This is a genomic window from Sphingopyxis sp. PET50 (assembly GCF_025244705.1).
In the GTDB taxonomy this organism is placed as follows: Bacteria; Pseudomonadota; Alphaproteobacteria; order Sphingomonadales; family Sphingomonadaceae; genus Sphingopyxis.
The window spans coordinates 1,356,420-1,414,090 of the sequence record NZ_CP104207.1 but is presented as its reverse complement, the minus strand read 5'-3'; the positions used below and the strand labels follow the sequence as shown (position 1 = coordinate 1,414,090).

The 57,671-nt window shown below is 66.1% G+C and carries 46 protein-coding genes, 2 tRNA genes and 10 pseudogenes (2 of these 58 cut by a window edge); 24 read left to right on the top strand and 34 right to left on the bottom strand.

Features of this window, described 5'->3' with window-relative positions; all coding sequences use genetic code 11:
• The 6 genes and pseudogenes from virB11 to N0A20_RS20585 all read right to left on the bottom strand — a co-directional run.
• Nucleotides 1–445: the start of a P-type DNA transfer ATPase VirB11 gene (virB11, locus tag N0A20_RS07330; RefSeq protein ID WP_260583234.1), read on the bottom strand. The gene continues 557 nt to the left of window position 1, outside the view; 445 of the gene's 1,002 nt are visible here — the first part of the coding sequence; the start codon lies at nucleotides 443–445; its stop codon lies beyond the left edge, outside the window.
• Between the two features lies 1 nt (nucleotide 446).
• Nucleotides 447–1,505, bottom strand: a complete 1,059-nt coding sequence (locus N0A20_RS20050; protein WP_312846618.1) for a TrbI/VirB10 family protein — start codon at nucleotides 1,503–1,505, stop codon at nucleotides 447–449.
• Entirely contained in the window at nucleotides 1,502–2,200 is a 699-nt protein-coding gene (locus tag N0A20_RS07315) for a TrbG/VirB9 family P-type conjugative transfer protein (protein WP_260583233.1), read from the bottom strand. Before N0A20_RS07315 ends, N0A20_RS20050 begins: the two co-directional genes overlap by 4 nt.
• Nucleotides 2,197–3,021: a virB8 family protein gene (locus N0A20_RS07310; protein WP_260583232.1), complete on the bottom strand. Its 825-nt coding sequence runs from the start codon at nucleotides 3,019–3,021 to the stop codon at nucleotides 2,197–2,199. The genes N0A20_RS07315 and N0A20_RS07310 overlap by 4 nt, the downstream gene beginning before the upstream one ends.
• A gap of 11 nt (nucleotides 3,022–3,032) precedes the next feature.
• A complete protein-coding gene (locus N0A20_RS07305) occupies nucleotides 3,033–3,692 on the bottom strand; it encodes a type IV secretion system protein (protein WP_260583231.1) in 660 nt (219 codons plus the stop codon).
• Between the two features lie 205 nt (nucleotides 3,693–3,897).
• A pseudogene (locus N0A20_RS20585) lies at nucleotides 3,898–4,053 on the bottom strand (hypothetical protein); the annotation flags it as partial.
• Here N0A20_RS20585 and N0A20_RS07300 point away from each other — a divergent pair.
• Nucleotides 3,977–4,165, top strand: coding sequence for a hypothetical protein (locus N0A20_RS07300; protein ID WP_260583230.1), 189 nt, complete (start codon nucleotides 3,977–3,979; stop codon nucleotides 4,163–4,165). The pseudogene N0A20_RS20585 and the gene N0A20_RS07300 sit on opposite strands and share 77 nt — an antisense overlap.
• 103 nt (nucleotides 4,166–4,268) lie before the next feature.
• On the opposite strand, the pseudogene N0A20_RS07295 reads toward N0A20_RS07300, so the two are convergent.
• The 4 genes and pseudogenes from N0A20_RS07295 to N0A20_RS07280 form a co-directional block, all read right to left on the bottom strand.
• A pseudogene (locus tag N0A20_RS07295) lies at nucleotides 4,269–6,648 on the bottom strand (VirB4 family type IV secretion/conjugal transfer ATPase).
• Nucleotides 6,621–6,905: a type IV secretion system protein VirB3 gene (locus tag N0A20_RS07290; protein WP_260583229.1), complete on the bottom strand. Its 285-nt coding sequence runs from the start codon at nucleotides 6,903–6,905 to the stop codon at nucleotides 6,621–6,623. Before N0A20_RS07290 ends, N0A20_RS07295 begins: the two are co-directional and overlap by 28 nt.
• A gap of 8 nt (nucleotides 6,906–6,913) precedes the next feature.
• The gene (locus N0A20_RS07285; RefSeq protein ID WP_260583857.1) at nucleotides 6,914–7,270 is read right to left on the bottom strand and encodes a TrbC/VirB2 family protein; all 357 of its coding nucleotides are present in this window, start codon (nucleotides 7,268–7,270) and stop codon (nucleotides 6,914–6,916) included.
• Nucleotides 7,271–7,399: 129 nt separating this feature from the next.
• A pseudogene (locus tag N0A20_RS07280) lies at nucleotides 7,400–10,650 on the bottom strand (amidohydrolase family protein).
• Between N0A20_RS07280 and N0A20_RS07275 the strand changes: the two are divergent.
• From N0A20_RS07275 to N0A20_RS07210, 14 genes and pseudogenes are all read left to right on the top strand, one after another.
• Nucleotides 10,622–11,614: pseudogene (locus N0A20_RS07275) on the top strand (CaiB/BaiF CoA transferase family protein); the annotation flags it as partial. The pseudogenes N0A20_RS07280 and N0A20_RS07275 overlap by 29 nt on opposite strands.
• A gap of 112 nt (nucleotides 11,615–11,726) precedes the next feature.
• Nucleotides 11,727–11,972 (top strand): hypothetical protein, encoded by a 246-nt coding sequence (locus N0A20_RS07270; protein WP_409574744.1) that lies wholly within the window; start codon nucleotides 11,727–11,729, stop codon nucleotides 11,970–11,972.
• A 74-nt stretch (nucleotides 11,973–12,046) separates the two neighbouring features.
• Nucleotides 12,047–12,962, top strand: a pseudogene (gene yghU / locus N0A20_RS07265) (glutathione-dependent disulfide-bond oxidoreductase).
• A gap of 154 nt (nucleotides 12,963–13,116) precedes the next feature.
• The gene (locus tag N0A20_RS07260) at nucleotides 13,117–13,851 is read left to right on the top strand and encodes a phage tail protein (protein ID WP_260583227.1); all 735 of its coding nucleotides are present in this window, start codon (nucleotides 13,117–13,119) and stop codon (nucleotides 13,849–13,851) included.
• Between the two features lie 58 nt (nucleotides 13,852–13,909).
• Entirely contained in the window at nucleotides 13,910–14,518 is a 609-nt protein-coding gene (locus N0A20_RS07255; RefSeq protein WP_260583226.1) for a phage tail protein, read from the top strand.
• Nucleotides 14,479–15,186 (top strand): phage tail protein, encoded by a 708-nt coding sequence (locus N0A20_RS07250; RefSeq protein ID WP_260583225.1) that lies wholly within the window; start codon nucleotides 14,479–14,481, stop codon nucleotides 15,184–15,186. The genes N0A20_RS07255 and N0A20_RS07250 overlap by 40 nt, the downstream gene beginning before the upstream one ends.
• A gap of 154 nt (nucleotides 15,187–15,340) precedes the next feature.
• Nucleotides 15,341–15,832 (top strand): phage tail protein, encoded by a 492-nt coding sequence (locus N0A20_RS07245; RefSeq protein ID WP_260583224.1) that lies wholly within the window; start codon nucleotides 15,341–15,343, stop codon nucleotides 15,830–15,832.
• Between the two features lie 186 nt (nucleotides 15,833–16,018).
• Nucleotides 16,019–16,603 carry a phage tail protein gene (locus N0A20_RS07240; RefSeq protein ID WP_260583223.1) on the top strand — a complete coding sequence of 195 codons (585 nt, stop codon included), beginning with the start codon at nucleotides 16,019–16,021 and terminating at the stop codon, nucleotides 16,601–16,603.
• Between the two features lie 154 nt (nucleotides 16,604–16,757).
• Nucleotides 16,758–17,264: a phage tail protein gene (locus N0A20_RS07235; RefSeq protein WP_260583222.1), complete on the top strand. Its 507-nt coding sequence runs from the start codon at nucleotides 16,758–16,760 to the stop codon at nucleotides 17,262–17,264.
• A gap of 292 nt (nucleotides 17,265–17,556) precedes the next feature.
• On the top strand, nucleotides 17,557–17,994 hold the full coding sequence (locus N0A20_RS07230) for a TadE/TadG family type IV pilus assembly protein (RefSeq protein WP_260583221.1): 438 nt from the start codon (nucleotides 17,557–17,559) through the stop codon (nucleotides 17,992–17,994).
• 17 nt (nucleotides 17,995–18,011) lie between these two features.
• A complete protein-coding gene (locus N0A20_RS07225; protein WP_260583220.1) occupies nucleotides 18,012–19,625 on the top strand; it encodes a pilus assembly protein TadG-related protein in 1,614 nt (537 codons plus the stop codon).
• A gap of 68 nt (nucleotides 19,626–19,693) precedes the next feature.
• Nucleotides 19,694–20,581: a PAS domain-containing protein gene (locus N0A20_RS07220; RefSeq protein WP_260583219.1), complete on the top strand. Its 888-nt coding sequence runs from the start codon at nucleotides 19,694–19,696 to the stop codon at nucleotides 20,579–20,581.
• Nucleotides 20,582–20,709: 128 nt separating this feature from the next.
• Nucleotides 20,710–21,904: pseudogene (locus N0A20_RS07215) on the top strand (acyl-CoA dehydrogenase family protein).
• 106 nt (nucleotides 21,905–22,010) lie between these two features.
• On the top strand, nucleotides 22,011–23,150 hold the full coding sequence (locus N0A20_RS07210) for an acyl-CoA dehydrogenase family protein (protein WP_260583218.1): 1,140 nt from the start codon (nucleotides 22,011–22,013) through the stop codon (nucleotides 23,148–23,150).
• Between the two features lie 250 nt (nucleotides 23,151–23,400).
• On the opposite strand, the gene N0A20_RS07205 is transcribed toward N0A20_RS07210, so the two are convergent.
• From N0A20_RS07205 to N0A20_RS07190, 5 genes are all read right to left on the bottom strand, one after another.
• Entirely contained in the window at nucleotides 23,401–25,812 is a 2,412-nt protein-coding gene (locus N0A20_RS07205) for a TonB-dependent receptor domain-containing protein (protein ID WP_260583217.1), read from the bottom strand.
• Nucleotide 25,813: 1 nt separating this feature from the next.
• Nucleotides 25,814–26,752 carry a FecR family protein gene (locus N0A20_RS07200; RefSeq protein WP_260583216.1) on the bottom strand — a complete coding sequence of 313 codons (939 nt, stop codon included), beginning with the start codon at nucleotides 26,750–26,752 and terminating at the stop codon, nucleotides 25,814–25,816.
• Complete coding sequence (locus tag N0A20_RS07195; RefSeq protein ID WP_260583215.1) at nucleotides 26,742–27,263, bottom strand: RNA polymerase sigma factor; 522 nt, start codon at nucleotides 27,261–27,263, stop codon at nucleotides 26,742–26,744. The genes N0A20_RS07200 and N0A20_RS07195 overlap by 11 nt, the downstream gene beginning before the upstream one ends.
• A 268-nt stretch (nucleotides 27,264–27,531) precedes the next feature.
• On the bottom strand, nucleotides 27,532–28,401 hold the full coding sequence (locus tag N0A20_RS20045; protein WP_312846640.1) for an autotransporter outer membrane beta-barrel domain-containing protein: 870 nt from the start codon (nucleotides 28,399–28,401) through the stop codon (nucleotides 27,532–27,534).
• A gap of 55 nt (nucleotides 28,402–28,456) precedes the next feature.
• Nucleotides 28,457–30,742 carry a hypothetical protein gene (locus N0A20_RS07190; RefSeq protein WP_312846616.1) on the bottom strand — a complete coding sequence of 762 codons (2,286 nt, stop codon included), beginning with the start codon at nucleotides 30,740–30,742 and terminating at the stop codon, nucleotides 28,457–28,459.
• 382 nt (nucleotides 30,743–31,124) lie between these two features.
• On the opposite strand from N0A20_RS07190, the gene N0A20_RS07185 reads away from it, so the two are divergent.
• Genes N0A20_RS07185 through N0A20_RS07175 form a run of 3 tightly spaced genes read left to right on the top strand, consistent with a single transcriptional unit; the run spans nucleotide 31,125 to nucleotide 36,766 of the window.
• The gene (locus N0A20_RS07185) at nucleotides 31,125–32,168 is read left to right on the top strand and encodes an efflux RND transporter periplasmic adaptor subunit (RefSeq protein ID WP_312846615.1); all 1,044 of its coding nucleotides are present in this window, start codon (nucleotides 31,125–31,127) and stop codon (nucleotides 32,166–32,168) included.
• A gap of 6 nt (nucleotides 32,169–32,174) precedes the next feature.
• Nucleotides 32,175–35,369: an efflux RND transporter permease subunit gene (locus N0A20_RS07180; RefSeq protein WP_260583214.1), complete on the top strand. Its 3,195-nt coding sequence runs from the start codon at nucleotides 32,175–32,177 to the stop codon at nucleotides 35,367–35,369.
• A complete protein-coding gene (locus tag N0A20_RS07175; RefSeq protein WP_260583213.1) occupies nucleotides 35,366–36,766 on the top strand; it encodes an efflux transporter outer membrane subunit in 1,401 nt (466 codons plus the stop codon). Before N0A20_RS07180 ends, N0A20_RS07175 begins: the two co-directional genes overlap by 4 nt.
• Before the next feature lie 146 nt (nucleotides 36,767–36,912).
• Here N0A20_RS07175 and N0A20_RS07170 read toward each other — a convergent pair whose 3' ends face one another.
• The 4 genes from N0A20_RS07170 to N0A20_RS07155 all read right to left on the bottom strand — a co-directional run bounded on the left by N0A20_RS07170 (nucleotide 36,913) and on the right by N0A20_RS07155 (nucleotide 40,008).
• On the bottom strand, nucleotides 36,913–37,896 hold the full coding sequence (locus N0A20_RS07170; RefSeq protein WP_260583212.1) for a hypothetical protein: 984 nt from the start codon (nucleotides 37,894–37,896) through the stop codon (nucleotides 36,913–36,915).
• Nucleotides 37,893–38,918 (bottom strand): class I SAM-dependent DNA methyltransferase, encoded by a 1,026-nt coding sequence (locus N0A20_RS07165; protein ID WP_260583211.1) that lies wholly within the window; start codon nucleotides 38,916–38,918, stop codon nucleotides 37,893–37,895. The genes N0A20_RS07170 and N0A20_RS07165 overlap by 4 nt, the downstream gene beginning before the upstream one ends.
• Entirely contained in the window at nucleotides 38,866–39,594 is a 729-nt protein-coding gene (locus tag N0A20_RS07160) for a type I restriction enzyme HsdR N-terminal domain-containing protein (RefSeq protein WP_260583210.1), read from the bottom strand. Before N0A20_RS07160 ends, N0A20_RS07165 begins: the two co-directional genes overlap by 53 nt.
• A 323-nt stretch (nucleotides 39,595–39,917) precedes the next feature.
• Nucleotides 39,918–40,008, bottom strand: a tRNA-Ser gene (locus N0A20_RS07155).
• Between the two features lie 74 nt (nucleotides 40,009–40,082).
• Between N0A20_RS07155 and N0A20_RS07150 the strand changes: the two are divergent.
• From N0A20_RS07150 to N0A20_RS07140, 3 genes and pseudogenes are all read left to right on the top strand, one after another.
• Nucleotides 40,083–41,043: pseudogene (locus N0A20_RS07150) on the top strand (peptidylprolyl isomerase).
• Between the two features lie 6 nt (nucleotides 41,044–41,049).
• Nucleotides 41,050–41,364, top strand: coding sequence for a DUF1905 domain-containing protein (locus tag N0A20_RS07145; RefSeq protein WP_260583209.1), 315 nt, complete (start codon nucleotides 41,050–41,052; stop codon nucleotides 41,362–41,364).
• A 236-nt stretch (nucleotides 41,365–41,600) separates the two neighbouring features.
• A tRNA-Thr gene (locus N0A20_RS07140) sits at nucleotides 41,601–41,675 on the top strand.
• 35 nt (nucleotides 41,676–41,710) lie between these two features.
• On the opposite strand, the gene N0A20_RS07135 is transcribed toward N0A20_RS07140, so the two are convergent.
• Nucleotides 41,711–42,037, bottom strand: coding sequence for a hypothetical protein (locus N0A20_RS07135; protein WP_260583208.1), 327 nt, complete (start codon nucleotides 42,035–42,037; stop codon nucleotides 41,711–41,713).
• Nucleotides 42,038–42,148: 111 nt separating this feature from the next.
• On the bottom strand, nucleotides 42,149–43,000 hold the full coding sequence (locus tag N0A20_RS07130; protein ID WP_260583856.1) for a LysR substrate-binding domain-containing protein: 852 nt from the start codon (nucleotides 42,998–43,000) through the stop codon (nucleotides 42,149–42,151).
• A gap of 175 nt (nucleotides 43,001–43,175) precedes the next feature.
• Here N0A20_RS07130 and N0A20_RS07125 point away from each other — a divergent pair.
• Nucleotides 43,176–45,500, top strand: a pseudogene (locus tag N0A20_RS07125) (CDC48 family AAA ATPase).
• Nucleotides 45,501–45,535: 35 nt separating this feature from the next.
• On the opposite strand, the gene N0A20_RS07120 reads toward N0A20_RS07125, so the two are convergent.
• Nucleotides 45,536–46,462: an MFS transporter gene (locus N0A20_RS07120; protein ID WP_312846614.1), complete on the bottom strand. Its 927-nt coding sequence runs from the start codon at nucleotides 46,460–46,462 to the stop codon at nucleotides 45,536–45,538.
• A 575-nt stretch (nucleotides 46,463–47,037) separates the two neighbouring features.
• Between N0A20_RS07120 and N0A20_RS07115 the strand changes: the two genes are divergently transcribed.
• Entirely contained in the window at nucleotides 47,038–47,676 is a 639-nt protein-coding gene (locus N0A20_RS07115) for a class I SAM-dependent methyltransferase (protein ID WP_260583207.1), read from the top strand.
• On the opposite strand, the gene N0A20_RS07110 is transcribed toward N0A20_RS07115, so the two are convergent.
• The 3 genes and pseudogenes from N0A20_RS07110 to N0A20_RS07100 all read right to left on the bottom strand — a co-directional run.
• Nucleotides 47,673–47,825 (bottom strand): hypothetical protein, encoded by a 153-nt coding sequence (locus N0A20_RS07110; protein WP_260584001.1) that lies wholly within the window; start codon nucleotides 47,823–47,825, stop codon nucleotides 47,673–47,675. The genes N0A20_RS07115 and N0A20_RS07110 overlap by 4 nt on opposite strands.
• Before the next feature lie 90 nt (nucleotides 47,826–47,915).
• A pseudogene (locus N0A20_RS07105) lies at nucleotides 47,916–47,984 on the bottom strand (hypothetical protein); the annotation flags it as partial.
• Nucleotides 47,985–48,420: 436 nt separating this feature from the next.
• Nucleotides 48,421–48,720 (bottom strand): annotated as a pseudogene (locus tag N0A20_RS07100) (phospholipase D-like domain-containing protein); the annotation flags it as partial.
• Between the two features lie 295 nt (nucleotides 48,721–49,015).
• Here N0A20_RS07100 and rpoZ point away from each other — a divergent pair.
• Nucleotides 49,016–49,360, top strand: coding sequence for a DNA-directed RNA polymerase subunit omega (gene rpoZ / locus N0A20_RS07095; protein WP_260583206.1), 345 nt, complete (start codon nucleotides 49,016–49,018; stop codon nucleotides 49,358–49,360).
• 244 nt (nucleotides 49,361–49,604) lie between these two features.
• Here the strand turns inward: rpoZ and N0A20_RS07090 are convergent, their stop codons facing one another.
• The 9 genes from N0A20_RS07090 to N0A20_RS07050 all read right to left on the bottom strand — a co-directional run.
• Entirely contained in the window at nucleotides 49,605–49,952 is a 348-nt protein-coding gene (locus tag N0A20_RS07090) for a DUF3800 domain-containing protein (RefSeq protein WP_260583205.1), read from the bottom strand.
• A 240-nt stretch (nucleotides 49,953–50,192) separates the two neighbouring features.
• Nucleotides 50,193–50,693, bottom strand: coding sequence for a hypothetical protein (locus N0A20_RS07085; RefSeq protein WP_260583204.1), 501 nt, complete (start codon nucleotides 50,691–50,693; stop codon nucleotides 50,193–50,195).
• A gap of 46 nt (nucleotides 50,694–50,739) precedes the next feature.
• A complete protein-coding gene (gene ftsH / locus N0A20_RS07080; protein WP_260583855.1) occupies nucleotides 50,740–52,683 on the bottom strand; it encodes an ATP-dependent zinc metalloprotease FtsH in 1,944 nt (647 codons plus the stop codon).
• Nucleotides 52,684–52,720: 37 nt separating this feature from the next.
• On the bottom strand, nucleotides 52,721–53,758 hold the full coding sequence (gene tilS, locus N0A20_RS07075; RefSeq protein WP_260583854.1) for a tRNA lysidine(34) synthetase TilS: 1,038 nt from the start codon (nucleotides 53,756–53,758) through the stop codon (nucleotides 52,721–52,723).
• Entirely contained in the window at nucleotides 53,724–54,659 is a 936-nt protein-coding gene (locus N0A20_RS07070) for a tetratricopeptide repeat protein (protein WP_260583203.1), read from the bottom strand. Before N0A20_RS07070 ends, tilS begins: the two co-directional genes overlap by 35 nt.
• Before the next feature lie 122 nt (nucleotides 54,660–54,781).
• The gene (locus N0A20_RS07065) at nucleotides 54,782–55,084 is read right to left on the bottom strand and encodes a DUF4115 domain-containing protein (RefSeq protein ID WP_260583202.1); all 303 of its coding nucleotides are present in this window, start codon (nucleotides 55,082–55,084) and stop codon (nucleotides 54,782–54,784) included.
• Nucleotides 54,990–55,637: a helix-turn-helix domain-containing protein gene (locus N0A20_RS07060; protein WP_260583201.1), complete on the bottom strand. Its 648-nt coding sequence runs from the start codon at nucleotides 55,635–55,637 to the stop codon at nucleotides 54,990–54,992. Before N0A20_RS07060 ends, N0A20_RS07065 begins: the two co-directional genes overlap by 95 nt.
• 143 nt (nucleotides 55,638–55,780) lie before the next feature.
• On the bottom strand, nucleotides 55,781–57,082 hold the full coding sequence (hslU, locus tag N0A20_RS07055) for an ATP-dependent protease ATPase subunit HslU (protein WP_260583200.1): 1,302 nt from the start codon (nucleotides 57,080–57,082) through the stop codon (nucleotides 55,781–55,783).
• Between the two features lie 61 nt (nucleotides 57,083–57,143).
• Nucleotides 57,144–57,671, bottom strand: the 3' end of a protein-coding gene (locus tag N0A20_RS07050) for an FAD-dependent oxidoreductase (RefSeq protein ID WP_260583199.1). It continues 579 nt past the right edge of the window; only the last 528 of its 1,107 coding nucleotides appear in the window; its start codon lies off the right edge, out of view — the gene reads right to left on this strand; it ends in the stop codon at nucleotides 57,144–57,146.

The following is a 57,671-nucleotide window of genomic DNA, read 5'->3' as shown; positions in this document are numbered from 1 at the left end:
GCAGTTTCCGGTCGATATCGTCCGCATCGCCGACGCGCCCCGAACGCGTTTCGGCGAAGGCGCCGCTGTCCGCGTAATCGTCGAGCCGCAGATCGGGCGACACATGCTTGCGGATCGCCAGCACCATGGTTCCCCGCGTGGCGGGCGGTGCGACGATCTGAACGCGCGCGCCGTCGGGCATGGTCGCGGACAGCAGGGGATGCTCGCGGTTGATCCCCTGATGCGAAAGCGCCGCGATCTGCCGCGCCAGCCGTTCGAGTATCTGCTCGGTCAGCGCGGGAATATCGTGGGCCTCGATCTTGCCGGTCAGCGATTCGGCCCAGGCTTCGCCCGGGCGGTTGACATAGATGTCGGTGATATCGCTGCGGCCGAGCAGCGGCGCTAGCGGCGCCAGATAGCTGCGGAAATAGACGCGGTCGTCCGGCAAGGCCGCGACATTGCTCATGTCACCGGCGCTCCACGCCCGAAAAGTCGAGGTCGCGCGCGACGAAAACCGAGATGCTGGTGCCCTGCGCCACCTTCAGCGTCGGCGCGATGTTGTTGGGCTGCGGGCGCTGTGCCCCCGTGCCGCCCGGCAGGATCACGACCGGCGAATTGGTGGCGCTCGCGGCGGCATTGACCCCGATGTCGAGCACCGATTGCAGGATCGCTTCGCCGAAACGCGAGAAGAAATGGCTGTTGACCTTGGCCTTCAGCCCACCACGGCCGAGCGGATCGCCCGAGGGCGAATTGAGCGTGATCGTGGCACCATCCGGACGAATGAGCCGGGTCCAGGTGATGAAGGCGCGCTTCTGCCCCTGCGTCGCTTCGGAGCGATATTCGCCGATCAGGCGGCTGCCGCGCGGGATCAGCACGCGGCTGCCGTCGAAACTCCGCACGTCGCGCGACACGATGGCACGCGAGAAGCCGGGACGCGAGCTGTCGAGCGGCGTTTCGAGCACCGCCGGGATCAGCGAGCCCTGAACGACCGTGGTCGAGCGGTTGGCAAGCACGCCGGCGCGAACGCGCGGCGCCTCGCCCGGCGTGGTCCCGGCGGGGCGTTGGTCGGACCCGCCGTCCTGACCCGAACCATTGGCGCCGGTATTGGCGGCGGCGCCGTCGTAGACGAGCACCGAGCCGCCACCGACCGCGCGCGGCGGCGGGGCCGGCGGATCGAAGACCTGCGGCGGCCCCTGCGGCGGCGACGGCATGTAGACGATCTGCGGCTGCGGCGGCGGCGCTTTCGGAACCTGCGTGTCCGGTTCGGGCGCCAGCGGTACCGCGAGATATTCCGGCGGCTGCGGATAGTCGGGCAGGGCGAGCGGCGGCGGCGAGGCGATGATCGCGGTGCCGGTCCCCGCGACCGCGGGCGCCTCGGCGCTGTGGCGCCTGCTTTCGAGCGCGACGAAGAGTATGGCCGCCGCAAGCAAAGCCAGCCCGATCAGCAGCGGGGTCGGGAGACCCTGGCGCGGGCGGCGGACAACGGGGCCGGTGCTCGCGGGCTGGGGAACGGTGGTATCGGTCATTTCGCGCGTGCCGGGCTGCGCCGCACGGCGCGGGCGATCTTGCCGTCGAGACGGAAGACGAGGCGCGGCACCACCTCGTCGATCGTCAATATGCCGTCGCGCATCATCGCATCGACGAGCTTTTCCTGCCCGAGCTCATCGACGATATAGACCGCAGGCAGCGTCGCATCCTCGCTCCACTGCATGAAAGTGCGTGCACCATCCTCGCTGATCGCCGTCGGGAAAAGCTCCGGCACGCCGGTCAGCTTGTAGAGGCCCTGGTCGATACGCTGCTCGTCGGGCAGGGTCAGGACCGGGGCCGCTTCGGGATAGGCGAAGCGCACGATCTGCGCCGAACCCGCGCCGCCATAGTTCGAAGGCGATAGTTCGAACAAATAGGTACGGGTGCCGGTCACGACCGTCATGTTGGTCGAGATGCCATATTGCAGCGGTTTGACAAAAATGCGGTCGCCGCGGCGGCTGGGCGATACTTGCCAGGCGCTGCTGTCGCCCACCGCAATGTTTTCGATCGTCTCGTCGGGCGAGATCTCGACGGTCAACTGATAGCCTGGTGCGGCCGTGAGGCGGACCACCTTGCCCTCGGCATAGGTCACCCCCTGGATCGCCGCATCGGGACCGATCGGTTGCGGATCGACCTGCGCGGCGGCGGGCAGGGCGACCAGCGCGAAAAGCAGCGCGGGCGCTAGCCGGATCATAGCGTGACCTGCGTACCGTTGGGCAAGACCTTGACGACATCGCCCTTGCGCGGCGGCCCTGCCGGGGGCTGCGGCAGGGCTTCGCTACCAACGGCGCCCGGAGCGGGGGTGCCGCCGGCGACCGCCGGGCGGGTTTCCACCGGCGCGGCGGCAGGCAGCATCTCCGCATCGCGGCGATAGCTCGTCACCTGGAAACCGAGCGGGTTGAAGACGCGGTCCTCCTGTTTCATCGGCTCGCCCACATAGCGATATTTGATCGTCGCGACCCAGCTCTGCGCGGGCTGCCAGTCCCCCGCGGCGTCGCGCCGACGGGTATCGAAGCGGACCAGCGCGACATTGGCGCTGATCGGCGACACGCTCTTCACCTGCGTCTCGACCACCGTGTTACGGGGATATTTTGCCAGCGGGCTGGCCGGATTGCTCGCTTGCATCAGCGCCAGATAGTCGCTGCGCGCCCTGTCAGCCGACCACAGCGCGATCTTGCGATAGTCGTTCTGGATCGAATCGACGTCGTAATTCTCGCGCCCGATGACATATTGGACGAGGAAGCTCTGCGTCAGCGCGGTGTCGCCGTTGACCCGCGCGGGTTCGAGCGGATTGAGCGCCTGGACATAGCCGGTATGGCGATCGACGAGCAGGGTATAGGGCTCGACGGTCTTGAGCGGGGTCAGGAAAACGAGCGCCAGCGCCTCGAACAGCGCGATCGCCGCGGCCACGCCCGCGACGATCCACGCCGTCCGCCGCGATCTGGTCAGTTCGTCGTGCCGGTCAGCGCCCCAGCTTTGGGCGGCCTGCAGATAGTCTTCGCGAGTCTGTTTCATATCCTGTTTCATCAGCGTGTGTCCCGACGGCTTGCGCTGGTCGAGCTGCGACCGGTGGTGCGGCGGCGCGCGGGGGCCTCTCCGCCCGTGTCGATCGGCGCGCGCTGCGGATTGGGCCCGGATGTCGAAGCGGCGGCGCTGGCGACCGCACGGGCGCGGTCACGGCCGCCGCCGCCCGCACCGGCGCCCGCCGAGGCTTCGCGGCGCTGCATCGCCTCGACCGCATCGACGACGACCGCGGCGCGCGAGCGCGGGTCGGCGCGATCGGCGGGCTGCGGCAGCAGGCGCTGGCCCGCCCCCGAAGCCGCGCCGCCGAGCGAGGCGGGCAGATATTGCCGGGTCCATTGCCAGCTCGGCAGGCGCAGCCCCGCGGCGACATAGAAGGAGACGAGCAGGACCGCGAGCGTGACGATGGCAAAGGCGATACCGAGCACGAGCAATTCGGTCGCCGATCCCGCGATCGAATAGCCCGAGGCGCGCAGGTTGATCAGCGTTACGACCCGCGGCTGGACGATCGCCGTTTCGACCGCCAGCACCAGCGAACTCGCGGTGGTACCGAGCGTCAGCCCGATCAGCCCCCGCAGCCAGCCGCCGAAGATCCCGCGCGTCGCATCGAACAGCAGGAAGCCAATGAACAGCGGCCCGAGCGCGAGCAATACGCCGAGCGGCAAGACGGGTCAGCGCGATGCTGCCGATCGCGCCGGTCAGGAAGCTCATGCGCGCGGCGCCGAGCGCCTTGGTCTCATAGGTGGTGTCGGGTTCGATCCCCTGATCGTCGCTGACCCCCGCGCGGTTCGGCTCGGAGCCAATGCCCCAGGCGTTGAGCGTGCGCAGCGCGCGGTCGGTTTCGGACAGGCGGTCGGTGAGCGCGGCGCCGCCACCGGTCAGCGAAGCGGCTCCGCCCACGCTGGCACCCAGTTGCGCCGGGCTGTCGATCGCGACGTCATAGATCAAAGTGCGGAAGGCGGGCCAGCTCGTCGCGAGCGCCAGCACGATGCCGATCTTGGCAAAGATCAGCAGCCCGCCGCCCAGGTCGGGCCCGCGCCCGACGAACATGCGATATCCGATCAGCGCGACGAAGATCGTCAGCATCGCGGTCAGGAAGGCCATGATGCTCGACCCCGGCGCCGACAGCGCGAGATAGCCGGCGTTGCCGATCGTCTGCGCATGGCATTCGATCGACGCGAGCGTCCCGGCAACGAAGCTGTCGCCCGACGAGGGCGCGCAGGCCGTGGCGAGCGCGAAGCTCATGCGACCGCCAGCAGGCGCGACATCCACACGCCGGGATCGTCGCCCGCGGTCTCGCGGATTTCGTCGAGCAGCCGCACGGTCCGCTCGCGGCCCGACAATATGGTGAGCATGTCGCGCTCGCCGGTCAGGTTGAGCCGCACCACGACGCTGTCGTTGCCATGCTTGACGAGGAAGCAATGCGCGTCGTCGGGCAGGGTACGGATGAGCTGATACTCATGTTCGGTCAGACCGAAACCGTCCATATAGTCGGCGGCGCGCGCTTTCGGGTTCGCCATGAAGATCTGCGTCGCAACCTGTTCGATCAGCGCGCTGGCGATCTTGCTTTCGAGCGCATCCTGCGCGCTCTGCGTCGCGAAGCCGACGATGCCGTTGCGCTTGCGGATCGTCTTTTCCCAATCCTTGATCCGGCGCACGAAGACGTCGTCGTCGAGCGCCTTCCAGCCCTCGTCGACGACGATGATCGTCTTCTCGCCGGTCAGCCGTTCCTCGACGCGGTGGAACAGGTACATCATCGTCGGGGTGCGCATCGCGGCATCGTCGAGGATGACCGTCATGTCGAAGCCGATCGTCGGGCTGTCCATGTCGGTCAGATCCTCGACATTGTCGAACAGCCAGGCGCGCTCGCCGTCGCCCCACCAGGGGCGCAGGCGCGACCACATGTCGTCGGCGCGCGGGCGGTGGCCGCCGCGGAACAATTCGGCGACATGGCGCAGGCGGCGGTGCGCCGGCTGGCTGCGCATAACTTGCGTCTACCGCATCCTTGATCTGCGCCATTTCCTCGATGCTGGCGCCGCCGACGAGCTGTGCAAGCCAGTCGATCAGGAACTGGCGGTTCACCGGCGTGTCGTCGAGCTGAAGCGGGTTCAGGCCGCTCGCGACGCCGGGGCGTAGCTGGTCGTAACGGCCGCCGATCGCGCGGATGAACAGCTCGGCGCCGCGGTCCTTGTCGAAGAAGATGATGCGCGGATCGAAGCGGCGCGCCTGCGCAAGCAGGAAGTTGACGACGACCGTCTTGCCCGAACCCGACGGCCCGATGACGGTGAAGTTGCCGAGATCACCCTGGTGGAAATTGAAATAATAGGGGCCGACGGCGGTGGTTTCGAAGACGGTGACCGCCTTGCCCCACACATTGCCGTCGGCGCGTCCCGCAGCGAAATTATGCCCGCTGGCGAGCCCCGCGAAATTGGCCGAGGAGACCATGCCGCGGCGGACGATATATTTGAAGTTGCCGGGGAATTGCGACCAGAAGGTCGGTTCGAGCGCGATATCCTCGCGTACCGAGATGATCCCGAGTTCGGCGAGCGATGCCTGGACGTCGGCGATATTGGCGCTGACCTCGGCCTCGCTCGCGCCATGGACGGCGATCGTCATATGATGTTCGCCGAAAGCGGCGCGGCCCGCGGCGACATCGTCCTTGGCGCGCGCAAGCTGGTCGCGCAGGCTGAGCGCTTCATCCTCGGTCGAGCGCATGCGGCGCAGCGCGAGGTTCATCTTGCCGAGCGCGGGCTGGCGGTCAACGAAGGCGAAGCTTTGCGTCATCACCATCTCGAACGGCAGGCGCAGCAGTTCGTCGAACATGCCGGTCGCGGTCGACGACGGATAATCCTTGATCGCGACCATGCCGGTGAAGCGCGGCGCGGAATCCGCAACGGGGGCGAGTTCGATCGTCTCGGCGCCGAAGCTGATCCGCCGGTCGGGCAGATAGTCGCCCGCGTCCTGATGCGGCGCGAGCAGCTGGCGCGGCTCGCCCGAATAGAGCTGGCCGAAAAATTCGAGCGGTTCGGAGCACAGCCCCTGGTCGGTATCGTAGAGGCCGAGAAGCTCGGGCTGGTAGCTGCCGAGCTGCGCGATCAGCGCCTCGCGCGCCGTGTCGAGCACGCGCAGTTCCTGTGCCACGGTCGCCCGATAATCCTGCCCCGTCTGGCCGAGCCAGCCCGACAGACGGTCGAGCAGCCCCATCCGCCCCGGCGCGGGACGGCGGACGAGGGTGAGGTAAAGGTCGTTGCGGTAGAGCTGCTTCGTCGCGAGCCGCGCATGCCATCGTTCGTCGAGCCCGGCGGAGAAGTCGTCGCCGAATTCGCCGTCCAGTTCGATGCTCGCCTCGCGCCGCACGACATGATGATAGAGGGCATAGCGCGAAGAGCCGATCGCCTGCAGCATCGCGTCGCGCAGCAGCTTGCGGTAATTGAGCTCGTCGCTGTCGGCGGTTTCGAACAAGATGCCGCGCAGGCGGATCACCTGCATCAACAGCCCGTCGCGCGTCTCGATCGTATGATCGTCGATGTGGCGCGCATAGGGCAGATGCTTGCCCGCCGGCACCTCGCCGTCACTCGCCGCCGGGCGGGGCTTCAGGGTCGGTAGGAGTTGCACTGCCAGGTCTTGAAATTCTTGACGCGCGGACAGCGGCTGACCTTGGTCAGCCAGATGTCGAAGAAGCGCGGCTCGCGCAGGCACAAAAGCGCGCCGACCAGATGGATCACCAGCGCGCCGAACAGCGCCCAGAGCGAACGGAAGATCAGGAACAGCTCGGTCGCCGCGATCGCATTGATCACGAAGAAGCTGTAGGTGACGCCCGCGAACATCTGCGGGCGCGTCAGCGCCACGAACAGGGTATCGCGGTCGAGGTCGCTCATCGCGCCCTCTAGAGCCCGCCCGAGGTCGACTGGATGCCCGCGACGATGCTCGCGGCGCCGAAGAGGATGAAGCAGCCAAGGATCACGGTCGCGCCGTAGCGCCAGTTGATCCGCCCGGTGAGCATCAGGAACCCGACCGAAGCGACCGCGATGATGGCGACCACGGTCGCGACCGTACCGAGCAGCGTACCCTGCAACCAGCGCACCGCGTTGACGATGGCCCCCGAACCTTCGGGATCGGGCAGGCTGCTTTGCGCATAGGCGGCCGACGCATGGAACAGCCCCGTCAAGGACGCCGCCATCGCCGATATTCTGGCACTCAGTCTACGCAAAACCTTCCCCCCGGCCAGCTCAGCCTCGTTCATCCCCAAGGGTAAATGTCTATAGGCCAAGGGCTTCGCGGCGCAAGGGTGATGCGCCGTTCACCACAACAGCTCATCGTTTCATAACGGGAGGCGGGCCGGGCGTCGAATCCCGGACGCGCTCCCCATATTTTATTGGGCCGACGGCGAGTCGGTTTCCCAGCCATAGGCGCCGCGTTTGCGGTTGCCGGTATCGACCTCGTTCATCGTCAGCGGATCGTAGAGGCGGCCACCGAGCATCACGCGGTGGATCTTTTCGGTGTTGCGGATGTCCTGCGTCGGGTCGGCGTCGAGGATGAGCAGGTCGGCGAGCTTGCCGGGTTCTAAGGAGCCGACATCCTTCGCATAGCCGAGCGACTGTGCGGGCATGATCGTCGCGGCGCGCAGCGCGTCAACATTGCTCCAGCCGCCGCGCACGAACGACCATATCTCCCAATGCGCGCCGAGGCCAGGCTGCTGGCCGTGCGCGCCGATCGAGACGTTGCGTCCGGCGGCGGCGATCTTCCCCGCCTCGCGTGCCGAATCATCGTCGACATAATCGCCCTCGGGCGCGATCACGCGGCGCTTGTTCTGGGCGGCGAGTTCCGCGCGGCGGCGCGTGGCGCGACAGGATCGGATGCTCCCACACATTGGTGTGGGCGCGCCAATAGGGGTCGCCCGCCGGACCGCCATAGGTGACGACCAGCGTCGGCGTGTAATCGACCTTCGTCTGGCCCCAGAGCTGCACCAGATCCTGATAGAAGGTGTGGAGCGGGATATTATGCTCGACGGTCGAATTGCCGTCCTGGATCAGCGTCAGGTCCATCGTGTAGAGCGAGCCGCCCTCGGGGACGACCTCCATGCCCTCGGCCTGGGCGGCCTTCACCACCATCTGCCGCTGTTCGCGGCGCGGCTGGTTGTAATTCTTGACGCTGCGCGCGCCCTGCGCCTTCAGGCGGCGGACATGGGCGAGGGCGTCCTCATAGCCGTTGATCTCGGCATAGACGCCCGCCGCTTTGGCGCCATAGATGACCTCGCCGGTGGAAAAGATGCGCGGCGCGAGGATCAGCCCGGCGCGCTGCATTTCCGACGAGGGGAAAATCTCCGAGGCGCGCGACGAGGGGTTGTGGCTCGTCGTCGTGCCCATCGCGAGGTTGACGATCTCCGACCAGTTCCGCTGCGGCACCAGTTCGTCGTCGCCGTGCGATCCGTGCGCGTGGGCATCGACGAAGCCGGGAACGATCGTCTTGCCGGCGGCATCGACAGTGACCGCGCCCGCGGGCACGCTGATCGACGCGAGCGGGCCGACCGCGGTGATGCGGTCGCCCTCGATCACGATCGCGCCATCGTCGATGATGCCGCCGTCCTTGCTCGCCATGGTGACGATCCGCGCGCCGGTGATGACGACGGTGCCCTTATGCTTCGCCGCGGCCTGCGTCATCGACAGGGAAACGCCGTCGGTCGGCGGGGTGAATTTCGGAGCCTTGTCGTCCGCTGCGGCGCGTTGAGGAACAGGCTGGCGAGGTCGGCGCTGAACAATGTCGCGCCCCGGCTCCAGTGAAGTTTCGCGCCGCCGTTCGACCAGTGCATATAGTCGGCGCCGCTGCCGCTGACGCGCGTGACCGGCAGCGCGCCGCTCTTGGTGCCGAGCGAGACATCCTGCCCGCCGGGCATCAGCGGCGTGACATAGGCGTCGTAATTCTGGCGGAAGGCCAAAGTGCGGCCATCGGGCGAAATCTCGTAATCGCTGACCAGTTCGCCGCTGGCGTGCACGCGCTTGTCCTGGCCGTGGAGGTCGGTGCTCACGAGCTGGCTCTTGCCGTCGCCTGCGGTGATCATGAAGATGCGGTCGTTGTCCGCTCCGAACTGCGGCTTGGCGCCGTCGGAACTGATGCGCTCGGGCGCGCCGCCAGTGGCCGCGACGCGATAGATTCCCGGATCCTCGCTCCAGCGCGTCGAAGTCAGCCCGCCACTGCCGCGCCGTTCAAAGGCGATGGTCTTGCCGTCGGGCGAGAAACGGGGTTCGGCATAATGGCCCGGATTCGTCGTGACCTTGCGGGAAGCGCCGCCCGTCGCCGGGGCGACATGGATTTCACCCAGCGCGTCGTCGGTCCAGCGCACGAAGGCGATCGACTTGCCGTCGCGCGACCAGCTCGGCCACGCTTCCATCGCATCGTCCTTGGCCGCGGTCAGCCGGCGCGCGGTGCCGCCGCTTGCGGGCTTGGTCCACAGCTTCCCCAGCGTTTCGAAGACCACCGTGCGGCCGTCGGGCGAGACCTCGGCCCAGCGCGGCATTTTCGTTTCGAAACTGTCGGGCGCGACCTCGACCGTGGGATGAGTCGCGTCGATCACCACGCGATCGTCGACGATCCGGAAGGGAATGATGCGAGCCTCGCCGCCTAGGCACCGCCGACGCGGCGCAGCTTGCCGCCGGCCCAGAAAATCACATCCTTGCTGTCGCGCGTCCACGCCATGTTCGGATAGACGCCGGTAACGGCCCAGGTTTCCTGCACATCCTGATCGAGCGCGTCATAGACTTTCTTCTCGGTGCCCGAGGCGAGGTCCTTGACATAGAGCTTCGACTGCGCCCCCTCGCGGCGGACATAGGCCAGCTTCGTGCCGTCGGGTGAGGGGGTGGGCCGGACCGCGCCGCCCGCTCCCGATGCGGCGGTGCTGATTTCGCCGTCGGCAAGGTCGTAGCGCTCGATGTGGAACAGGTCGGTGTTGCTGTCCTGCGCATATTCGAAGATCGGCCCCGGCGTGACGTTGCGGGTATAGAAGACGCTCTTGCCGTCGGCGGCGAAGATCGGCTCCCCCAGTTCCTTCTGGTGGCGCTCGTTGGGCTTCTTGACCAGCGGCACCCCTGCGCCGCCGGAGACATGGTACATCCAGACCTCGCCGGTGCCGAGCGAGCGCCCGGTGGTGAAATGCTTCTTGGCGACGATATATTGCCCGTCGGGGGACCAGCTCGGCTGGTTGAGCAGGCGGAAATCTTCTTTCGACAGCTGCACCTTGCCGCTGCCGTCGCGGTTCATCAGCCAGATATTGTCGCCGCCGCCGCGGTCGGAGACGAAGGCGATGCGGCTGCCGTCGGGCGAAAAGCGCGGCTGGTGCTCATAGGCGAGGCCTTCGGCGATGCGCGTCGGCGTGCCGCCCTCGATCGGCATCGTGTAGATGTCGCCGAGCAGGTCGAAGGCGATCGTGCGGCCGTCGGGCGCGACGTCGACGTTCATCCAGCTGCCCTCGTCCACCGCGATGCTCACCTTGCGCGTCGTCATGCCCGGCGGCGCGTTGACGTCCCATTTCTCGTCCTTCTTCTCGTCGGCGGGTGCGGCGGCGGTTTGAGCGAGGACCGAGGTCGAGCAGGCCAGCGACATGGCCAGGGCGAGTGCAAAGCGCGCCATTTTAGTTTCCCCTGTTGAAATTATGCTGCGACCATATGGCTTTGGCACGCGAGTGCAAGGCCGGGGTTTCGATGAAGGCGCTGGCACGGTCGACGGACGGCTGCTAGCTCCCGGCCGCAGACAAGATGGGGGAGGGTGCGGCGTGCCGCTCAGGGGTATCCGGGTGCTCGATTTCGGGCGCTATATCGCGGGCCCCTATTGCGGCGCGCTACTCGCCGATTATGGCGCCGACGTCATTCGCATCGAGGGTCCGGCGGGTAACGAAGATCGCTTTTCGGTCCCGGTCGCGGAGGACGGATCGGGCGCGATGTTCCTGCAGATGAACCGGAACAAGCGCTGCCTGACGCTCAAGCCGGGCAGCGAGGCGGGGCGCGAGATCGTGCGCAAGCTGGTGACCACCGCCGACGTCGTGATCGCGAACATGCCCGACGACGCGCTGGTCAAGCTGGGCCTCGACCATCCGACGCTGGCGGCGCTCAATCCGCGTGTGGTCCTCGTCACCGCCTCGGCGTTCGGCAGCGACGGCCCCTTGGCGCAGCATGTCGGCTTCGATGCGGTGGGACAGGCGATGTCGGGTGCGGTGCATATCAGCGGCCGCGATGGCGAGCCCGCCCGGGCGCAGGTCAATTATGTCGATTTCGCCACCGCGCTGCACTGCGCCTTCGGCGTGATGCTGGCACTGCGCGAGCGCGAGACAACGGGGAGAGGCCAGCGCGTGTCGGGATCTTTGCTCGGCACGGCGCTGGCGATCACCAACGGCCTGACCATCGACCATGCGGTGAACGGGGTCGAGCGCGGCATGCTGGGCAACCGCGCCTTCAGCTCGGCGCCGACCGACATCTTCGCGACGCGGGACGGGTGGATCATGACGCAGGTCGTCGGCAATCCGATCTTCGCGCGCTGGGCGCGGCTGGTCGGGCGGCCCGAGCTGGCCGACGATCCGCGCTTCGCCAGCGACATTTTGCGCGGGAATCATGGCGAAGAGCTGAGCGCGGTGATGGTCGAGCTGGTGCGCGGCGCGGACCAACGCGCAAGCCTTGGCCGAACTGGGCGAGGCGAAGGTTCCGGCGGGGCCGGTGCTCAGGCCCTCGGAGGCATTGGCCCATCCGCAAGTCGCGGCAACCGGGCTGGTCGATGCGATGGATTATCCGGGCGGTTTCGGCTCTGCCCCGGTCGTGCGCACGCCGATCATGCTGTCGGCGAGCGCCAAGGCAAAGCCGGTTGCCGCGCCGCGACTGGGGGCCGACAGCGACGCGATCCTCGCCGAGATCGGTTATGACGCCGCGGCGATTTCGGCTTTGCGCGCCGAAAACATTATTTGAACCGCGCCGACTGGACGGGACGGCAGGGTGCGATTAGATACCGGTCAGTACACAATAATCGCAGGAGTGCCCCGATGAGCGACGCCACCGACTATGTTCCGCCGAAAATCTGGACCTGGGACAAGGAAAGCGGGGGGCGTTTCGCGAACATCAACCGCCCGATCGCCGGGCCGACCCACGACAAGGAGCTGCCGATCGGCAAGCATCCGCTCCAGCTCTATTCGCTCGGCACGCCCAATGGGGTGAAGGTGACCGTGATGCTCGAGGAATTGCTCGCGCTGGGCCACAGCGGCGCCGAATATGACGCCTGGCTGATCAACATCGGCGAGGGCGACCAGTTTTCGAGCGGCTATGTCGCCGCCAATCCGAACAGCAAGATCCCGGTGCTGGTGGACCGTAGCGGCTCCGAGCCCACCCGCGTCTTCGAATCGGGCGCGATCCTGATCCACCTCGCCGAGAAATTCGGGGCGTTCCTGCCGACCGAGACCGCCGCGCGGGCCGAAACCCTGTCGTGGCTGATGTGGCAGATGGGCAGCGCGCCCTTCCTCGGCGGCGGTTTCGGCCATTTCTACGCCTATGCGCCGACCAAGATGGAATATCCGATCAACCGCTATGCGATGGAGGTGAAGCGCCAGCTCGACGTGCTCGACCGGCGCCTCGCCGAAAGCGAATATATCGCTCGGCGCCGATTACACGATTGCCGACATGGCGATCTGGCCCTGGTATGGCGCGCTCGTCAAAGGGCTCGTCTATGACGCCGGCGAGTTCCTGCAGGTGCAGGACTATAAGAATGTCCTCCGCTGGACCGACCAGATCGCGGCGCGGCCTGCGGTGAAGCGCGGGCGGATGGTCAATCGCGTGACGGGCGATCCGGCGAGCCAACTCCGCGAACGGCACGACGCGTCGGACTTCGATTTGCGCACGCAGGACAAGTTGGAGCTAAGCCGATGGCGGCTGAAGCCAAATAAATATTGGGGTCTGCGCCATTGACCCGGATGAAAATTTGCGGGATTCTATGCCAATAGGATATCGGAACAGATCAGTTCACTTGTGATGGCCGCTCCCGGCGCCCGCAATAAATCATTGCGCGCTCCGGTGTGGTGGCGCTGCATGTCAAGCATAGCAAAAATGTGAAAACCGTGCCTTGGAACGCGCGTTTTTTGCTTTTTGCAATCAACGGCAAACGGGTGATCCGCGTTTGACATTCTGTCAAAAAGGCATATCTTTCGCGCCCACTACTTCGGGCAATTGGGGGGATGAGACGATGGCTTTCGTTCGTAAATCGCGCTGGTTCGCCGCCGCGGCCGCTTTGGCCGTTGCCGCAGGCGCCGTGGCGCCCGCATCGGCGCAGGATCGCTACATCGGCGAGATCGTCAAATTTCCTTATAATTTTTGCCCGCGCAACACGATGGAGGCGAACGGCCAGCTGGTGTCGATCGCAAGCAATTCGGCCCTTTATGCGCTGTACGGCACGACCTATGGCGGCGATGGCGTGACGACCTTCGCCTTGCCCGACATGCGCGGGCGCTATGCGATGCATACCGGCACCGGACCCGGGCTGACGACGCGCGTGCTGGGCCAGACCGGCGGCACCGAATCCAATACGATGACCTTGGCGAACATGCCGCTGCACGAACATTTTGCCTTCATGAAGGGCACGAGTTCGGTCGGAAACGCGACCAGCCCGGTGGGCAATGCGTTCGGCATCACGCCTGCGAACAAATATATCAGCGGCACTATCCCGGTATCGCAGTTGATGGAACGCGGTACGGTCGTGGTCGGCAACACCGGCGGCAACCAGCCCTATCCGATCATCCCGCCGGTGCTCGCCATTCGCTATTGCGTCCAAGCGTTCGGCATCTTCCCGTCACAGAATTGACGGGCGATCCAGGGCGTTTCATGCATCGAAGACATAGGGATTTCAGGGGAGTATGACGATGCGGCATGCAAGGACTTTCGCATTCGGAGCGACCGCCACGCTGGCGCTCGCGATGGCGGCGCCGGCGACGGCTCAGGATTTTTTTCTCGGTCAGTTCATCGAAGTCGGCAACGGCTTTTGCCCGCGCTTCTTTTTGGAAACCAATGGGCAAATACTCGCGATCAGCACGAACACCGCGCTCTTCTCGCTGCTCGGAACCACCTATGGCGGCAACGGGGTCACGACCTTCGCCTTGCCCGACCTGCGCGGACGGATGGCGATCAGCGTAGGGCAGGGACCGGGCCTCGCTCCCTACAATCTCGGCCAGGTTGGCGGTGCCGAGTCGACGACGATCGGCATCTCCAATCTGCTGGCGCACATCCATTCCGGCGCCATCGAAACGGCGCCCGCGGCGGCGAATGAGCGGCGGTCGTTCCGCAACGCCTTTTCCGTCACGGCCGACAATCAATATGCGACGGGGACCAATCTGGACCTGACGATGCACAGCGAGACGATCACGGTGCAAAAAGCCGGCGGCACCGAGACGACCGTCGCGCCGACGATGTCGCCGTTCATCGTGACGCGCATGTGCATCGCGACGTCGGGTATCTTCCCGTCGCGCAACTGATGGTTGTCGACGGCGCATTGCAAATTTTGGGGGAGGCGGACATGACACGCACAGGGAATTTTCGCAAAGCCGCGCTGGCGTTGGCACTGACCGGCAGCTCGCTGGCCTATTCGTCGCCGGCATTGGCGCAGGCCATCGATCCAAATCTCGGACAGTTCATGCTGGTCCCCTATAATTTCTGCCCGCGGGGCTGGATCTCCGCGTCGGGACAGCTACTCTCGATCGCCCAGAATACCGCGCTTTTCTCGCTCCTGGGTACGACTTATGGCGGCAATGGCCAGACGACCTTTGCGCTGCCCGACCTGCGCGGGCGCACGGCGGTCAATCAGGGCCAGGGTCCCGGACTGTCTCCCTATACGCTCGGTGAGATAACAGGGCAGGAGGCGCACACGCTGTCGGTCAACGAAATCCCGTCGCATACCCATCGTTCGGCGATCCAGACGGCCAATGCGCAGGCCAATTCGACCTCGCCGGGTGGTACCGCCATCGGAATCTCGTCGAACAACAGCTTTCTTAGCGGCGGCGGCGACCCGGTGGGCAATCTGATGAACGCGGGAACGGTTCAGTTCCAGCCGACGGGGAACAGCATCCCCATCCCGGTTCGCCCGCCCTATCTCGCGGTGCAGTGGTGCATCGCGATGGAAGGCGTTTTCCCGGCGCGCAACTGACCGTCGCGCTGCGGCGGGCCGATATCGGGTCCGCAAGCCCCGGGATGAGCAAATACGAGCGGACGGCGCCCGGCGGGCCGGCCGCTCGTCCGCCATTGACTTGCGTTAAATTTTCATTAGCCTTTCCGCGGGTTCAGAGGTGGGGGAAAAAGCGATGGCTTTCGCCAATAGATCGCGTGCGCTTTTGGCGGGCACGTGCCTTGCATTCGGCCTGGTGGCCGCGCCGTCCGTGTCGGCCCAGGACTATCGGATCGGTGAGATTATCAAGACGTCCTTTACTTTCTGTCCGCGCGGCACGTTGTCGGCAAGTGGGCAGATATTGTCGATCGCCCAGAACACGGCGCTTTTTTCGCTGCTCGGCACGACCTATGGCGGTAATGGTCAGACCACCTTCGCCTTGCCGGACATGCGCGGGCGCTATTCGATGAAGGATGGGACCGGACCCGGATTGAGTCCGCGCACACAGGGCGAACGGGGTGGAACCGAGACGACGACCCTCACCCTCAGCCAGATGCCGCTCCATGCGCACACCGGCGTGATCCGCACGACGAGCGCGGCAGGCGACAGCCGCGTTCCTTCCGTGCGATCTTTGCGACCACGCCCGCGAACGCCTATGTTCAGGGCACCGATCCCTATTCGCAATTGATGAACCGGGAGACGATGATCGTTCGCCCCACGGGCAACGCTCAGCCGTTCAACCACGTGCCGCCTTATCTGGCGATTCAATATTGCATCGTGACGGAAGGGATATTCCCGGCGCGCAGCTGACAAGGTCGCGCCGATCGCTGGACGAATTTCGAGGGGAGTGACGATGGAGCGGCAAGGGACATATTTGGCGACGGTTGCCACGGCGGCGATAGCAGTCATGACCGTGCCGCAGGCGTCCGCGCAGGACTATTTCATAGGCCAAATGTTCGAGACGGCGGCAAACTTCTGCCCACGCGGATATGCCGAAGCCAATGGACAGCTTCTGTCGATCGCACAGAACACCGCGCTATTCTCGTTGCTCGGCACCACTTATGGCGGCAATGGCCAGACGACCTTTGCGCTGCCCGACCTGCGCGGGCGCATGGCGATCAATCAGGGGCAGGGTCCCGGACTGTCTCCCCATACGCTCGGTGAGATCGGCGGTGTCAGATCGAGGACGCTGACGATCCTGCAATTGGCGCAGCACACGCACGAGGCGGCGTTCCAGACGGTCAATGCCCAGGGAAATGAAAGAAGGTCGTTCCGCAATGCGTTCGGCATCGCCCCCGACAATCAATATTCGAGTGTCGTCCAGTTCGACGGAGCTCTCAATGCGAATACGCTCGCGATCCAGAGAACCGGCGGGGCGGATCCGGTCGCGAACATGTCGCCCTTTATCGTGATGAAGCATTGCATCGCGCTTGAAGGAATTTTCCCGTCGCGCAATTGAGATGCGGAGACGAGGAACGGCTTGAGACTATTGGAGGCGGATATGACGCAGCGGACAATGGGAAAACTGGCGATTGGCCTGATGTTGAGTGGCACGGCGCTGAGCACACCGACAGCCGGCGGCGGCACAGGTCACACCGCTGCTCGGCCAGTTGATGCTGACGCCTTACAATTTCTGCCCCCGGGGCTGGACGTCGGCAAGCGGACAAATCCTGGCCATCTCGACGAATACGGCACTTTTTTCGCTACTCGGCACAACCTATGGCGGCAATGGCCAGACGACCTTTGCGCTGCCCGACCTGCGCGGGCGTGCGCCCGTTCACGCCGGTTCGGGGCCGGGCCTCTCGCCTTATAGCCTGGGAGAGGTTGGCGGGACCGAGACGGTCACGCTGACACCGAACAATCTGCCGAGGCACGACCATCGCGGCGCCATCCAGACCGCCAACGCGGCCGCGAACAGCACGACGGCAAACGGCAATGCCTTCGGTATCTCGTCGAACAACAGCTATGTGACCGGCATCGACCCGGTAAGCAATCTGATGGACCGGACGATGATCCAGATTGCTCCGGCGGGCGCATCGCAGCCGATTGAGAATCGCCCGCCTTATCTCACGATGCAATGGTGCATCGCGCTCGCGGGCATTTTCCCATCGCGCAACTGACGCCGGGACGATAGCGGCCGTGCGTCGCGACAGCAAGGCCGCGCCATCGTCAGGCACGGCCTTTGCCATTTTTCGCGGGCGATGAAGATTGCGTATTTTGCGTGAAGTTCGGGGCCGCTCGGAAATAGCGATGGTTAAACCTTGTCGCCGAGCCGTCGGGACCGAATTGCTTTTGGCGGTCTTCGCACAACGGACAATGATGGTGTCGGCAGGCAAAAAACCGCAAAATCGGTAAAATCATTTCGGCGACCGGCTTCGGCGCCCTTCACGGGTCGCGTGTCATCATGTGATCATGTTCAAGATCACGACCCGATGTTCGCCTGGCACCGCGGCTCTTCTGCGCAGCACGCGTGGCACCGCGATGATCGAAACGGCGCTGCTGCTGCCGCTGTTCCTGATGCTGTTGCTCGGCATCCTGATCTATGGCCAATATTTCCTGCTTGCGCACAGCGTGCAACAGGCGGCCAACGACGGCGCGCGCGCCGCGATCACCGGGCTCGATGCCGCCGACCGCCGCGCCATCGCGATCCGTGCGGTCGACCGCAGTATGCAAGGCGTCGGGGGATATCGCAGCGAATTGCGCAGCATAGCGGTGACCGAAAATACCGAGGCGGTGACCGTCAGGCTTGCCTATCACGTCCCCGAAGGGAATTTCCTGCGCTCGTCGCTGGTGCCGTCGCCGGGGAACATCATCGAGGCCAGCGCCACCTTTGAGCTGCCGTCCGAATGAGGCGCGCGCTTCGCCTCTTGCCGCGCCTGGTTCGCGATGACCGCGGCAGCATCAGCATCGCCGCCGCTTTCGGCCTGGTGATGCTGATCGGCGCGGCGGCGCTGGCGGTCGATGTCGGCTCGCTCCATCTCGATCGCCGCAAGCTGCAGGGGATCGCCGATGCCGCGGCACTGGCGGCGGCGGCAAAGCCTGGCGAAGAGCGCGCGGCGGCCGAGCGCATCATCGCGGCCAACTGCGATTGCAACATCGTGATCGCGGCGCTCACGCGCGGAAGCTATGCCGACGACCTCGGCGTGGCCGCGGAACAGCGTTTCTCTGCGGGTGGCGCGGCGCCCAATGCGGTGCGGATCGTGCTGAAGCGCGATCATCCGCTGTTTTTCGGCCGCTTCCTGACCGGGCGCAGGCATAATGTGATCAGCGCGGCGGCGACCGGATCGCGGCGCGGCTATGCGGCCTTCTCGCTCGGGTCGCGGGTTGCCGCGGTCAGCGGCGGCCTGCCGAACGCGATCCTGTCCTCGCTGACGGGCAGCGAGCTCAACCTGTCGCTGATGGACTATAATGCGCTCGCCAGCGCCGACGTCGACCTGCTCCGATTTTCCGATGCGCTGCGCAGCGAGATCGGGGTCGAAGCGCTGACCTTCGGCCAGACGCTCGACAGCCAGGTGACGATGCCGCAAGTGCTGTCGGCGCTCGCGGCGGCGGCCGACCCCGCGGTGGCGCCGATTCTCGACCATATGGCGGCGCGTGCCAGCGCGACGCAACTCATTCCCGCGACGGCGATCGACCTTGGTCCGCGCGCGTCGAGCGTGCGCGTCGACGGTGCCAACCCGGTGCGCGTCAACCTGCTCAGCCTGCTGCGGACGATGCTGCTCCTCGGGGCGGCCGACCGTCAGGTCGATCTCGATCTCGTCGGCGCGCTGCCCGGCGGGTCGCACGTCAAGCTGGCGCTCATCGTCGGCGAGCCGCCCGCCAATTCGCCGCTGATCGCGGTCACCGACGACAATCAGGTGGTGGTGCGCACCGCGCAGGTCCGGCTGCGGCTGGACACCAGGATCGCGACCCCCGTGGCGGCCGTCGAACTGCCGATCCTCGCCGAACTCGGCTCGGCTTCGGCGCGCATCGCGTCGATCGACTGTAGCAAGAATGCGGCCGAGGCCGTGAAACTGGCCGTGACCACAGCGCCCGCATCGCTGGCCATCGGCAAGGTGAGCGACAGCGATTTCCGCGACATGAACCGCCCGCTCGATCCGCAGAAGGCGCAGCTGCTGAAACTGCCGCTCGCGAGCGTCGATGCCGAAGCCGAATTGGTTATGTCCGATCTGGCGGAAAAACCGCTCGCCTTTTCGCGCGACAATATCGCGGCCGGGACGGTCAAGACGGTGTCGAGCACCGGGCTGGTCGCGGGCGCGGCCAGGTCGCTTGCGGACCGGATGGACCTCAGCGCGTCGGTCATCGGGATCGGCTTGAATCTCAACAGCTTGAAGTCGCTTGTCGCGACGACCGTCGGCGCGACGGCGCCGCTGCTCGACGGCATTCTGGAGCAGGTCACGGGCGTGCTCGGCGTCCATGTCGGGCAAGCCGACGCGCGGGTCAACGCGCTCCGCTGCGGCCAGGCGAAGCTGGTGGGTTGATCCGCAACGGAGCGAGGGCGCCGCGCCGCCGCCGTAACAGGCACGAGCGGCAAGCTTCGGAGGATATCATGAACACAGGCCCGGCCTACGAGCGCGTATCGGCGGCGGATTTCATTCGCGGTTTCGCCAGTTGGCGCCTTCATTCGGCGCGCCAGCCGGTAGTGGTCACCCATCATGGCAAGGATGCGCATGTGCTGATCTCACTCGACCAATATCGCCGGATGGGCGGGGCGGGCGATGGGCCGTCGGCGTCGGCGCAGCTGGCGCAATCGCAGATACTTTTGCTCGAATCGGTGCGCGACGGGTTGATCCTGATCGACCGCGAGCGGCGGATCGCGGCGCTCAACCCCGCCGCGAGCGACATGGTCGAGCGCGCGGCCTCGTCGCTGATCGGGCAATCGCTCGCGGCGGCGCTGCCGGGAATCGAGACCAGCCTGATCTTTCATCACATCCAGCGCATGATCGACCATCGCGAGCGTTTTTCGGGCGACCTGCCCTCGCTGCTGCGGCCCGGGCAGTGGCTGCACGCCGATCTGATCCCGTTGCCGGTCGGCGGAGCGATCATCCTGCGCGACGTCAGCGAGGCGATGGCCGCGCTCGAGGCGAGCGATGCGCGTGCGGCGGCGCTGCGCGCGCTCGACACGGACGGCGGCATCGGGCGCGCCGCGATCTCGCTGCGCGAGGCGGTCGAACAGGCCAATGATACGCTGGCGGCGATGCTCGGCGTGAGCGGCGAGGCGATCCGCCGGGTAAAATTCTCGGCGCTGCTGGCGGTCGCGCGGCGGGCGCAATTCTCTGAGGCGCTGGAGGATGTTCTGCGCGCGGGCCGACCGGTGCGGATCGAATCCGACCTGGTGGTTCGCGACGGCGCGATCGTGCCGGTGACGCTGTCGATCGCCGAACGGCGCAACGCCTATTTCAGCGACGGGGCGGTGGTGCTGGTGACGCGGCGATAACATCGGCGCGCTGGACAAGGCGGCGGATTTTCACGATGGTCGCGCATATCTAGTAGCGAAATACAACTTACCTTTACGTAAGCGTGAACCGTCCATATAAGGGCGGCACAGCCCTTGGGAGAATCGTCATGGACATGGAGTTCAGCCCCGAAGACCTCGCCTTCCAGCAGGAAGTGCGCAGCTTCATCGCCGAAAATTACCCGCAGGAACTGCGCGGCAAGCAGGATGAGGGCGAAGAGCTGAGCAAGGAGGATTTCCTCGCCTGGCACAAGGTGTTGTACAACAAGGGCTGGGTCGCCCCCGCATGGCCGGTCGAATATGGCGGCACCGGCTGGACCCCGACGCAGCGGTTCATCTTCTCCGAGGAAACCGCGCGCGCCGACTGCATCCGCCTGATGCCCTTCGGCCTCGCGATGGTCGGGCCGGTAATCTACACCTTCGGCACGCCCGAGCAGAAGGCCTATTTCCTGCCGCGCATCCTGTCGGGCGAGGATTGGTGGTGCCAGGGCTATTCGGAGCCGGGCGCCGGGTCCGACCTCGCGAGCCTGCGCACGACCGCCGTGCCCGACGGCGACGACTATATCGTCAACGGCCAGAAGACCTGGACGACGATGGCGCAGCACGCCGACTGGGGCTTTTTCCTCGTCCGCACCGACAAGGACGCCAAGCAGCAGGAAGGCATCAGCTTCCTTCTCATCAATATGAAGTCGCCCGGCATCACCGTGCGCCCGATCATCACATTGGGCGGCGAGCATGAGGTCAACGAGGTGTGGCTGGAGGACGTCCGCGTGCCGCAGTCGCAGCGCGTCTATGAAGAGAACAAGGGCTGGACCTGCGCCAAATTCCTGCTTGCGCACGAACGCACCGGCATCGCCGGCGTTGCGGCGTCGAAGCGCGGGGTCGAGAAGGTCAAGGACATCGCGCGCACCGAGCTCGATGGCGACAAGCCGCTGATCCAGAACGCCTTCTTCAAGCGCAAGATCGCCGAACTGGAGATCGACCTGACCGCGCTCGAATTCACCGAGCTGCGCAGCCTGGCCTAGCCCGAACGCGGGCAAGGGTCCGGGGCCGGAATCGAGCCTGCTCAAGATCAAGGGATCGGAAATCCAGCAGCGGCTGACCGAACTGACGCTGGAGGCGGTCGGCCATTATGGCGCCCCCTATTTCCGCGGTTTCGGAGAGGGCGACAACGAGCATCCGATCGGCCCCGACTATGCGCACCGCGCGGCGCCGACCTATTTCAACGTCCGCAAGACGACGATTTACGGCGGGTCGAACGAGATCCAGCGCAATATCATCGCGAAGATGGTGCTCGGCCTCTGACAAGCGCGTCGCCCCCGCGAAGGCGGGGGCCGCGATCGGCCTTTTCCGGCACCGCAATGTAAACCTACAGCGGCCCCGCCTACGCGGGGGCGACGAGGACAAGAAGATGGATTTCACCTACACCGAAACGCAGGACATGATCCGCGACACGCTGGCCCGCTTCCTCGGCGACACCTATGATTTCGAGACGCGCCAGAAGTTCATCGCCAGCGACGAAGGCCGCGACCCGGCGATCTGGACCGCGCTGGCGCAGGACCTGGGGATGCTCGGCGCTTCCTTTTCCGAAGAGCATGGCGGCCTCGGCGGCGGCGCGCTCGAAAATGCGATCGTCATGGAGGAACTGGGCAAGGTTCTCGGCATCGAGCCGTACCTGCCGACCGTGGTCATCGCGGGCGGCGCGCTGAAGGCCGTCGGCGGAGCGCAGGCCGACAGGTTCATCCCCGAGATCATCGCGGGCAATGTCATCGTCGCCTTCGCCTATGCCGAACCGCAGGGCCGCTACGACCTCGCCAATCTTCGCACGACCGCGAAGAAGGACGGCGAGGGTTATGTGCTGAACGGCCATAAGGGTGTCGTCTATGCCGCGCCTTGGGCGACGCAGCTGCTCGTCACCGCGCGCACTTCTGGCGGCCAGCGCGACAGGGACGGCGTGTCGCTGTTCCTGATCGACGCCAGTCTGGCGGGCATCGTCCGCCGCGACTATCCCACCGTCGACGGCAGCCGCGCGTCGGAAATCTATTTCGAGAATGTCGCGATCCCCGCCGACGCGCTGCTCGGCGGCGAGGGCGAGGGGCTGGCGCTGATCGAACAGGTGGTCGACGAGGCGACCGTCGCGGTCTGCGCCGAAGCGACCGGCGTGATGCAGAAGCTGCACGAAGGCACGCTGGAATATACGCAGCAGCGCAAGCAGTTCGGCATTCCGATCGCCAAGTTCCAGGTGCTGCAGCACCGCATGGTCGACATGTTCATGGAGGTCGAACAGGCGCGCTCGATGACGATCATGGGCACGCTGAAGCTGGGCCTGCCCGCCGACGAACGCAAGGCGGCGGTGTCGGCGGCAAAGAACAAGGTCGCGCGCGGCGCGAAATTCGTCGGCCAGAACGCGATCCAGACCCATGGCGGCATCGGCATCACGCAGGAACTGGCGATCGGCCATTATTTCAAGCGCGCGACGATGATCGAGGGCCAGTTCGGCAGCGCCGATTATCATATGGAGCGTTATGAGGCGCTGACTTTGGCGGAGTAGAGGTGTTGGCGGGTTTTGGGCGGTAGCGGGCATCTACCTCCCCTCCCTGCAAGGGAGGGGCTGGGGGTGGGTAACCGCCGAAGGCGGTGCTCTTCCTTCTTGCTCGCTACGCCCGCTACCCACCCCTAACCCCTCCCTAAAAGGGAGGGGAATGGCGGGAACCCCACCTTGGCCCTCCGGCCGCAATCAATAAGCCACGTCGACCGCGATCCGCAGCGTTCTCGGGCGCAGCGGGGTCAGATAGCCCGCGCTACCCTCGACGAACGGCGTGCCCAGCGAGAAGCGGTTGCCGCGCGCGTCGAAGAGGTTGGTCAGCGTCAGCGACAGGCCGCGCTCGGCCATTGCCCAGCCGCATCGCGAGCCCGGTGTCGACATAATCGCCCTGGCCCTCGCCGAGGATCGGGCCGATGCCGAGCCGCGACGGGCCGACATAATTGGCCCAGCCGTTGAGCCGGAAATCCTCGTCGCCCATCACGGTTTCGTAATTGACCGCTGCGCGCGCCGCGTAGCGCGCGACATTGGGGATCTGGCCGAGGCGGCCGATCAGTACCGAGGTCGGCACCGTGCCGTCGGCGCCGACCGGGGTGCCGATGACAATCCCGCCCGCGCTGGCATTCTGGACGACGATCGAGCGCAGCGCTTCGGCGAACAATTTGTCGACGCGGCTGTGGTTGTAGACCGCGCCGAGATCGAACGACAGGCCCGGCATCGGCCGTACCGCCAGCGCCCCCGAGATGCTGGTGATCCGCCCGTCGCCGATGTTCGCGGTGCTGGGGAAGCCGTTCGAATCGATGAAGTCGGCCTGGATGTCGCGCCAGCGGCTGTGCGAGACCGCGATATTGGCGTCGAAGGGCGTGTGGCCCTTCTCGCCGAAGCGGACGCCGCCCTCGACGGTCTGGACCCGGTCGTTGCGGAAACGGCGGACGAAATTGCTGTCGACCGCGAGGCCGCCCGGACGGAACCCCTCCTGATAGCGCACATAGAGCGTCACATTGTGGACGGGCGAGGCGAGCAGCGACGCCGAGGGCAGAAGGTCGGTTTCGGTGCGGTGCGCCTCGATCGCGATGGCGCGGTTCGCCGCGGCGAGGGCGAACGGCACATCCTCGCCGCTGCCGCCGAGCCGCGCGTGCGACAGGCGCAGCCCGCCCGAGGCGACGACATAGGGGACGATCTCCACCGTCGCCTCGCCATAGCCGGTGAATTCGGTGATGCTGTTGGTCACGCCGGTCAGCGGCGCCTGCGCGAAGGCATCGCCATATTCGCGGTTCTGGCGCGTGCGATTGTCGAGGATGCTGGCGCCGATCACCCAGCCAAGCCCGTCGCGATAGGGCCGCGACAGGCGCGTTTCGCTGACGAACAGGCGCGTCGCGTTGCGCTGGTCGAGGATCCGCGGCGGATCGCCGGGCTTGCTCGCGTCGAAGCGTTCGATGACGCGGTGGCTGACCGCCGCGTTCGACGACTGGAAATGCAGCCCGTCCCAGTCCTTCATGACGACGATCGTGCCCATGCCATATTTGGCGCGCGCATATTGATCGACCATCGAATTGCGGACGAGCGGCGGCGCGTCGCGGTCGGTATATTGGGCGTCTTCGGACTTGATCGACTGATAGACGCCGCCGAGATCGACGGTCCAGTCGTCGCCCGCGTCGAAGCGGAAGGTGCCGCGGCCGCCGCGCACATCGACGCGATTGGTGTCCTTCTGCCCGCGCAGCATATTGTCGATATAGCCGCCGTCGCTGACCATATAGCCGACGAGACGGAGCGCGTGGCGGCCGTCCGCGACGGGCAGGTTCAGCGTCGCGCCGATGTCGCCGCCGGGATCGCCATGCTGGGTGACCGAGACGCCCGCGCTCGCCTGGACGAACCGGACGTCGGGATCGGGCGCCCGCGGCACGACGCGGATGATGCCGCCGAGCGAGCCCGCGCCATAAAGCGTCCCCTGCGGCCCTTCGAGCACCTCGACGCTCTGGATATCATAGAGGCGCAGGTCGGGATCGGGCGCATTGTAGCTGAGGCGGATGTCGCCGAGATACTGGCCGACGGTCGACTGGGTCGGGCCGGTGAAGCTGGAATCGGCGATGCCGCGGATGAACAGCTTGTTGCGCCCCGAACCCAGATGGGTCGAGGAGACGGTCGCCATGCGCGACAGGATCGAATCCATGCCGCGCTCGCCGCCGAACGCCAAATCGCCGCCACCGAGAAGGGTGGCGACGCCCGCGAAATTCGCGTGGGGAATGTCGGTCTTGGAGGCGGTGACGATGATGTCGTCCTCGGGGGGCGCGATGACATCGACCGGCACGCTGGGCCTCGGCGGCGGTTGCGGCGGCGGCGAGGTGGCGCGGCGCGCGACCTTGGCAACCGGCGGGCGGCGCTCGATCCGCCAGCTCGTCGCACTGACGCGCACCGCGCGCGCGTCGGAGCCGGCGAGCATCCGGCGGATCGCCTCCTCGACGCTCATCCGCCCGCGCACCGGCCTGACGCGGCCGTTCCACAATCGGGCGTCGCCGACGCTGATGCTGACCCCGCCCTGGCGGCTGACGAGGGGCAGGGCGGTGGCGAGCGTGCCGCGCGGCACATCGAAGCTGCGTTCTTCGGCCGCCGACGCCGCACCGGGGACGCAGAGCAGGGCAGCGGCGGCCAGAAGGGGCAGGCGATGCCGCATCTCAGCGCGTCAGCACCCAGCCGTCGCCGCGCCTTTCGGCACGGGTGCCCGACAGCGCGGCGAGGTCGGCGACCGTGCGGGTGCGATCGTCGCTCACGACCAGTGCGCCGCGGAAACCGATGCCCGCCGCCGAAGGCGCGATGGCGACCTCCATGCCGGCGGTGCGCCGCAGATCCTCGGCGACCACCGTCAGCGGCGTGCCGGGATAGACGAGCAGCCCGCTGCGCCAGCCGCCTATGGAGGCGGCGTCGATGCGGCGCACCTTCGGCGGCGTCTTGTCGCCGTCGCCGGCCTCGATGCTTTCGCCCGCAAGCATGCGGACATTGTCGCGGCCGGGATTGTAGACCACGATCCCTTCCGACACCGCGACCGCCGTCTGCCGGTCGCGCCGGACGACGTTGAAGGCGGTGCCGAGATCGACGATGCGGTTGCCGCCGGCCTCGACCACGAAGGGATCGCGCTCGCGGTGGACGATGTGGAACATCGCTTCGCCGCTTTCGAGGCGCGCGAAGCGCGGGCGGTCCTCGTCGAGCAGGACGACCGAGCCGCCGTTGATTTCGATCTTCGACCCGTCGGCCAGCGTCAGGGTGCGATGTTCGCCCGCCGCCGTCTGAATGCGGTCGGGATCGCCGAACAGGCCGAGGTTGGGCAGCGCGATCGCGGCGACCAGCGCGGCGGCGATCGCCCCGCCGAACCAAGCGCGGCGCGACGGGCGGCGCGGGGCGGGGGCCTCATCATTGACGGCGACGAGGGAGGCGGGCCGCGCGGGCAGGGCGTCGAGATCGGCGTCGAGCAGCGCGACGGCATCATAGGCGGCGGCGTGCGCCGTATCCTCGGCCAGCCAGTCGGCGAAACCGTCCCAGTCGGCGAAACCGGGGTCGCGCTGGGCGATGACCCAGTCGATCGCGCGGGCTTCGATGGCGGTCGTGTCAGACGTCATCGAATTGCCTCCTGACCGCGGCGAGCGTCGCATAAACCTTGCGCAGATCGGCCTCCACCGTGCTGAGGCTGACGCCGAATTCGGCGGCGATGTCGCGCTGGGCGATGCCGTCGATGCGGAAGCGGCGAAAGATGCGCGCCGGGCGGTCGCCGGTCGCGGCGATCGCGGCCTCGACCCGCGCGAGCTGCTCGCGCGAGATGAGCGCGGCTTCGGCCGAGGGTTTTTCGACCGCACCGGTTTCGCTCCAGGCATGGTCGCGCAGCATCCGCTGGCGCGCCGAGCGATAGCGGTCGAGCATCAGATTGTTCGCGGCGCGCATGACATAGGACAGGGGATCGGCGATCGGCCCGCTGCGCCGTTCGGTCAGCCGCATCCACAGGTCCTGGAACAAATCCTCGGCGCCGTCGCCCGCGCCGCGCGCCTCGAGGAAACGGACGATGCGGTCGCGGTTGGCGAGCAGCACGCCTTCGATGCCCTGCGCGGGGCCGGATGCGTCGGTCGCCTCGGTCATGGAAGGATTGATTCGGAACGCCATCTGTTGCTGAACGACACCTGTTGCACCGGTGCCCCACGTCCCCCTGGCGGCCCCGTCATATAGCGTGCCGTGCGCCGCGCGCAACCGCGGCGTGGCCCCGCCCGCACCGAAGCGATGCTTCTGCCGGGGGAGGGGAAGGGCGGTGGCGGCAATCATGATCCTCGATCGTTCGTGAAGGGCAAGGCAAGGGGGAAGCTGGAGGGTGGGGTATGCTTCCCCCTTGCGCGCAAGGTTGGCCGGGGGGCTAGAGGCCAACCTTGAGGCTCGCACGGAATGCCCAGGCCACATGGCTCTGTTGTTCTTCCGCGGACAGTTCGCCGCCGACCTGAAAGGCCGAATTGCCGGCGATGCCGCGGATGCGGCCGACCCAGCCGCTCGTGCGATCATCGGGGGTAAGGGTGAAGGGCGTGCCGTCCTTGAACGACGCCGTCGTCGTGCCGAGCGAACCGCCGACGATCTGGCGCCGACCGCCTTCGATCTCGAAGCGCGTCCAGCCGTCATATTCGTCGGCGCCGCCGAAATCGAGGCCGACCGCGACGGTGCCCGACACCGCGAGTTCGTCGCTGTCGCGGGAGAGGACGGTGAGGTCGAGCGCGTCGCCGCCGCCCGTTTCGGTGTAGCCGTCCTCTTTCAGCTTGTAATAATCGACCGCGACCATCGGCCGCACCGACAGGCCGCCGAGGCGGCCGTCGTGCGCCAGCGAGCCCGATGCCGACCACAGCGTGCCGTCCCATTTGCCGCGGATCGTTTCGTTGATGTCCTCGGCGCCGGCTTCGGCCTGGAACAGGCGGGTGCCCTTGAAGCTGATCGGGGCGCCCGAGACGCGGGCGCTTGCCATCCAGCCGTCCGAACGCAGGCGCCAGTGCAAGGCGCCCTCGAACTGGCTCGACGAAACCTCGTTGGCATTGCTGGCGTTGCCGTCCTTGCCGCTGAGATAGGCGACCGAGCCGCCGAAATTGCCGACATCGGTCTTGATCTCGGCGCCGAGCGAGACGCCCCAGCCGGTCACGTCGTAACCGGCGGTGTCGCCGATGCTCTTCGACGTGCCCCAGACGGCCTGATTGATCCAGTAACCCCATTTGCCCTCGTCCTGGAACGGGGCGTTCGGGTCCATCAGATAGCGGCCGAGCGCGCGCGAGCCCGAGGTGACGGTCTCGAACACGCCGCCTTCATGCTCGGGCAGCATCTGGCCGAGCTGGTTCCTGAACTGCGCGCCGTCGGTGATGTCGAGGAACACCTGCTCGATATCCTCGTCGGCCGCCAGCGCGTCGATCACCGCGTCGAAGGCGCTGCCCTCGGAGCGGTTGAGGCCGAGCTCGGTGACATTCTTGCGCGACACATCGACGATCAGCTGGGTCGCGTTCGAGGTCAGCGTGCCCTTGTAGAGGAAGGGCAGCAGCGTCGAACTGGTCGTCAGGTTGTTCGCACCGGTCAGCGTGCCCGCGGTCAGCACGATATGCTGGCCCTCGGCATTGTCGAGGCTGGTGAGGCGCAGTGCGAGTTTCGAGTCGGCGCCGAAGCTGGCGTTGCCGGTGACCTGGATCGCGGTGCCGCTGCTGCCGCCGTCGAGGGTGACGCCGAGCACGCCCTTGTCGGTGACGGCGAGCGAGGAAATGGTCGCCGCGCCGCCGACATCGAAGGTGCCGCCGTTGACCGCGACCGACAGGCCCTGGGCGTTGGCGAGACGGCCCGAGAAGACCGACGTCCCGCCGATGGTCAGCGTATCGGTGCCGCCGCCGAAATCGGCAAGGCCGGTGAATTTCGACGTGCCCGCCAGCGTCATGCTGTCGTTGCCGCCGCCGAAGGTCGCATTGCCTTCGTAAATCGCGTCGCCCGAGAGGGCGAGGCTGTTGTTGCTCGGCGCCGAAGAAGCTGTTGCCCTTCACCGATCCGTCAGCGATGTCGAAAACGTCATTGCCCGCGCCGAAGCGCACGTCGCCGACGATCGCGGGCGCCGCGACGCCCGAGGCGACGGCGGTCTGCTTGACCGTCGCGCCGCCGCCGTTCGCCGACAGGTCGATCGCGATGTTGCGGCCCGAGGTCGCGAGCGCGCCGGTGGCGCTGATCGTCCCGCTGTTCTCGACCAGGTCGACATTGCCCGACAGGTCGACGATGCCGCGCGCGGTGCCGTCATTGCCCGCCGCCTTGGCGCCGATGGTGCCGCTGTTGCGGATCATCCCGACGTTGCTGCCCGCCTCGACGAGGATGCCGGTGGTGATCGCGGTGGCGTCCTTGCCGCCCGACGCCTCGATCTTGCCGGCGTTGCGGATTTCGGGGAGCGTCGCGCCCGCACCGATCCGGATCGCGGTCGCCGAGGCGCCGTTCGAAATCGCGGTCACATTGCCGCTGCTGCCGATCGCGAGGCCGCCGGCAACGGTGACGTTGCCGCCGAGGCCGCCGATCTGGACCGCGGTGGCGTCCTTGCCGGTATAAAGGCCGTTGCCGAGGATCGTGCCGTCGACGATCACGCCGAAGTTGGTGCCGGTCCCGGCGACCGGACCGATCGTCACATCGCGGTTCGCGGCGCCGATGCGCATCGCCGGCGCCGAGCCGAAGGAGCGGACGACCGCCGAGCCTTCCTTCGCGTCCTCGATGCCGTCCTTGTCCTCGTCATTGTCGGTCGAACTGCTGTCCTTGGGCGGGACGGCGAGGACGATCCCGCCGGTCACGTCGCCCTCGATCGACAGCGCCGGGCCACCGTTCAGCAGGTCGTCGGCGTCGAGCTTCGACGGGTCGGCGGGCGGGCTGGTGAAGCGATAGCCCGTTGCGGTCAGATTGCCCTGCACGACGAGCGCGCCGGTGATATTGCCGCTGAGCCGCGCGGCGGTGGCATCGAGCCCGGTCGCGGTGATCGTCCCGGCAAGGCGGACATTGCCGGTCACATCCTGCAGCCCGACCCCGAGCGCGCGGTCGCCGAGGACCGAAATCGTGCCATCGTTGGTGAAATTGCCGGTCAGCGGGCCGCCCAGGCGAATGCCCGCCGAGTCGTTGCCCTCGACCGTGATCGCGCCCGAATTGACGATATTGCCGGTGAAGGCGCCCTGCGTCGCGATGCCGACGCGGTTGCTGCCGACCGCGAAGGGACCGTCGAGGTCGCCGTCATTGTCGATGTCGGTCGGGGCATAGGTTTCGTCGATGATGATCTTGCCGGTCGCGCTGTTGGTGATCCCGCCGACGGTGCTGGCGTTCGCCGAAATCCCGGTCGCGCCGTCGCTGTTGGTGATCTGGATCGTGCCGTCGTTGACGACCTTGTGGTTGCTGTCGATCGTGACGGCGGTGCCGCTGGTCAGGGTCACCGATCCCGCCGCCGCGATCTTGATGTCGTCCGGCGTGCCCGTTTTCACGGTGGAGGTGCGCACGGGCGCGGTCGTGGCGGTGCCGATGGTGGTTTCGGCGAAGGCGGGGGTCGCCATGAGAGCCACCAGACAGGTGGATGCGAACAGGGTCTTGCGCATGAAAATCCTCTTGAAATCGGGCGGGATGGGTCCCGCAACAATTTCAGGACGGAGCCGTCGGCACCGGACCTTGGAAAAAATTCCGCCGCCACGACCTTTTGCGATCGGGCGGCGGCAAATCTATTTTGTCGCAACTTGTCGCAATCGTAACCACAGGCATTGCGCTGCGCCGCCCAATTTGCTGAAGGATATGGGAAACAGGCTCTCCCCAAGCCGGAAAAGGTTCGTCGAATGATCGTATCAGGGCTGCCGGGCATTCGCCTCGGCGCTATCTGCGTGGCAATGGCCTTGCTCATGCGGCTGTTCGGGCGGCGACGAGGGGAACGGCAATCGCCAGCCGCCGCAGGTCGGCTATATCGTCGCGCAACCGGGAACGGTGCCGGTGCCGATCGAACTCGGCGGGCGTACCGTGGCCTTCGAGACCAGCGAAGTGCGGCCGCAGATCAACGGCATCATCCGCCGCCGCCTTTTCGAGCAGGGCAGTTATGTGCGGGCCGGGCAGCCGCTGTTCCAGGTCGACGCCAGCCTGTACCGCGCCGCGGTCGACCAAGCCGCGGCCAATCTGTCGAGCGCGCGCGCGAGCGCCGAGGCCGCGAAGGTCAAGGCCGACCGTTTCCGTCCGCTTGCCGAGATGGAGGCGATCGCCAAGCAGGATTATACCGACGCCGCGGCGCAGGCGCGGGTCGCCAACGCCGTCGTCGCGCAAAATGCCGCGGCGCTCGAAACCGCGCGGATCAATCTGCGCTATACGACGATCACCGCCCCGATCAGCGGCCGCATCGGCCGCACCTTGTTCACGGCGGGCGCGCTGGTCAACGCGAACCAGGCCGATCCGCTGGCGGTCATCCAGAGCACCGATCCCATCTATGTCGACATGCAGCAATCGAGTGCGGAACTGACTGCGCTGCGTCAGTCGATCGCCAGCGGGGGCGTTCAGCCGGGCAGCACGAGCGTGCGGCTGCGGCTCGAGGACGGCAGCGCCTATGGCTTTGCGGGGACGATCGAATTTTCCGAAGCGGTGGTCAGCGAGGCAACCGGCACGGTGACGCTGCGCGCTCGCTTTCCCAATCCGCAAGGGACGCTGCTTCCCGGCATGTTCGTGAAGGCAGTGTTCGACCAGGCCGTCGAAGCGAACGCTTTCCGCGTTCCGCAGGCGGCGCTGCAGCGCGATTTCGACGGATCGGCCTTCGTTTATCTGGTCGGCAAGGGCAATAAGGCGGAGCGCCGCAAGGTCACCGCCGACCGCACGCTCGGCACCGACTGGATTGTCACCGAGGGGCTGAAGCCGGGTGACAAGGTGATCAGCCAGGGCCTGGGCAATCTGCGCGCCGGACAACCGATCCGTCCGGTCGCGGCGGGCAGCGCGCAGCGGGTCGGGGCGCTCAAGGGGACCGAAGCGGGCGGACCGGCGAAGAAGGGTAGCTGACCGCCCATGTCACGCCTGTTCATCGACCGCCCGATCTTTGCCTGGGTGCTGGCGATCATCGTCATGCTCGGCGGTTTCGGCGCGCTCAACCTGCTGCCGATCGAGCAATATCCCGACATCGCGCCGGCGCAGGTCAATATCCGCGCTACCTATCCGGGCGCATCGGCCGAGACGATCGAGAACAGCGTCACCCAGGTGCTGGAACAGCAGCTCACCGGGATCGACGGGCTGCTTTATTTCAGCTCGCAGTCGAGTTCGCGCGGGCAGGCGAACATCACCGCGATCTTCGCCAAGGGGACCGACCCCGACATCGCGCAGGTGCAGGTTCAGAACAAGATCCAGTCGGCGCTGTCGCGCCTGCCGCAGCAGGTGCAGGCGCAGGGCATCCGCGTCACCAAGGCCAATTCGGACACGCTGCTGCTCGTCGGCGTCTATGACGAGACCGACACGCGCGTTAATCAGGACGTGTCCGACTATATGGCGTCGAACATCCAGGACCCGCTGTCGCGCGTCGAGGGGGTCGGCGAGGTCAATATCTTCGGCGGCCCGCACGCGATGCGCATCTGGCTCAACCCGCAGCGGCTCGCCGCGGTGGCGCTGATGCCGAGCGACGTCATTTCGGCGATCAGCGCGCAGAACAGCGAGGTCGCGGCGGGCGAGGTGGGCGGCCTGCCGTCGCAGCAGGGTCAGATGCTCAACGCCACGGTGACCGCGCAGTCGCGGATGCAGACCGTCCCCGAGTTCGAGAATATCGTGCTCAAGACGCTGCCCGACGGATCGACGGTGCGGATCAAGGACGTCGCGCGGGTCGAGGTCGGCGCCGAAAGCTACGCTGTGATCAGCCGCATCAACGGGCATCCGGGCGCCGGCATGTCGATCTCGCTATCGCCGGGCTCCGACGCGCTCGAAACCGCCGACCGGGTCAAGGCGCGCATGGCCGAACTCGCCGCCGACTTCCCCGACGGGCTGACCTATTCCTACGCGAACGACTCGACCGCCTTCATCAAGCTGTCGGTGAGCGAGGTGCAGAAGTCGCTGTTGGAGGCGATCCTGCTCGTCATCCTCGTCATGTTCGTGTTCCTGCAGAGCTGGCGCGCGGTGCTGATCCCGGCGATCGCGGTGCCGGTGGTGCTGCTCGGGACATTCGCCGTCTTCTATATATTGGGGTTCAGCATCAACACGCTGACGCTGTTCGGGCTGACGCTCGCCATCGGCCTGCTCGTCGATGACGCGATCGTCGTCGTCGAGAATGTCGAGCGGTTGATGGAAGAGCATCCCGAAATGTCGGCGCGCGAGGCGACGATCCAGTCGATGCAGGAATTGCAGGTCGCGCTGGTCGCGATCGCGCTGGTGCTGTCGGCGGTGTTCCTGCCGATGGCCTTTTTCGGCGGATCGACCGGGGTCATCTATCGCCAGTTCTCGGTCACCATCATATCGGCGATGACGCTGTCGGTGCTCGTCGCGCTGATCCTGAGCCCCGCGCTGACCTCGACCTTGCTCAAGCCCAAGAGCCACGGCGACGCGGCCCCCGCGACCGGACGCTTCGCGGGCGCCAGGGCGTGGCTCGAACGGGCGAAGGACGGGTTCAACACTCGCTTCGACCGCGTCGTCGAGCGCTATGTCGGCAGCGTCACCAAGGTGGTCGACCGCAAATGGCTCTTCCTCGGCCTTTACGTTCTTCTGTTTGCCGCGCTTGCCTTGCTGTTCCTGCGTCTTCCCGGCGGTTTCCTGCCCAACGAGGATCAGGGGCGCGTCCAGATCCAGTTCCGGCTTCCCGCCGGCGCGACGCAGGGGCGCACGCTCGAGGTTCGCGACGCGATCGAAAAATATATGCTGACCGAGGAGAAGGCGAACACCGGCGCGCTGTTCCTGATCGCGGGCGGCGGGGGCGGCGCCGCGGCGGGGCAGAACACCGGGCAGGGTTTCGTCAACCTCGTCCATTGGGACGATCGCCCGGGCAAGGAGAACAGCGCCGATGCGATCGCCGACCGTGCGCGCAAGGCACTGGGCGGGCTGCGCGATGCCCAGATTTTCGCGCTCGTTCCGGGGGCGGTACGCGGGCTCGGCGATTCGGCGGGCTTCACCATGCAGTTCCAGAACCGCAGCGGCATGAGCCGCGACGAATTCGTCGCCGCGCGCGAAAAGCTGCTCGCGATGGCGAATGCGAACCCCAAGCTGACCTCGGTGCGCCTGTCGGACCTGCCCGACGTTGCGACGCTCAAGGTCGATATCGATACGCAGCGGCTAACCGCCTATGGCCTCAACAACAGCGACGTCAATGCGACGCTGGCGACCGCCTGGGGCGGCCGCTACGTCAACGACTTCATCGACAAGGGGCGCGTCAAGCGCGTCTATGTCCAGGGCGATGCGCCCTATCGCTCGCGGCCCGAGGATCTGGCCCAATGGTATGTCCGCTCGGCCGATGGCGAGATGTCGCCTTTCTCGGCCTTTGCCAGGACCGGCTGGTCGACGACGCCGAGCAGCAGTTCGCGCTTCCAGGGCGTGCCCGCCTTCGAAATATCGGGCCAGCCCGCCGAGGGCACGAGTTCGGGCGAGGCGATGGACGAGATGGAGCGGATGGCGGCCGAGATCCCCGGGACGAGCGTCGCCTGGTCGGGTTCCTCCTATCAGGAGCGGCTGTCGTCGGGACAGGCGCCTTTCCTCTATGCCATCTCGCTGCTCGTCGTATTCCTCTGCCTCGCCGCGCTCTATGAAAGCTGGACGATCCCGCTCGCGGTGCTGCTCGTCATTCCGCTGGGGCTGATCGGCGCGGTGGTCGCGGTGACGCTGCGCGGGCTGGAGAACGACGTCTATCTGCAGATCGGGCTGCTGACGACGATGGGGCTGGCGGCGAAGAACGCCATCCTGATGATCGAGTTCGCCGAGCAGGAGGAGCGCAAGGGCAAGCGCGTGATCGAAGCCGCGGTCGCGGCGGCGCGCATCCGCCTGCGCCCGATCCTGATGACCAGCTTCGCCTTCATCTTCGGCGTGCTGCCGCTCGCAATCGCCACCGGCGCGGGCGCCAACAGCCGCGTCGCGATCGGCACCGCCGTGATCGGCGGGATGCTGACCGCCGCTTTCCTCGCGATCTTCTTCATCCCGCTCTTCTTCGTCCTCGTCAGGAGGGGCGTGCGCGACGGGCTGAAAGCGGCGCGCGAATGGATCGGCCGCCGCCGGGGCGACAAGGCGGCCACCGCGTGACGCGCCGCCTGTTCCTGACCGCCGCGACGCTGGCGCTTGGCGCCTGTTCGCTGGCGCCCAAATATGTGCAGCCGGCGCCGCCGGTGCCGATGTCGTGGCCGGTGGGCGACGCCTACCTCGCGCAAAGCGAGGCGGCGCTGCCGCGCGTGGCGCTGGCCGCGCTGTTCCGCGACGCGCGCCTGCAGGCGCTGATCGAGCAGGCGCTCGCCAACAACCGCGACCTGCGCGTCGCCGCCGCCAATGTCGCGGCGGCGCGGGCGCAGGTCCGGGTGACGCGCTCGGCGCAATTCCCGGCGATCGGCGTCAGCGGATCGGCGGACTACTCCGACGGCGGCGTGTCGGGCGGCGTCGCGACCCGCGGACGTGAAAGCTATGCGTTGCAGGCGGGTGTGTCGGCGTTCGAGCTCGACCTGTTCGGACGGCTCGCCAATGCCACCGCCGCCGAGCGCGACCGGGCACTGGCGACCGAAGCGGTCGCGCGCACGGTGCGCCTGTCGCTGATCGCCGATCTGTCGGAAGCGTGGGCGAACCATGCCGCCGACCGCGAACTGCTCGCCATCGCGCGCGACACCGCCGAAAACGCGCGGCGCAGCGTCGCCCTGACCCGCGCGCGGCTCGATGGCGGCGTCGCGCCGCGCACCGACCTGCGCCAGGCCGAACAGATCCTCGCGACCGCCGAAGGCGACCTCGCGCTGCAGACCGCGGCCGTCGCTCAGGACGAAAATCTGATCCGCCTGCTTGTCGGCGCCGATTACGACAAGGCGCTGCTGCCGCAGGACCTCGACGAGGTCGGCGCGTCGATCGCGACGCTGCCCGCGGGCACCAGCTCCGAAATATTGCTGCGCCGCCCCGATGTGGTCGAGGCCGAATATCTGCTGCGCGCCGCCAATGCCGACATCGGCGTGGCGCGCGCGCGGCTGTTCCCGACGATCTCGCTGACCGGGCTGCTCGGTTTCGCGAGCGATGCGCTGGGCTCGCTGTTCACCGGCGACGCCTTCCGTTTCAGCGCGGGCGCCGATGCCAGCCTGTCGATCTTCGACGCGGGCGGGCGCCGCGCGGGCGTCGCGGTCAGCGAGGCGCAGCGCGATGCGGCGCTTGCCAGCTACGAGCGCGCGATCCAGACCGCGTTCCGCGAAGTCGCCGACGCGCTCGCCGATCAGGGTACGCTCGGCGAACGCCTCCGCGCCGCCCGCGCCAACACCGATGCCGCCGCCGACACGGCGCGGCTGACCGAGGCGCGCTACCGCGGCGGCATCGACAGCTTCCTGTCGAGTCTCGACGCGCAGCGCAGCCTCTACAGCGCGCGGCGCGCGCAGATCGCGGTCGAACTCGCCGCGATCCGCAACCGGATCACGCTGTACCGCACGCTCGGCGATGACGGGGTGCAGGAAAACTGAGGCAGTTGGCGGACCGAAGCCGAAGAAACAGAGAACTACACCTACGCTATAGCCCTCCAAAATTGCGGCAGGAGCGAATTGCTGGTCTCGAACCCGAAGCTATCAGTCAAACTCGTTCCGTGCGGGTGAGCATTATCGAAGATTCTTCATTCATCAAAGCCACTATCCGCAGCCACAAGCTCTTCGGCACCAGACACGAAAAAATGGTGCTGCTTATCTTGATTAAGATAGTCGGATAAGGACGAACGAGCTGCCGCAAGCGTCTGGTAGTAGGTGCGAAACGGCTGCGAAACCTCGTTCGCACGTTTGCCTGTGGGCGGCACCGGAAGCAGAATTTCGAGATAGCGCTTACCTACGTCTTCCCGATTCGTTTGCATGAAGATAATGCGACGCCACTGATCGCGGACCACCTTTAGCGACAGAGCCCAAAGCAGGTAGAACGGATCGAAGTTCGCCCTCGGACCGGGACGAAGAACGATGACCTCTTTCGTTGTTACGACCCGTTCCTGTCCCGGCAATAGAATGCAGAAGTCGCCAATGTTTTTGGACGTTCGCTCCGGGCACAACAGGTCAAATGCCTTCAGCCCCGACTCCGGGCCACCCCAAAACTTCTTTGCTACGGAAAGGGGAATGCGATTCGTCGGGTTGATGTTAACCAGCCCGGCGCGAAGGTCAGACACTTTGATGTAGGGAACATCGCCAATTCGTTCGTCCTGCGAGGGCGATCCATGACCACCCCGAACCGTCAAAGTGCCCCGGCTGATCAGGGCGCCAATGGAAGCCGCTTCGAAGCCTTCAAACTGAGGCAGCTTCATCGCTTCGTTGAACTGGTCGCGGTAGCGGTGATCGTAATAGACCGGAACAGCGCACCGGAGGTCTATGTCAGCGGCAGGGATAAACGACAACGTGTCGGTCTGCTGCCCCTTTGAAAGGGCTATCGCGTCCTCCTTCAGCTTGTCGTCTATGGCGTCCACGGCGGCCCCGGTCTCGGGGTCAATCTCCTGCACCCGCTTGCCGGTGGCCGGATTAACTATCGGCAGTAGGCGTCCGCCCTTGGTCAGGCCGCATGTGGGTGCAGTCGAGACCATAATGGTGTCGCTGGAAAACCAGCTTGGCTTGCGGATGCTCATTTGCCTGCCCCTTTTTTCGCGACCTTTTTCTTGGGAATCGTGGTGGAATCGAATTCTGTTTCCACGTGCCCGACCTTCTCGAAAATGTAGAAGTTTGTTTTCGCTCGGCAGAATTCTTCAAATGCTTCCATAGGAATGTTGAGCATTCCGCGTAGAGCGAGACGGCCATTTAACCAGTAGGGAAGCCAACGGTAGGAGTAGCTGAAGAAATACGTCTCTGGCAGAACTATTCCTACGCGTCCACCTACCCGGAGAAGTCGGTAGCATTGCTCTAGGTAGACCAGTCCAATTTCAAGATCGGTATGATCCGTCGGACCTTTCATCGCTGCATAGGTGGAAATTGTGTAGCCCGCCGCTCGGCAGTCTGCCGCTTTCACCTTGAGGCTTTCGCCGAAAGGTGGATTTGTGATTACAACCGTAAATTGCTCAAGGCCGAACTTTTCTGTTGGCGTGCCCAACTCTTGCCCGAGCTTGGGGTATTTGGCGGGCCATAGATTCGTCCGAATTGCGTCACCTAACAGGACATGGGTCGAGCCGTCGCGCATCGCGACCATGGTCGCCTTAGTCAGCTTTACGCCAATGTCGTCCTTGTCCACACCATAGAGGTTATCGTTTGCCCACTTCACCAGATGATAGGCTTCATCATCGCCGGGGAACTCGCGTTGCGCCACCTGCCGCAAGGCCTCCACGACAAAGGCGCCCGAGCCACAGGCGGGGTCAATCACCTTGTCGCCCGATGTGATTTCCATAGCCATCACGGCGGGTCGGACCACACGAAGAGGGGTAAGGTATTGCCCTTCGCCGCTCTTCAGGGCCGATGTGCGGAAAATCTGGAACGCCTTCGCCAGAAGATCCACGTCGTCTCCCAGGATGCGGAAGGGGCTAAGCTCCGCGACAACAGAGAAAATTGTATCGTCGCTTAGGAATAGCTCTTCCCGATCTGCCTGATTGAAGATTCTGGTACGCTGCTTATGAAAATATTCTTTGTAGCTCTCGCGGACTTTGCTTGCCGTGATTGCCACCTTCGTTAATGCGTCGCCATAGATTCTGGAAATCCACCGAATTATCACGGTTGGCTGACCGGCTGGCGATAGCGTCGCTTTCCAGCTTCACAAGAAGGATATGCAGCAACTCGCGAAGCTGGTCCTCCCGCCTGACCACATGGGGGTCCGACACTACTACAGTCGCCACTAGTCGCTTGAGCGCACCGGATAGTTCGGCTTCGCTCGGCTGTCGCATGGTGTTCCACGTCGGAGGAACGTCTGGCGGCTGAGTTAGGTCGTCAGTCGGGTGCGGCAGCCCCGCATTCTCGACAAACACCCATTCCGACTGGTGGCGCTTGTAGACCGCCAGCGTTTGGCTTCCGTTCGTCCAGAAGCCCATTTTGGCCATGGGTTCATTGCTGAGGTAGCGCAAGAGTTGCGCCTTGCCGTGCGCAATGTCTGGTGCCTTGAATTCGAAGATGACCTGAAGAGCATACCATTCGCCGCTATCGTCGGCGAAAGCCACCAAGTCCGCCGAACCGCACACCGCATATTTCTGCCCGCGCTCCCGCTTGGTCAGGTCGTGAGGGGTGTCGGGAACTTGCCACTCGGGCTTCCAACGAAGCTGCGTTTCTTTCCAGCCGAGGCGCATCAAATCCTTGAGGATCTGTTGCCTAACGGTTTCTTCTGGCTTCGTTGGTGTCGGTTCGGCCATCTCGCCCACTGCTCAAATAATACGGTGAGAAACGAGTTACCCCTTTTTATCCAGAGGGACCAGTCAGGAAACTTTGCGAGCTGCTCTTTTTTGCAGCGGTTATCACTCGTCGACCTAGCTCCCAAACTCAGAGAAAATTCTGGGCAGGCACGCACGGAGGTAAATCGGCGGCATCTGGCAGTAAGTCGTTCTTAAAACGAACAATTTCAACCAAGGTGGTAGGGCGTGCGAAAACCCCTGCACGTAGGCAATCGTGTGCCAGAGCATATCCGGTTGATAATTAAGGAGATAGTCGGCAAATTTATGAGGTAATCGGCGGTGTTTGGCGGAGCGGGAGGGATTCGAACCCTCGATACGCTTTTGACGTATACTCACTTTCCAGGCGAGCGCCTTCGACCACTCGGCCACCGCTCCGCATGCACTGGAAGGGGCGCCCTAATCGCTTGGCGGGGCTTTCGCAAGCCGGTTGGGCGTGGCAGACACGGCCCATGAGACACAGCTTCCTCGCCGCCGCCGCAGCCCTCGCGCTCGCCGTTCCTTCCGCCGCGCAGGACACGCCGCCGCCCGCGCCCGAAATCCCGTCGCCGGGCGAAGTCGCCGCCGCCGCGCCGCGCGAGCGACTGGATCGCGATTCCGGCGTCCGACCTGCTGGTGATGGACCTGGCGCCGCTCGCCAAGGGCAAGAAGGCGCCGCCGCGCCGCGTCGTCATCCAGTTGCTGCCCGCGCCGCTTGGCCAGGGCTGGATCGGCAATATCCGCAAGCTCGCTGCGGCGCATTGGTGGGACGGGACGAGCGTCAACCGCGTGCAGGACAATTATGTCGTGCAATGGGGCGATGCGACCGAGAAGAAGCCGCTGCCCGACGGACTCGCCACGATGACCGAGGGCGACTATGTCGCGCCCGAGCCAGAGGACGCCTTTCTGCCGCTGTTCCAGGTCAACGATCCCTATGCCGGGGCGATCACCCTCTACAAGGGTTGGCCGCTGGGTCTGGGCCATGTGAACGAGGACGATTTCAATTCGGGGCAGATCGTCTGGCCGCTCCATTGTTACGGCATGGTCGGCGTGGGCCGCAACATGTCGCCCGATACGGGCTCGGGCGCGGAGCTCTATACGGTGATCGGGCAGGCGCCGCGGCACCTCGACCGCAATATCGCGCTTGTCGGGCGCGTGGTCAGCGGGATCGAACATCTGTCGAGCCTGCCGCGCGGCACCGGCGCGCTCGGCTTTTACGAGGATGCGAAGGAGCGGGTGCCGATCCGTTCGATCCGCATCGCGACCGACCTGCCGCCCGCCGAGCAGCCGAAGTTCGAATATCTGTCGACCGAGAGCGCGAGCTTCGCGAAATATGCCGACGCGCGCGAAAACCGGCGCGATCCCTTTTTCATCCGCCCGGCGGGCGGCGCGGACGTGTGCAATATTCCGGTGCCGGTGCGTGAGGTGAAATAGGCCGACGTGGAGGATTTTACGACCACTACGCCGCTCTGGCGCTGGCAGTCGGCGACCGCCCCGGCGGCCTGGTTTTTCCTGACGATCGCGGGCGAAGCGGCCGACGGCATTCGCTTTGCGGCCATGTCGGGGCAGTGGCTCGACAAGCGCGGCGGATTCGGCTCGGCGCGGGTCGCGGCGACGATCGGCGATACGCGCTGGAACACCTCGGTCTTTCCGCACCGCGAAAGCGGCGGCTGGCTGCTGCCGGTGAAAGCGGCGGTGCGCAAGGCCGAGGGGCTGGCCGAGGGCGACGAGGTGACGGTGACCGTCAGTCTTTAGGCGGGGTTCCGGCTTTCGCCTCGCGCGCCTGTGCCTTTCGCTTGCGCAGATTTTCGCGCAACGCCTCCGCCAGGCGGCGTTCGCGTTCGATCTCGGCGGGGGAGGGTGTCTTGCTCACGAACCCGCCCATGCCAAGGGAATCTGTCCAGCGTCAAGCCTATCGCCTTGACAGGGGCGGGGCGTCCCGCCATAGGCCGCGCCTGCCCGGCAAAGACGCATTTGCGGGCGGCCCGGTTGCTGCTGTAGCTCAGTGGTAGAGCGCGTCATTGGTAATGACGAGGTCGACAGTTCAATCCTGTCCAGCAGCACCATTTTCCCGGAAACCGCATCGGATCGCCCGCCGGGGCTATTTGCCGTTCGCCGCGGTGACGGGTGCGCCCGCAAGGCCGCGCAGCGCCTGGGTGCGCATGTCGATTTCGCGCCGTTCGGAATCGGACAGCCCGTCGCGGCCATAGCGTTCGGTCAGCGCTTCGATCTGCCGCGCTTCGCGGCGCAGCGCGCGCGCTTCGCGCTTCGACAGGTCGCCCGTCTCGCGCCGCGCGTCGATGCGGTCACGCAGATCGAGCAGGTCGCTGCCGATCGACGGGCCTAGCTGGACGGGTACCCATGTCGACGATCGTCGGCAGCCGCTCGCTGGGCGGCGGCGTGCGCGGCATGAACTGCGCGTGGGCACCGGCCAGCGGCAGGATAAGGACGGCGGCGGTCAGGAACGGGCGCATCGGCGATCTCCGGCTGGAAACACCGGGAGGGTCGGCTTTGCCGTCTGAACAACGGGTGAATCCGGCTAGATTTTCGCCGCGAGCAGCCAGTCGTGGAACAATTTCACCGCAGGCTGGCGCAGCGCGCGCGGGCGGCAGACGAACCAATAGCTGTACGGGCTTTCGACATCGAAATCGAACAGGCGGATCAGCCGCGGGTCGTGCGCATCGTCGTAATGATGGCCGTGCATGAAGGCGACGCCGATCCCCTGCGCCGCGGCCTCGAGCATCAGCGGTCCCGAATCGAAATAATCGATCCCTGCCGGTTCGAGATAAGGCATGCCGATCGCCTTTTTCCATTCGGCGAAGGTCTCGGGCATTTCGCGGTGAACGAGGATGGTCATGCGCTGCAACTGTTCGGGCACCGCGATCGGGCGGGTGCCATCCAGCAGCGTGCGCGCCGCGATCGGGAACACCTTGTCCTGATCGAGCCGCGCCGCATAGAGTACCGGGTCGATCGATCGCGCGAGCGCGATCGCGGCGTCGATGCCGTCGCCGAGCCGGGCCTCGGCATGCGACATGGTTTCGATGTCGATATGCAGTTCGGGATGCTTCTGCCGCAGTTCCGGCATGCGGGGAAAAAGCCGCTGCTGGGCAAAGAGCGGCAGCACGTTGAGGTGAAGCCGCATCGACGCATCGGGACTTCCCGCCTGGACGATGACCGAGCGCAGATCGTCGAGAATCGGCGACAGCTGGTCCTGCAGCGCGCGGCCCGTCTCGGTCAGCCGCAGGCCGTGGTGGTGGCGGTCGAACAGCGGACGCCCGACGGCATGTTCGAGCGTCTGGATCCGCCGCGACAGCGCCGGCATCGACAGCCCGAGCTCGCTCGCGGCGGCCTTGACCGTACCGTGGCGGGCGACCTCCAGAAAGGCCTCCATGCTGCTGAGGGGGGAAGGCGTGGCATGTTCGTATCCGGGGCGCGATGATGACATGTCATTGGCGGACATGCCAGAATTTTGTGCAGTGCGTCATAAATGGCCCCACGCAAGGGGTCGCAAATCGGGAACCGCCGTCCTATCTTCGCCGTTCTGACCATTTTGCGGGAGACACGCCTTGGCCGAAGCAGCGGTAAAAGAAAAACAGGTCAAACTGCAGGTTGCCAACGCCCGGGCGGAGGAAAGCGGCGGCGGCATCGCCCGTATTCCGCGCGCCGCCATGGCCGAACTGGGCCTGACCGAAGGCGATATCGTCCAGATCAGCGGCAAGCGCGACACCGCGTCGCGCGTCGTCGGCCCCTATGCCGAGGACGAAGGGCTCGACGTGATCCGCCTCGACGGGCTCCAGCGCGCCAACGCGGGCGCGGGCGCGGGCGACATGGTGTCGCTCAGCCGCGTCGAGACGCGCCCCGCGACGCGGGTGGTGTTCGCCCCCGCGCAGGAGAATCTGCGGCTGCAGGGGTCCGCGAACGCGCTGAAACGCAGCTTTTTCGGGCGCCCGCTGGTCGCCGCGCGACACGGTCGCGACCGCGGGGCAACAGCGCGTGTCGGCGGGCGACATGCCGCCGCAGCTCCGCCAGATGCTTAACGCGCCACGGCCTATGCGCTCGCCGAAGTACGCCTGCTCGTCGTGTCGGCGGCCCCCAAGGGCGTCGTCTTCATCGACGAGAATACCGAGATCGAGCTGCTCCCCGAATATCAGGAGCCACAGGACGCGCGGCGCACCGACGTCACCTACGACGACCTCGGCGGGCTGGGCGAAACGATCGACCAGCTTCGCGAGATGGTCGAACTGCCGCTGCGTTATCCCGAACTGTTCCGCCGCCTCGGCGTCGATCCGCCGCGCGGGGTGCTGCTGCACGGCCCGCCGGGCACCGGCAAGACGCGGCTCGCGCGCGCGGTCGCGAACGAGAGCGATGCGCAATTCTTCCTGATCAACGGGCCTGAGATCATGGGCAGCGCCTATGGCGAGTCCGAAAAGCGGCTGCGCGACGTGTTCGAACAGGCGACCAAGGCGGCGCCGTCGATCCTGTTCATCGACGAGATCGATTCGATCGCGCCGAAGCGCGGGCAGGTGACCGGCGAGGCCGAAAAGCGCCTCGTTGCGCAGCTTCTGACGCTGATGGACGGGCTGGAACCGCGCACCAATCTGGTGGTCATCGCCGCGACCAACCGGCCCGACGCGATCGACGAGGCGCTGCGCCGCCCGGGCCGCTTCGACCGCGAGATCGTGATCGGCGTTCCCGACGAAAGCGGGCGGCGCGAGATATTGGGTATCCACACGCGCGGCATGCCGCTCGCGGACGATGTCGACCTCGCCGAACTCGCGCGCACGACCTTCGGCTTCGTCGGCGCCGATATGGCGGCGCTGACGCGTGAGGCGGCGATCGAGGCGGTGCGGCGGATCATGCCCAAGCTCAACCTCGATGACGGGACGATCCCGCCCGAGGTGATCGAGGAACTGCGTGTCACGCGCGAGGATTTCAACAATGCGCTGAAGCGCGTGCAGCCGTCGGCGATGCGCGAGGTGATGGTGCAGGCGCCGAAGACGCGCTGGAGCGACATCGGCGGGCTCGACGCGGCGCGCGACAAGCTGATCGAGGGCATCGAACTGCCGCTCAAGCATCCCGAGGCGTTCCGGCGGCTCGGCATCCGTCCGGCGAAAGGCTTCCTGCTCTATGGCCCGCCGGGGACGGGCAAGACCTTGCTGGCGAAAGCGGCGGCGCGCGAGTCCGACGCCAATTTCATCTCGATCAAGTCGTCGGACCTGCTGTCGAAATGGTATGGCGAGAGCGAGCAGCAGATCGCGCGGCTGTTCCAGCGCGCCCGCGCGGTGGCGCCGACGATCGTCTTCATCGACGAACTCGACAGCCTGGTGCCCGCGCGCGGCAGCGGAGCGGCGGGCGAGCCGCAGGTGACCGAACGCGTCGTCAACACGATCCTCGCCGAAATGGACGGGATCGAGGAGATGCAGTCGGTCGTCGTCATCGGCGCGACCAACCGCCCGAACCTGATCGACCCGGCGCTGCTGCGCCCTGGAAGGCTCGACGAGCTGATCTATGTGTCGGTGCCCAATGCCGAGGGACGCAAGCGCATCCTGGAGATCCAGACCGGAAAGATGCCGCTGGCCGACGACGTCGACCTGTCGGCGCTCGCCGGAAAGGCCGACCGCTTTACCGGCGCCGATCTGGAGGATCTGACCCGCCGGGCGGGCCTCGCCGCGCTCAAGCGTTCGATGGGCAGCGAGACGGTGACGATGGCCGATTTCGAGGCCGCGCTGAAGGACACCCGGGCCTCGGTCACCGAGGCGATGGAAAAGGATTATGAAAAGATCCAGGGCGAAATCAAGCAGGCGGCGATGAGCGTCGACCCGATCGGCTTCTTCGCGCCCGGCATGCTCAAGCCCGTGCGCGAGCGCAAGCATGAGGATGCCGAAGACTGAGGGAACGACCTGTCCCCGGGCCACCGCGCCCGGGGTCAGGGCTCGTTGCCGAAGCCGAAGGCGTGGTCGAGCCGCAGCGCCTTCCAGCCCCACAGCACCAGCCAGCCGCAAAAGCCGGCCATCAGGCCGTAGGCGACCATCGGATGCCAATTGTAGAGCAGCACGCCGATCGCGGGCGAGACGATATAGGCCGATCCGTTGATTGAGGCGGTCATGCCCGCGACGCTGCCCTGGTCGCGGCGCGGCACCGCGAGTGACGAACCGGCGGTGAAGCCCGGACGGAACAGCCCGAAGCCCAGCGAGGCGAGGGCGAAACCGATGATGATGCCGTGCAGGTCGAACGACAGCCCGGTCATCACCGTCCCGACGCCGCCGAGCGCCGCGCCGACCAGCACCGCGGTGCGCGGCGACATCTTCATGATCGGGATCAGCCCCCATTGCGCGAGCAGGGTCGCAAAGGCGCCCGCCATCAGCACGATGCCGGTCATCGCCGCGCCCTCGTCGGGGCGCAGCCGCAGTTGCAGCCGGTCGAGGATCAGGAAGCCGACGACGCCGAGCATCATCGCCTGCGCCTGCCCGCCGAACAGCCCGGCGAGCAGCCAGGGCCGCACGCGCCGGTCGGTCCAGCGCAGCGGCACCGGTTCGCCCGCTTCCCCGTCTTCGGTCCCGTCATCCGATAGCGTCGTGTCGGGCGTCCCCGCCGAGGTCGGATAGGAAGCGATCGCGCCGCGCGCGGCGAAGCGCGGGATGTCGTCGGGGAGCCGCCAGCGCAGCATCGCCAGCACGACCAGCCCGATCAGCGCGAACACCAGCAGCGGCCCCGATAGCCCGACGATCGGCAGGATGAAGAAGGGGGCGATCGCCGGGCCGATGACGGTGCCGAGCCCGAAGGACGAGGAGACGAGCGACAGCGCCTGGGTGCGCTCCTCGGGATCGGTGCGCGCCGCGACATAAGCCTGCACCGCGCGGCGGTGCCGCCGAACCGAAACCGCCGTAGAGGCTGCGGAACAGCGCGAAGAGGATGAAGGTCGTGCCGGCGGCGAGCCAACCCATCAGCCCCGACCACAGCACCACGCCGCACAGCGCCATCGACGAGAAGAAGCCGATCACCCCGAGCGCCATCAGCGCCTTGCGCCCGCGCTTGTCCGACTGGCGCGCCCAGTGCGGCGCCGTGAGCACCCACAGCAGCGCCGACCAGCTGAAGGCGAGGCTGACCCACACGTCGGGGATATGGAGCTTGGCGCCGATCGCGGGCAGGATCGACTGCATCGCCGTATTGCCCGCCGCGGCGACCAGCATCACCGCGAACAGCACCGCCATGCGGTCGGCAGGGATCGAGCGGCTGATGTTCGGCATGGCGCTGGCTCCCCCTTCCGACTCCGCCGCTCGTGCGGCCTGGTGTTCCGCCAGCCTCCTACACGGCCCGCCCGGCCTGTCCAGCGCGAGGGTGCCAGGCTTTTGTCAAGCGGACTCTTTCCTTGCGCCGCGCGCCCGTTTTTGCCACGCCTTTGCCGTCCGCAACAATGCGAAAGCCATCATGACCAATCCCCGGGCCCATGCCCAAGAATCGAAGGTCGCGCCGCTGCGCCGCATCCGCGACCGAGTGAAGCAGTTTGTCGGGCCTTGGGGCATGTTCGTGAAGGGCTTCATCAAGCACCCGGTGATGGTGGGGTCGATCGTGCCCTCGTCGCCGACGCTGATCCGCCACATGCTGAAGCCCGTCGACTGGAAGAATACGAAGCTCTTCGTCGAATATGGCCCCGGCGTCGGCACCTTCTGCCGTCCGGTGCTCGAACGCATGGCGGGCGATGCGACCCTGATCGCGATCGACACCAACCCCGACTTCATCGACTATCTGCGCAAGGATATCCGCGACAGCCGCTTCATCGCGGTGCACGGCTCGGCCGCCGACGTCGAGGAGATCATCCGCGCGCACGGCTTCGAACAGGCCGACTATGTCCTGTCGGGCCTGCCTTTCTCGACCCTGCCGGCGGGGGTCGGACCGGCGATCGCGGCGGCGACGCACAAGGTGCTGCGCCCCGGCGGCGCCTTCCTCGTCTATCAGTTCCGCGCCCGCGCGCGCGATTTCCTCGCGGCGCATTTCAATCGCATCGACAATGCATTCGAATGGGTCAATGTCCCGCCCTGCTTCCTTTTCTGGGGCTGGAAGGACTAAATCTCGGTATCGGGATCGGTATCGGCGAGGCCGAAGTTGAGCCGCCGCGATACGGTGTAATCGGCCACGCCGACGACGAACCACGACAAGGTCCAGCGCAGCCGGGTCAGCCATCCGGCGCGCGCTTTATGCTCCTCGGCGGTTATCACGTCGCAATCGGGTTCGAGCCCGGCGACGAAATCGCGCATCTGCGCGGCAAAGCCTGCGTCGGCGATGCGCAGCATCACCTCGACATTCAAGAACAGGCTGCGCATGTCGAAATTGGCGGTCCCGACATAGACGACGTCGTCGATAACGATCAGTTTCATATGCAGCTCGGCACGGCCGATATTCCCAGACCGCCGCCTTCTTGCGGAGCAGATAACCGTAGAGAAGCCGCGAAGCGCCGATCGTCGCCGCATTGTCCGACTTCGCCGCCATCACGAAGCGTGCGCGGCCGCGCCTGGCGACGCGGCCGAGGCGGCGCAGCATGCCCTGGCCGGGCGAGAAATAGGCCATCGCCATGTCGAGCTGGCGCGCCTTGTCAAGGTCGCTGCGCACTGCGCGCGCCCAGGGCGACAGCCGCTGCGTCGGGCCGCCGACCAGCCAGGACACCGGTCCGGCATCGACCGGCCATTCGCGGATCAGGCGGCGAAGCACCAGCAATTTGCCGTCGTCGTTCATCGTATAATCGTGGATTTCGGCGAACCATCGCACCATGCGCGCCACCGTCGGCCCGCGCACCACGACCCCGAGGTCGAACCAGCAGCGGGTCAGGTGGGTGCTGAGATAGGGATCGGCGATATTGAACCCGCCGGTCATCGCGATCTCGCCGTCGATCAGCAGCAATTTCTGATGGTTGCGGACCAGATAGGAGGAACGCCATCGCCGGGAGAAGAAGGTGACACTGCCGCCTTCGCCTCGCAGCGGGTCGAAGATATTGTCCGATATGTCGCTCGACCCGAAACTGTCGATCACCGCGCGCACGCGCACACCGCGTCTCGCCGCCGTCGTCATCGCGTCGAGCACGCGCGTGCCCGCCGCGTCATGCTCGAAGATATACATGATCAGGTCGATGCTGCGGATCGCGCCGTTCAGCAGCGCGAGGACGCGTTCGAGCCGGGAATCGCCGTCGGCGATGACCTCGATCCGGTGGCCCGCCACATCGGCGCGCAGCGTGTCGGGATCGCTGGCGGGAATGGGCTCGGCACTCATGCCCTGCTCATAGGACGGGCGCCGCCGCGGGAGCAAGGCCGAGGGGAGGGGACGCGGATTTATTGACATGGCGGGGGCCGCCTGCTAGCGCGCAGCGCTTGCCGCCATGCCTCCGGGCTGGCCTCTCCTCGATCAAGGAAAACACATGGCCCGCGTTACCGTCGAAGATTGCGTCGACAAAGTCCCCAACCGTTTCGATCTGGTTCTGCTCTCGGCGCACCGCGCCCGCGAAATCTCGGGCGGTTCGGAGCTGACCGTCGATCGCGACCGCGACAAGAATCCCGTCGTCGCGCTGCGCGAGATCGCCGAACAGACGATCCGTCCGAAGGACCTTCAGGAATCGCTGACCGGCTCGCTGCAGAAGGTCGTCGTCGACGATGACGACACGCCCGACGAAATCAGCTCGATCGCGCGTTCGGCCGAGGCCCTGCGCCTCACCGCCGCCGCGCCGCCGCGCAGCCCCGCGGGCGGCGGCAGCGACTTCGAATAAGCCGTCGCGATACAGGATCACCGAGGGGGCCGCGGGAAACCGCGGCCCTTTGTTTTGGCGCTGGGAAACGACCGGTTTCGGGCGTTAGCGGACGTTTATCTCCCCTCCCTGCAAGGGAGGGGCTGGGGGTGGGTTGCCGCCGAAGGCGGCGCTCTTCCTCTTGCTCGCTACGCTCGCTACCCACCCCTAACCCTCCCTAAAAGGGAGGGGAATGTCTTATATCCACCCCCAAAGCGGCACTTAATCAGGAAACCTGCGTCAACTCCGCCACCCGGATCGCCTTCGACGCCAGCATCGGCTCGATGATCCGCTCGATCCGCGCGGCGCGGGGCGATTTGACCGCGATGTTGAACAGGCTGTTCGCGATCACATCAGCGATCTGCACCCCGTCGCTGCGCCGGCTGTCGGCGAGCGAGGCGCGGCCCCACTGGCCGAGGCCCACCTGGATTTCCTCGCGGACGAGCGACAATATCTTGGGGTCGTAGCGGCCGTCGTCGATCACGACGTCGGTGCACACGCCCCCGGTTTCGGGCAGCCAATGGCCGACCGCGCTGTTGAGCAGGGCGCCATAAAGCGCGAGATCGCTCGGCAAGATGCCCCCGGGATCTCGCCGCGAGCTTGTCCCGCTCGGCCACCGCGACCCATGCGCGACCGCCGGCGCGGTCGAACAGTTCGAGCAGATAGGCCCGCTCGACGATGGAGATCTCGGCTGCCCTTGAGCTCGCCGCGCAATCCGGTGACGGCACGAAATCGCGCATGGATGTCGGCGGCCGCCTCCGGCGTCAGCATGGCCGCCGCAAAGGTCATCGCGCCGGCGTTGAGGCCGCCCGATTCATCGCAATAGATCGTCATTGCCGCAGCTTAGCGGACGGTGCCAAAGAAGGTGACCTTTTTGACGGCACCCGGTGCGAGGGGTTCGGCGAGCACCCATTGCACGTGCGTCACATCGTCGGCGGTCGCGGCTCGCGGCGCGGCGCTCGACCACCGGAACGGTCATCCCGGCGAGGTCACCATAGGTCCGGCCGCCATCGACCGACACCGAAAAGCCGGCGAGGTCGTCGGTGCTGGCAAAGCGGACCTCGGGCGGGATCGGGTTCACGAACTTCAGGCCCGCCGCGGCTTCGCTCGTATGATTGTCGAGCTGAAGCGTGAAGCGCAGCCGGTCGCCGGGAACGACCGTTTCGGGTGCCGCAAAGCTGATCTTGCGCTGCCCCTCGGCACCGGTCTCGACCTTTTCGACCTCGACATTCTGGCTGAATTCGACGCGCTGAAAGGCCTGCACGGGGCTCGCCAAGGCGAACATCGCCGCCACGCCGAGGCCGAACCGCGGCAACCGGAATTTTTTCCGCTTCATTCCGTTCCCCCGAACCAGATGGTGCTTAGGCGCCCTGCGGGTTGGCACCGCCGAACGGGCGCGGTTTGCGCTTGATCTGCGGCAGGCCGCCGGCGTGACCCGATACGGGGGTGCCCGACTTGTTATGGTCGTCCTCGCGCCCGATATCCTCGCCCTTGATCGCACGCTTCGACTCCTCGCCCGACAGCGTCTCATATTCGAGTAGCGCGGCGGCGAGCAGGTGAAGCTGGTCGATATTGTCGGTCAGCACCTTGCGCGCCACGGTTTCGCCCTCCTCGACGAGGCGGCGGACTTCGGCATCGATCAGCTTGGCGGTTTCCTCGGACATATTCTGCGCGCGCGATACGCTGTGGCCAAGGAACACCTCGTCTTGATTGTCGCGATAGCGCAGCCAGCCGAGCTTATCGGACATGCCATATTCCATGACCATGGAGCGGGCCATGTCGGTCGCCTGCTGGATATCGTTCGACGCGCCGGTGTTGAGCTCTTCCTTGCCATAGATGAGCTGTTCGGCGATGCGCCCGCCGAAGCAGAGCGCGAGGCGCGCCTTCATCTGCTTCATGCTCATCGAATAGCGGTCGCGCTCGGGCAGGTTCCACGTCACGCCCAGCGCGCGGCCGCGCGGGATGATCGTCACCTTGTGCAGCGGATCATTGCCCTCGACATGCAGCGAGACGAGCGCATGCCCGGCCTCGTGATAGGCGGTCGCCTTCTTCTCGTCCTCGGTCATCACCATCGAGCGGCGTTCGGCGCCCATCATGACCTTGTCCTTGGCTTCCTCGAATTCGTTCGAGGCGATCAGCCGCTTGCCCTTGCGCGCGGCGAGCAACGCCGCCTCGTTGCAAAGGTTGGCGAGATCGGCGCCCGAGAAGCCCGGCGTGCCGCGCGCGATGCGGCGCAGATCGACGTCGGGTGCTAGCGGCTTCTTGCGCGTGTGGACCTCGAGGATCTTCTGGCGGCCCTCGATGTCGGGGCGCGGCACGACGACCTGGCGGTCGAAGCGGCCCGGACGAAGCAGGGCGGGGTCGAGCACGTCGGGACGGTTGGTCGCCGCGACGATGATGATGCCCTCATTGGCCTCGAACCCGTCCATCTCGACGAGCAGCTGGTTCAGCGTCTGCTCGCGCTCGTCGTTGCCGTTGCCGAGACCGGCGCCGCGATGGCGGCCGACCGCGTCGATTTCGTCGATGAAGACGATGCACGGCGCGTTGCGCTTCGCCTGTTCGAACATGTCGCGCACGCGGCTGGCGCCGACACCGACGAACATCTCGACGAAGTCCGAACCCGAAATGGTGAAGAAGGGCACGCCCGCCTCCCCCGCGATCGCGCGGGCGAGCAAAGTCTTGCCGGTGCCGGGCGAGCCGACGAGCAGCGCGCCCTTCGGAATCTGGCCGCCGAGCTTCGAGAATTTGGTCGGGTCCTTCAGGAATTCGACGATTTCCTCCAGTTCCTCGCGCGCCTCGTCGATGCCCGCGACATCGTCGAAGGTGACGCGGCCCTGCTTTTCGGTGAGCATCTTGGCGCGCGACTTGCCGAAGCCCATCGCGCCCGAGCCGTTGTTCTTCTGCACCTGGCGGAAAACGAAGAAGGCGATGCCGAGGATCAGCAGGAAGGGCAGCGACTGGATCAGCAGATAGACCCAGACATTGCCGGTCTCGGTGGGCTTGCCGTCATATTTGACGCCCTTTTCGTTCAGCAATTTCAGCAGTTCGGGATCGCGGATCAGGTTGGCGCTGAATTTTTCGTCGTTGGTCAGCGTGCCGGTCGCGCGGTCCTCCGACAGGACCACGTCCTTGACGCTGCCGTCCTGGATTTTCTGGCGGAATTCCGAATAGGTCATCGGATTGCTCGCAGGCTGCGACGCACCGCCGAACATCGAGGCGACGAGGAGCATGGCGAGCAGGATGCCGCTCCAGATCATCACGCTCTTCATCCAGGGATTGCCCTGCGGTTCCTTGTCATCCTGCATTTCGATCGATTCCACCTTGCCGGGCCGGAGAGCAGCCCTAAGGCCAAGATAGGCCCTCTGTGTTAAATGACAATGAGCAGATCAGCGCGCCGGGCGCGCTTTTCGCCGCGGCGCCGCCGAAATGCGCCAGAAACCGGTGTCGTCCCCGTCGATCCGGTCGATCAGCAGCGTGCCGACCATCGCCCGCGCGGCCCTCGCGCATCGCCGCGATCACCCCGTCGAGCGTCACGCCGCGCAAGGTCAGTTGCGGATCGAAGGCGCACAGGCGCCGTACCAGGATACGGCGGAAAATTTCCGCCGGATAACCGGCATCGCGGATCGCCGCGGGATCGCCGGCATCGGGCCAGTGCCCGATGAGTTCATCGACCATCCAGTCGAGCGCGGCGTCGGCATCGGCGAGCCATTGCGCCGAGCGCGCGGCGGCTTCCGCATCAAGAAAATGCTGCGATTGCAGATCCTTGCGTAGGCGCGCACGGTCGAAACGAACATCGGCGTTCGACGGATCGTCGACGAAGGGCAGGTCGGCGTCGAGCGCCAGCGCGACCAGATCGGCATGGCGCCACCCGAGCAAGGGGCGCAGGATCGCGCCGTTGCGCGCGCGGATGGCGGCGAGGCCGCCGACGCCGCTGCTCCGGTTGATCCGCATGATCAGCGTTTCGAGCTGATCGTCGGCATGGTGCGCGGTCACCACAAAGTCGATCGCATGCGCCGCGCGCCACTGTTCGAGCAACCGATAGCGTTCGGCCCGCGCCGCCGCCTGGAACGAACCGCGGATCGGCACGGGCGGGCAGAGAATGGCGTGCGGGATATGGTCGCGCTCGCAAAAACCCGCGACCATCCGCGCTTCCTCGGCCGATCCTTCGCGCAGTCCGTGGTCGACTGTCGCCGCGCGCACCTGGCCCGGCAGCAGCGACACCATGAGCCAAAGGAGCGCCATGCTGTCGGGGCCGCCCGACACCGCGACGCCATAGCTCAGCCGCTGCCAATCCGGGCCGGCAAGCGATTCCAGTTGTTGCGACAGCCGCTGGACGGCGTCGGCTTCAGCAGCCGGCTTTTGTTTTTGCGGCGGCAGCATCGGCACGGACGTCCTGCGGCGCCTTGTCGCCATAGGTCTCTTCGAGCTCGGCGAAGGCCTTGCAGGCATCAGCCTTGCGCCCCAGCTTGTCGAGTGCGACTCCCATGTACATCAGGCTGTGCGGCGCGCGGGCGCCGCCGGGATTACCCTTGTAATTGTCGTAGAAGGCCCGGACCGCGAGGTTCGGCTTGCCCTCGTCGAGATAGGCGCGGCCGAGGAGATTCTGCGCGAAGCTCGCAAGCCGGTGGTTCGGCCATTTCGCGACCACGTCCTTGAGCTGCGTCTGCGCCTCCGGATAGAGCTTCGCCTCCCACAGGCGATAGCCGTAATTATAGCTGTCATCGACCTCGTTCCCGGTCGCCGGAATTTCGACCTTTTTGACCAGCGCGAGGCGGGCGGCGCTTGCCGACGAGGCCTGGGCCGTCACGGCGGGCTTCTTCGTCGAGGCGGCGGTCGTCGCCGTCACCGCAGGGGGCTTCACGACCGGCGTGACCGGCAGGCTCGCGGGCGTCGTCTCGACGGCCGCCGGCGGCGCGGCGAGGCGCTTTTCCATTTCGGCCTTATAGGCGATGAACTGTTTTTCGAGTTCGCGCAGCTGGAACGCATTTTGTTCGGTCTGGCCGGTCAGCGTCTGCAACTGGCTTTCAAGCGCATCGACGCGCGCGGTCAGGTCGATCACCGGCGCGTTGCTGCGCGCGCGCTCGCCCGGCGTGTTGTCGGGCGCGATCTCGCCTTCGAAAAAGGTTGGGCTGCCGCCGGGGAAGACCGACCGCTGGACCGCGCGCATTTCCTTTTCGAGCCGGTCGACGCGCTTGCCGATCGCCTCGTCCTGCGCCTGTGCTGCGCCGGGAAGCGACAGCAGCAGCGCGGCGCTCACCGTTCCCAGAAGATAGTTACGCATCGTCATCTGCCTTTTCGGCCCCCACATCCGATTAACCATTGTCCGTTTCATAACGCGCCAAGGCCCGCTTGCGCAAACCCAATTCGGCGCGGCGATCCTTTGGCCCGCCCGAAGGAAAAAGATCAGCGCTTCGGGACGACGGGCGGGATGGTCTGCGCCGCGCCCGCCCCCTCGGCCCGCGCGATCAGGTCGGCGGGCTTCAGCGAGATATTCTTGACCAGCGTGTCTGCGGGCCCGACCGCGCCGATGTCGCGGCCGCCGACCGTAACCTTCAGCGCCTGCGGAATGCTGGTGCGGAGCGTGAACTGCTGAATATAGGCGGGCGGCACTTCATAGGTTTCGCCCGCGTCGAGCGTCCGCCAATTCTCGGTCTTGCCGGTCGCGTCGTCGAAACCGATCCAAACTTCCGAGATGCCGGTCAGCACGACCGGGGCATCGGCGGGAATCGCCTGGCCCGGAGCCGCGGCCTTCGTCGCGGGAGCGGTGCCGGGTGCGGTTGCTCGACGCTTCGGAATTTTCGGCGGCCTCGTTCTGCGCCGCGATCAACTCTTCGCTGGGCTCGACCGACAGGAAACGCCAGACGCCATAGGCCGCGACCAGCAGCAAGGCGACGATGACGAGCGTCCACGCCATGCGCGCGGTGGGCAGCCGCGCCGGGTCGGTCGGCTCATAGGCTTCGTAAAGCGGCCGCGCGCCATAAGCGTCTTCTTCGAGCTCGCGGCGGATCGCCGTGCCGATCTCGGCTTCGGGCAGATCGACGGCGCGGGCATAGGCGCGCGCGAATCCGGTCACATAGGTGCGGCCCGGCAACTCCGAAAAATCCGACTTCTCGATGGCTTCGAGGTGGCGCTGGGTGATCCGCGTGCGCGACGCGACATCGGCGAGCGACAGGCCCGCCGCCTCGCGCGCCAGCCGCAGCCGGTCACCGGTACGGGTAATCGCCAGTTCGCCCTGCTCCGGGGCTTCCTCGTCCGCCATCAATGTCTCCGTGCCGAGCCGTGTTCGACCCATGTCGACCGTGCGCGCCGTTCATCGCACCGACCGCGCGGCAAAGTCAAATGAAGTTCGGTTAACGACCGGCTGAAAAGGGCCGTTATTAAGCCCGTCCGCCGGTACCCCGATTACAGCACATATTTGCTGAGGTCGGTGTCGCCCACGATGTCTGCGAGCTGACGGTCCACGTAAGCGGCGTCGATGTCGAGCGTCGTCCCGCCCAGATCCTCGGCGGTGAAGCTGACCTCCTCGACCAGCCGTTCCATGATCGTCTGGAGTCGGCGGGCGCCAATATTCTCGACCTTCTCGTTGACCTCGGCGGCGAGCTTCGCGACGCGCGCGATCGCATCGGGCGAGAAGTTCAGCGTCACGCCCTCGGTGCCGAGCAGCGCGGCATATTGTTCGGGCAGGCCCGCCTTGGTTTCGCTGAGGATGCGGACGAAATCCGCCTCGGTCAGCGCCCCCAGTTCGACGCGGATCGGCAGGCGGCCCTGCAGTTCGGGAAGCAGGTCGCTCGGCTTGGCGACGTGAAAGGCGCCCGAGGCGATGAACAGGATATGGTCGGTCTTCATCGGGCCATATTTGGTCGCGACCGTCGTGCCTTCGATCAGCGGCAGCAGGTCGCGCTGCACACCCTCGCGGCTGACCGAGCCGCCGCGCACGTCGCTGACCGCGATCTTGTCGATCTCGTCGAGGAAAACGATGCCGTTCGCTTCGGCATCGGCCAGCGCGATGCGCGCGACATCGTCCTGGTCGAGGCGCTTGTCCTGCTCCTCCTCGATCAGCCGCGTCGCGGCGTCGATGACCTTCAGCTTGCGGCGCTTCTTCGGCCCGCCGCCCAGCGCCTTTCCGAGCATATCGGACAGGTTGATCATGCTCATCTGTCCCGGCTGGCCGGGCAGTTCGAACGGCATGTTCGGCGCTTCGGCGACCTCGATCTCGACCTCGCTGTCGTCGAGATGGCCCTCGCGGATGCGTTGGCGGAAGCTCTGGCGCGTCGCCTCGCTGGCGCCCTTGCCAGTGAGCGCGTCGAGCAGCCGCTCCATGGCCGCTTCTTCGGCGGCGGCGCGCACCGCCTCGCGGCGGCGGTCCTTTTCGAGCCGCACGGCTTCCTCGACCAGGTCGCGGGCGATCTGTTCGACGTCGCGGCCGACATAGCCGACCTCGGTGAATTTCGTCGCCTCGACCTTGATGAACGGCGCGTTGGCGAGCTTCGCCAGGCGGCGCGAAATCTCGGTCTTGCCGCAGCCGGTGGGGCCGATCATCAGGATATTCTTGGGACTGACCTCGTCGCGCAGGTCGGCGCCGAGCTGCTGGCGGCGCCAGCGATTGCGCAGCGCCACAGCGACCGCCCGCTTCGCGGCGTCCTGGCCGATGATATGCGTGTCGAGCGCGGCGACGATCGCCTTCGGGGTCAATGCTTCGTTCATATGTGGGAGGGTTCCAGAGAGAAATTCATGTCGCCGCTAGATGGCGGTTCGCGCGCGCGTTTCAAGCCAGACAGCGAAAGCCGCCGAACAGCTCGGCCTGCGCCTTCAGGATGCGCGCGATGTCGGCCTCGACCGGCGTGGTCGACCATTCGTCGAGTTCGAAAGTGCCGCCAAGGATGATCCCGTCGGGCCGCGGAAACATATAGCCATGCTCGCCGGTATAGGCGTAGCGGATCTCGGGCTGCGGCAGCAGCACCGCGATCTGGCCGCGCGCCGGACGCAACTCCATGTCGCCGAGCATTTCGCGCGAACCGAGGCCGGTGCAGTTGAAGATAAGCGTTTCGGGCAGGGTTGCGACATCGGCGAGATTCGCGAATTTGCGGATCGCGATCTTGCCGCCCGCCATCTGCACGTCGCGGATCATCTGACGCAGATAGCGCCCGGTTTCGACGAACATCGTCTCGAAACGGTTCATCTGCCCGACCGGGAAAGGATGTTCGCCGGCGGCGATCTGACGGTCGCTCGGGCGATAGGGGCTGGCGCGGCGCGGCCCGCCGTCCGAATAGACGGGCAGCCAGCGGATGCCATA

Coding starts and splice junctions, on each gene's coding strand:
- N0A20_RS07130 (WP_260583856.1), bottom strand. CDS start 43,000: ATGGAGGCCTTTCTGGAGGTCGCCCGCCACGGTACGGTCAAGGCCGCC.
- N0A20_RS07235 (WP_260583222.1), top strand. CDS start 16,758: ATGCTGACGCCTTACAATTTCTGCCCCCGGGGCTGGACGTCGGCAAGC.
- N0A20_RS07210 (WP_260583218.1), top strand. CDS start 22,011: ATGGATTTCACCTACACCGAAACGCAGGACATGATCCGCGACACGCTG.
- N0A20_RS07170 (WP_260583212.1), bottom strand. CDS start 37,896: ATGAGCATCCGCAAGCCAAGCTGGTTTTCCAGCGACACCATTATGGTC.
- N0A20_RS07195 (WP_260583215.1), bottom strand. CDS start 27,263: ATGACCGAGGCGACCGACGCATCCGGCCCCGCGCAGGGCATCGAAGGC.
- N0A20_RS07190 (WP_312846616.1), bottom strand. CDS start 30,742: ATGCGCAAGACCCTGTTCGCATCCACCTGTCTGGTGGCTCTCATGGCG.
- N0A20_RS07255 (WP_260583226.1), top strand. CDS start 13,910: ATGCGGCATGCAAGGACTTTCGCATTCGGAGCGACCGCCACGCTGGCG.
- N0A20_RS07070 (WP_260583203.1), bottom strand. CDS start 54,659: ATGCGTAACTATCTTCTGGGAACGGTGAGCGCCGCGCTGCTGCTGTCG.
- ftsH (WP_260583855.1), bottom strand. CDS start 52,683: ATGCAGGATGACAAGGAACCGCAGGGCAATCCCTGGATGAAGAGCGTG.
- N0A20_RS07180 (WP_260583214.1), top strand. CDS start 32,175: ATGTCACGCCTGTTCATCGACCGCCCGATCTTTGCCTGGGTGCTGGCG.
- N0A20_RS07115 (WP_260583207.1), top strand. CDS start 47,038: ATGACCAATCCCCGGGCCCATGCCCAAGAATCGAAGGTCGCGCCGCTG.
- N0A20_RS07160 (WP_260583210.1), bottom strand. CDS start 39,594: ATGGCCGAACCGACACCAACGAAGCCAGAAGAAACCGTTAGGCAACAG.
- rpoZ (WP_260583206.1), top strand. CDS start 49,016: ATGGCCCGCGTTACCGTCGAAGATTGCGTCGACAAAGTCCCCAACCGT.
- tilS (WP_260583854.1), bottom strand. CDS start 53,758: ATGCTGCCGCCGCAAAAACAAAAGCCGGCTGCTGAAGCCGACGCCGTC.
- N0A20_RS07230 (WP_260583221.1), top strand. CDS start 17,557: ATGTTCAAGATCACGACCCGATGTTCGCCTGGCACCGCGGCTCTTCTG.
- N0A20_RS07060 (WP_260583201.1), bottom strand. CDS start 55,637: ATGGCGGACGAGGAAGCCCCGGAGCAGGGCGAACTGGCGATTACCCGT.
- N0A20_RS07200 (WP_260583216.1), bottom strand. CDS start 26,752: ATGACGTCTGACACGACCGCCATCGAAGCCCGCGCGATCGACTGGGTC.
- N0A20_RS07205 (WP_260583217.1), bottom strand. CDS start 25,812: ATGCGGCATCGCCTGCCCCTTCTGGCCGCCGCTGCCCTGCTCTGCGTC.
- N0A20_RS07315 (WP_260583233.1), bottom strand. CDS start 2,200: ATGATCCGGCTAGCGCCCGCGCTGCTTTTCGCGCTGGTCGCCCTGCCC.
- N0A20_RS07290 (WP_260583229.1), bottom strand. CDS start 6,905: ATGAGCGACCTCGACCGCGATACCCTGTTCGTGGCGCTGACGCGCCCG.
- N0A20_RS07220 (WP_260583219.1), top strand. CDS start 19,694: ATGAACACAGGCCCGGCCTACGAGCGCGTATCGGCGGCGGATTTCATT.
- hslU (WP_260583200.1), bottom strand. CDS start 57,082: ATGAACGAAGCATTGACCCCGAAGGCGATCGTCGCCGCGCTCGACACG.
- N0A20_RS20050 (WP_312846618.1), bottom strand. CDS start 1,505: ATGACCGATACCACCGTTCCCCAGCCCGCGAGCACCGGCCCCGTTGTC.
- N0A20_RS20045 (WP_312846640.1), bottom strand. CDS start 28,401: ATGGACCCGAACGCCCCGTTCCAGGACGAGGGCAAATGGGGTTACTGG.
- N0A20_RS07310 (WP_260583232.1), bottom strand. CDS start 3,021: ATGAAACAGACTCGCGAAGACTATCTGCAGGCCGCCCAAAGCTGGGGC.
- N0A20_RS07285 (WP_260583857.1), bottom strand. CDS start 7,270: ATGAACGAGGCTGAGCTGGCCGGGGGGAAGGTTTTGCGTAGACTGAGT.
- N0A20_RS07245 (WP_260583224.1), top strand. CDS start 15,341: ATGGCTTTCGCCAATAGATCGCGTGCGCTTTTGGCGGGCACGTGCCTT.